This is a genomic window from Allofustis seminis DSM 15817, assembly GCF_000374325.1.
GTDB lineage: Bacteria > Bacillota > Bacilli > Lactobacillales > Carnobacteriaceae_A > Allofustis > Allofustis seminis.
Map to the genome: position 1 here is coordinate 115,344 of NZ_KB894082.1, position 57,671 is coordinate 173,014.

Here is a 57,671-nt window from a genome sequence, read left to right on the forward strand (position 1 = left end):
TCGATATTGTCGGCAAAAAAGAGCCTGCTGTGATCAAAGAATCATATATTGCTGAAATTATTGAGGCACGATTGGTTCAAATCTTGGAACAAGTGCGAGACAAATTAGAAACGATAGATGCCTTGCAACTGCCAGGAGGCATTGTGATCAGTGGAGGCGTTGCAACATTACCTGGAATTGAGCAATTAGCTGAATCAATCTTCAATGTCCCTGTGCGACTTTATGTGCCAGATCAGATGGGCGTAAGATATCCAACATTCACTCATGCCATAAGTTTGACAAGTTATCAAGCGAATTTAAGCGATATCGAAAGAGTTATTCAGTCTGAAGTTGCTGAAATTATAGGACTTGAAAGTAGCTATCAAGAGGTATCACATTCATCTGAAGTGACCACTAAAATGCCACAGCCACAAGAAGTGGAAGTGGAAGATGCTCAAGCGGCAAATGAAGAAAAAGAATCTAGCCGTCTTAAATTCAAAAAATTCTTTTTAGATTTTTTCAGTTAAATGCATAAAAGTAACAGGAGGAAAAACAATGGACTTACAGTTTGATATGTATGAAAATTCTGGAGCAATTATTAAAGTTATTGGCGTTGGAGGCGCTGGCGGTAATGCTGTAAATCGTATGATTGCAGAAGGTGTAACGGGCGTTGAATTTATTGTTGCCAATACTGATGTTCAAGCGCTTCAATTGATGAATGCGGAAACAAAAATTCAACTGGGACCGAAATTGACACGAGGTCTTGGAGCAGGTGCTAACCCTGAAATTGGCTTAAAAGCTGCTGAAGAAAGTGAAGAGCAAATTGCTAAAGCGCTCGAAGGAGCAGATATGGTATTTATTACTGCAGGAATGGGTGGCGGTACGGGAACAGGTGCTGCAGGCGTTGTTTCGCGCATTGCAAAAGAGCAAGGTGCACTGACTGTAGGTGTCATTACGAAGCCATTCTCCTTTGAAGGAAGCAAAAAGAGCCGCTTTGGTGCAGATGGCATTGCTGCAATGAAAGAAAATGTGGACACATTAGTTATTATCGCAAATGACCGACTTCTTGAAATTATCGACAAAAAAACACCGATTCAAGAAGCTTTTGCAGAAGCGGATAATGTTTTGCGCCAAGGGGTACAAGGTATTTCTGAATTGATTACTAACCCAGGATTTATTAACTTAGACTTTGCTGACGTTAAAACTGTCATGGCTAACCAAGGTTCGGCTCTTATGGGAATCGGATCTGCTAAGGGCGATAATCGCATTGTGGAAGCAACGCAACAAGCTATTAGTTCACCACTTCTTGAAGTTTCAATTGATGGGGCTGAAAATGTTCTCTTAAATATTACAGGAGGAGAAGACCTCACCTTATTCGAAACACAGGATGCAGCAGATATTGTCAGTGCAGCAGCAACTGGCGATGTCAATATCATCTTTGGTACATCAATTAATAAAGATCTAGGGGATGAAGTGGTTGTAACGGTTGTTGCAACGGGTGTAAAAAGTTTAGATGAAAAACCATCACCACAAAAACGCCACACAACACCTGCTGCCGAAAAAGGTCAAGGTGTTACCAAAACAATAGATCCATTTGGTGACTGGGATATTCGTAAAGAAGCAACTGTTCGTGAAAGACATACGGCAGATTTAGATGAAAAACAAGAAGCAGCACCGCTTGAAAATGTTTTTGATCGTCAAAATGAAAATGATGTGGCACAACCTGTAGATGAAATGGATACCCCTCCATTTTTCAGACGTCGTAATCGTGATGAATAGAATGGGGCTGAACATATATGAAGAAAAATTTAAAAGACAAAATTAGCGATTTTTTCTTTTTAGAAGATGATGCTGCGGTAGAAGATAACTTCGAAACAGCGCAAGAAGCCGCAACTATCCAACAAGCTGCCGCAAATGCTGGCGCAGCTAATCATTATAAAATGCCAAATAAACGCAATGTTGTATCAATGAATCAGACACGAGCTTCAAGTCATACCAAAATAAAAATTGTAGAACCGCGCTTTGAAACAGATGCTGAAAATATTGCGGATATGTTATTGGACGGGGAAAGTGTTGTCTTGAATGTTCGCCGTATGGATCAGGCACAAGCCGTTAAAATGATTAATTTCCTTCAAGGAACTATCTATGCAATTGGTGGCGATATGGAACGTATTGGCGAAGAAATCTTTGTCTGCGCGCCACAAACAGTTGATCTAGTGCTTTCAGAGCTTGAAGTGAATGAAAGAGATTTCTTTAACTCGGAAAGCTAAGAAGGAGTAAAAGACTTTATGGTGCAACTATTATTAGGACTTAGAGTGCTTGTCAGTCGCTTTTTAGAGATTTATCGTTTGGCTTTATTGGCATATTTTTTACTTTCATGGCTACCAGAGGCAAGTGATTCTGGATTAGGTCGGCTTTTAGAGCGTATTTGCGAGCCATATGTTTCTTATTTTCGCCGCTTTATTCCACCTGTTGGCATGATAAGTTTTGCGGGGATGGCGGCATATATTTGTTTAGCTATTTTGGAACGAGGATTTAATACAATTATTATCTTTTTGATACGTCTGATAGGATGATGATGTGGAACATTTATTTCAACATTTTAAAGCTTCAGAAAAAGAATTTATCCAACGTGTCCTAGATGATATTCAAAAAGTTCAAAGGACTTATACCCCTATTTTGACAGCTTTTATGAATCCTAGAGAACGATATATTGCTCGAACGCTTGTTGCTAATTTTGATGACATTCATTTTGCAGAAGCTAAAACACCGCAGCTACTAGAGAGTAGTCGCATACTTTTTTATCCTTATTATTTAGAAGTTCCACCTTTTGAGGCATTTGAAATGTCATTAGTTGAAATTGACTACCCAGAAAAATTTGCTGCACTATCTCATGGACAAATTTTGGGAAGCGTGCTAGGGGCTGGGATTGACAGAGATCGTCTGGGTGACATTATAACGGATGGGAAACGGTGGCAATTTTTCATTGATACAAATCTTGTTAACTTTTTAGTTGGTCAAATGACTCATGTCGGACGCACGACAATCAGATTAAGAGAATGTTTAGTGACAGAATTGCTCACGCCGAAAGATAATGGACAATCGTTAGAAATTGTTATTTCTTCTTTGCGCTTGGATAATATCATCGCTAAAACTTTTCACATTTCCCGCCAACTTGCACAAGATTTCATTAAGAAGCATCATGTAAAAGTTAATTGGATGGAAGAATTGAATCCAGCGGAAGTGATAGAACAAGAAGAGATTATTTCTGTTAGAGGAAAAGGCAGAATTAAAGTCGGCGAAATAAAAAATCGTACGAAAAAAGATAATTTACTTATCAGCGTTAGACGCTATGATCGAAATCAATATTAATTAAGGAGGAACGGATCATGACATTGACACCAATGGATATCCATAATAAAGAATTTTCTACAAAAATGCGTGGATATCATCCAGATGAAGTAAATGAATTTTTGGATCAGATTATTAAAGAATTCGAACATTTACTTCGCAACAAACGCATCTTAGAAGATGAATTGAATATTGCGCGAGAAAAACTTGCCAATTATGATGATATGCAAGATGCATTGAATAAATCGATTATTGTGGCACAAGAAGCGGCGGATCGGTTGAAAGAAAATACCGATAAAGAAATCGAAGTCGTAAAACGTGAAGCAACAAATTATGCAGATGATGTTCGATCTGAAGCAGATAAATATTCACAAACAATTCGTGAAGATGCTGAAGCACATGCAGATGAATTGTTACAGGAAGCGGTTATCAAAGCACGCAAAATTGAAGAGGAAACAGAACAATTACGAAAACATAACCGAATCTTTAGACAGCGTCTGCAACTTTTGATTGAATCACAATTAGAATTAATCAAGAAAAATGAATGGGATGAAGTACTTCAAGGAGAAAAAATTGAAGAACCACAGACCCAAACGATTGAAGAAGTTGAAAAAACTTTAGGTTTTGCCGAAGCGCTTGAACCAGAAGAGTTTGATGAAGATTTTGAAGAAGCGACGGAAGAAGAGGCGGATGAAGAAGTAGTTGATTATGAAGATGATCATGAAGATGCCACTGAAGAGGCAGTAGCTGATCCTTCTGATGAATAATATAATATTTTTGAAATTGGAACACGATTTTCTAAGTGTGAATGTCAGCGAGATTGCGGATGGTGTGAGCAATTGATTCCCCTTAGTCAATTATCCTCCAATGCTTTTCTTCAGTGAATTTTTAAAGTAGCTGAAGATGTATCTCTGCATTAAAGAGTTGAGGCTACACTTTTGTGTAGTAAATTAAGGTGGTACCACGTGATTTCGTCCTTTTTGGATGAAATCTTTTTTTATAAGCACATTTTTAAAAGGAGAAATTATATGGAATTAAAAGATACATTAAATCTATTGCGCACACAATTTCCGATGCGTGCTGGATTGCCGAATAAAGAACCAAAACGACAACAACAATGGGATGATGAGGGCATTTATAAAAAACGCCAAGTATTGAATGAAGGGAAACCGACATTCATTTTACATGATGGCCCACCATATGCCAATGGAAGCATTCATATGGGACATGCATTAAATAAAATTTCAAAAGATATTATTGTACGTTATAAATCAATGAGTGGATTTCGTGCACCATATGTCCCAGGTTGGGATACGCATGGCTTGCCTATTGAACAAGCATTGGTGAATAAAGGCGTTGACCGTCATGCAATGAGTGTCAGTGAATTTCGTCAACTTTGTGAAAAATATGCCCTTGAGCAAGTGGATATCCAACGTGCAGCATTCAAACGTTTAGGGGTTAGTGGAGATTGGGATAATCCTTATATTACATTGCAACCTGAATATGAGGCGGCACAGTTACGTGTTTTTGGGAAAATGGCGGAAAAAGGATATATTTATCGTGGCATGAAGCCTATTTATTGGTCGCCATCAAGTGAATCGGCACTTGCTGAAGCTGAAATTGAATATAAAGATGTACGTTCTGCTTCTATTTATGTTGCTTTTCCAGTAAAAGATGGCAAAGGCAAACTTGCGGATGATGTTTCTTTTGTTATTTGGACAACGACGCCATGGACGATTCCATCGAACTTGGCCATCACTGTGAAACCAGGTGGCGTGTATGCTGTCATTGAAGCAGATGGACGTAAATTTGTTGTTGCTAAGGAAATGATTGAGAAAGTTCAAGAAGCGATTGGTTGGCATGATGTAAGAATTCTTGACACCTTGTTGGCAGAAGAGATGGAATATATGACTGCACTGCATCCATTCTATGACCGAGAGTCGCTACTTATTTTGGGCGACCATGTTACATTTGATGATGGGACTGGACTTGTTCATACAGCACCTGGACATGGGGCGGACGACTATGTAGTTGGACAACGCTACGGTCTTGAAGCACTTAGCCCGATTGATGATAAAGGTTTCTTCACAGATGAAGCACCAGGGTTTGAAGGAATGTTTTATGATGATGCTAACAAGAAAGTGACTGAACTTTTAGATGAGAAAAATGCTTTATTAAAACTTGAATTCTTTACGCATAGTTATCCACATGATTGGCGCAGTAAAAAACCTGTCATTTTCCGAGCTACGCCGCAATGGTTTGCATCTATCAAAGATTTTAGACAAGAAATTCTTGATGTTATTCCTCAAGTGGACTGGTTGCAGCCATGGGGAGAGCAACGTATTCATAATATGATTCGTGATCGTGGTGACTGGGTCATTTCGCGTCAACGTCAATGGGGTGTTCCACTACCAATTTTCTATGCTGAAAATGGTGAAGCAATTATTGATCCTGTTGTTACTGAGCATATTGCCCAACTCGTAGAGCAATATGGATCTAATGTATGGTTTGAACGTGATGCGAAAGATTTATTACCAGAAGGCTTTACACATCCAGGCAGTCCAAATGGTCTCTTTGAAAAAGAAACGGATATTATGGATGTTTGGTTTGATTCTGGATCTTCCCACGCAGGCGTATTAGGCATTCGTAAAGAACTTTCATTTCCAGCGGATCTATATTTGGAAGGAAGCGATCAATATCGCGGCTGGTTCAACTCTAGTCTGACCACAAGTGTTGCAGTTCATGGTGTTGCACCATATCGCGCAGTCTTGTCGCAAGGTTTTGTGCTTGATGATAATGGGCGTGCTATGAGTAAATCGCTCGGAAATGTTATTGATCCGATGAAAGTGATGGACCAATTGGGGGCCGACATTATTCGTCTTTGGGTAACGAGTGTCGATGCGGGAGCAGATGTCCCAATTAGTATGGGCATCTTGCAACAAGTATCTGAAACTTATCGTAAGATTCGCAACACTTTCCGCTTTATGATTCAAAATACATCTGATTTTGATGTAAAAGAAGACGCTATCGCTTATGATGCATTACGATCGGCTGACCAATATATTTTAAATCGTTTGGATGAAGTCGTAGCTAATCTTCATGAAGCATATGAAAGTTATGATTTCCGCATCATCTATCGTGAAATAAATCATTTTTGTACAGTTGATTTATCGAACTTCTATATGAATATTGCAAAAGATATCTTATATATCGAAGCACCTGATGCATATAATCGTCGCGCAATTCAAACGGTATTTTACCAAGTGCTTGTTACGTTAGCAAAACTTCTAACGCCTGTTATTCCACATACTGCAGAAGAAGTGTGGGAATATTTGCAAGAGCCTGAAGAATTTGTTCAATTAACAGAATTGCCACGCGTTAAAAATTATGAAAATAAAGATGAAATTCTTGCACGTTGGACACGTTTCATGGATGTTCGCGATAACATCTTAAAAGTGAATGAAGTTTCTCGTGAAAATAAAGTCATTGGAAAAGATTTCGAAGCACGTACAACATTATATGTTTCGGATGAAATTGGCCAATTATTGGAGGACTTACAAGCAGATATTCGCCAGATTATGGTAGCTAGTGCATTAGATATTGTACCACTTGCAGAAAAACCAGCCCATGATGAACATATTGTTGACTTTGACGGCTTATCTGTAAAAGTCGAACATATGCCAGGAGAAGTGTGTGATCGCTGTCGTATTACTTCAGAAGATACACAGATGTTCGGCGAAGATCGTCTTTGCGGACGTTGCCAAGAAATTATTAAGACACACTATCCTGAATATTTTGCTGATAAATAAAAAAGTCTAAAAATTGATAAAAAAAAGAACGCCTTTACCATTAAGTGGGGAGGCGTTCTTTTTTTATTCATGGCGCTGGGCTTCTTGGGTAATTTCAAGAAGTTGTGTACGCATTTGCGATTCCATTTGTAAAAGTTCTTTCTCGACTTCCATACGTTTTTGTCGTCCTTCTTTTTGGATAGCAAGTGTCTCACGTAAGGTATCCATCAAGTTTTGTTGAGTAGTTGCAAGCGTTTCTACATCAATAATGGCACGTTCATTTTCAACAGCAGTATCAACGGCAGACTGTTTCAACATTTCAGAGTTTTTCATAAGGAGCTCATTTGTTGTGTCCGACACTTGACGTTGTGCACTTACAGCATCATGTTGTCGAAGCAGTGTGAGTGCGATGACCATTTGATTTTTCCACAGAGGAATGGCCGTATGTATTGATGTCTGAATTTTTTCGGACAGTTGTTGATTTGTATTTTGAATCATACGAATTTGAGGGGCTTGCTGGATGGTTAATTGTTTCGTGATTTTTAAGTCATGGACACGTTTTTCTAAGCGGTTGGTGAATTGATTTAAATCATTAACTTTTTGAGCTCCCATTTGATCAATTTCTTGTTCTGCTTCTTTTAATGCTTGGGGGATGATGGCTTCTTGCAATTCTTTAATGCGCAATTCACCCGCTGCAATATAAATGTTCAATGCTTGGTAGAAGTTTAAATTTTTTTCATATAAATCATTTAAGATTTCATTATCTTTCATTAATAGATTTTTTTCATGATCTAATTTTAAGGCGATTTTATCAATTTGTGATCCAATTTTTTGATATTTTGCGGTCGTTTCATAAATAGAACGTTTTGTTTTATTGAAGACGCGACTTAAGAATCCTTGCTTTTCAGGGGATAAATCTTTTGGATCGGCAGCTTTTAATTGAAACATAAGATCACTAATGGAGTGACCAATTTCACCTACTTCTTGCATTTGGACATGATTTAGAATTGAATGCGAAAAATCGCTAATTTCTTTTTGAGCTGCAGCACCATAATTTAAGATTGCATTCAAATCATCCGCCATAATTTTTGCAGATAGTTCATTAGCCTGTTTTTGTTGATTTTCATCGAGCGTATCAAATGTTGGCGTTTGTTGCGAAACGCCATCGACTGATCTCGTTTCTGTTGGTAGGGCAAAAGGATTCTGTAATAATTGGTCAAGTTCGGTAAAAGATTCTTCCTTTGAAGGAGTATTTATTTTACGTTCTTCATTTTTCATTTAGTTTTTCCTCACTTTCTAATGAAGGAAGCTCATCTGATGACATTTCTTTTGAGATGGAAGGCTCAGTTTTGATGAATGATTCATCTGAGACATGATCTTCTACTATGAGCTCTTCTTTACAAAATGCTAAATAATGTTCTTCAATGACTTGGCAAAGTTGTTCTATCTTTTCGATTGATTTTTCAATAACATGTAATGTGGCTTTATTTTTATTTGGGTGTGCTTCAATATCTAAGAATTTCTGACTTAATGAAACTACATCAGGCAAATCACGATATAAAAACTCATTTACTTTTGCAAGTTGTCTAGGATTTTTAACGATTACCTGAAAGAAATTTTTTGCCGTTTCAACGGTTTTATAGCGATGATTAATTGTATTTAAGCGGGGAGATTTTTCCATGAATGCTTCAAGCTGCAAAATTTGTAGGCGTGCTTCATTCATCGTCTCTCTGAAAAAAGTCACATCTTCAGGTGTCAATCCTTGTGCAAGGTAGTAGTGTTCTTTTTCTTTTGAAACAGGGGGCATATTATCATGTGTTTTTTTGGATGTAGAAGGTGCGCGACTTATAAAATAAAACATAACAAGTGCACCTAAAACGAATAAATATTCTTTATCGATTGATGACACGAAATATTGATCACCAATAACAAGATCGATTAGTATGATGAATGCTAAAAAGCCGATCACAACAGCGATAATCTTTTTGATATATGAGCGTTTCATGTGCTTTCCTCCTGACGCATTTTATATTTAATGCCTACTTGTATTCTAACACAAAAGATAAAAAAGCCGTCATGGTACGAAAGATGTATTTTGCATCAGGGTGAATTTTCGCTATGATATAATAGAATAGATTCAAGAAAGGAACGAACAAAAATGTCTATTAAAAATAGCCGCATTATCTATGAAGGATTTCTAACACGTTATGAATTAAAAGAAGTTGAACTTCCTAATAAAATGGTAAAAAATTATGAATTTGTCGATCATAGACCTGCCGTTGCCATCTTAGCATTGACAGCGGACGATAAGATTATTCTCGTGCGTCAGTATCGCGTAGGTGTTGACCGAAAAATATTAGAAATTCCAGCGGGCTTGATTGATCCTGACGAAGATCCATTGACAGCTGCCAAGCGTGAATTAGAAGAAGAGACAGCAGTAGGTGCCCATCTGTGGCAACCGCTTCGAGATTTTTATACAGCGCCTGGCTTTACGAATGCATATAATCGTCTTTATGAGGCACGTGATTTATACAAAATTGAGCATCCGCGACCACAAGACGATGACGAATTTTTAGAAGTTGTGTATTATACTTTTGAAGAAGCAAATGCTGCTTATGAGCGTGGCGAAATTTGTGACATGAAAACTATTTGGGCGTTAGATTATTGGCGTTATAATCGTCAAAATTAGGAGGGATATCCGGTGGAGCCTTCAAGAATGGCGCGTCGCGAAAGAGAAAAAGAAAATCGCCGACTTGCGCATAAAGAAAATTTAAGAACACGTTATCATATGTGGAAAGAAGAAAGAAAATTAAAAAAACAAGGGTACACTAACAAAAGCCGTGCAGAATATGTAGGCAATCATCGACGCATCGATAAATTTTTAAATCGTACAATTTTTATTTTATTTTTGTTGAATGTGATTGTGTGGTTAGTTGTACTATTTATTTAAAGAAAGAGGAGCAACATGAAAATTGGAATATTAGCAGCAATGGCTGAAGAAGTAAGAGAACTTGTTGCTGCAATGGATGACTATGAGCAAGTTTCGTATGGAGGTCAGCTTTTTTATGACGGAACGCTTTCAGGAATATCAGTGACACTTGTTCAATCTGGGATTGGTAAAGTGAATGCGGCAATGGCAACGACACTTTTGATTGAACATTTTACTTGCCAAGTGATTTTGAATACAGGGTCAGCTGGTGGAATTGATGACAGTTTGTCTATTCAAGATCTTGTGATTGCAGATGATCTCACTTATCAAGATGCAGATAATCGCGTTTTTGGATATGTTTATGGCCAAATTCCGCAAATGCCTGCTACTTATCCTGTTGATGAAAAATGGCTCAATACATTAAAAGCAACTGCTGCTATGCAGAAATTTAATGTGAAAGTAGGCCAAGTTGTAACGGGTGATTCATTTGTCGCAAGCTCTAAACATATTGCCACTATTAAAAAGCATCTCCCACAAGCGCTTGTAACAGAAATGGAAGGGGCAGCAGTTGCTCAAGTTTGCTACCAATTTCAAGTTCCAGCGCTTGTCGTTCGTTGTGTGAGTGATGTTGCCAATCAAGAAGCAAGCGTTGACTTTGATACATTTATCGAACAAGCGGGAAAAAGATCTGCTCAACTTGTGATAAGTTGGCTTCAACAATTATAATAAAAATCCATCATTAATAATTTCTTAATGATGGATTTTTTATTCTAATATTTAAGCGGCAATCTTTGTAGTCTATCCCAGTGATTGATTTAATTAGAGGGCATTTTTCCTTTTGATGACCATCTATTTCTATCGTTTTCTACCATAATGAGTCAATTATTGAAGATATGTCCTGAATTTATTTTATTTAAAAAGACTATGAGCTTAAAATCTCATAGTCTTAAATTGTTCTGAAGACTGATGCAACTAGACTTTCTCTGCATTTTGTAGCAAGCAGTCTTTAAAAGACTTTTGCAAGAAAAAATTAGCCACGAATTAAATCATAGATGCTTGTATAGCGTAGATCATGTGCTTGAGCAACGGCTTGGTTTGTAACGAGTCCTTTGTAAGTATTCATTCCGCGGATAATATATTTATTTCTTAAGAATGCTTTTTCAAGGCCTTGATTTGCAACTTGTTTGACAAAAGGCATCGTTGCATTTGTAAGGGCGACAGTCGATGTACGTGGCACAGCTCCCGGAATATTCGCTACTGTATAATGTACGACATCATGTTTAATATAGGTTGGATTTTCATGTGTTGTAGCCTTTGTGGTAGTTTCAAAGTTACCGCCTTGATCAACAGAAATATCGATGACAACAGAGCCCGGTGCCATTGCTTTGATCATTTCTTCTGTAACAAGTATTGGAGCACGAGCACCAGCAATAAGCACTGCACCGATGACAACATCAGAATTTTTAACGGAATTTTCAATATTGTAAGCATTTGACATTAAGGTGTCAACTTGAGAATCGAACATATTGTCTAATTCAGCGAGTCGTGTAGGATTAATATCTAAGATTGTAACTTGAGCACCCATTCCAACTGCAATTTTTGCGGCATTTACACCGACGACTCCGCCACCGATGATAGTAACACGTGCGCGTCTTACACCTGGGACACCACCTAAAAGGATACCGCTACCGCCATTATGTTTTTCTAACAAGTTAGCAGCAACTTGAACGGCTGTACGTCCCGCAACTTCACTCATTGGATTAAGGAGTGGTAGACGTCCTTTCACAGAAATTGTTTCATAAGCAAGGCCTGATACATTTGCATCAATTAATGCATCCGTTAAAGTCCGATTAGCGGCTAAGTGAAGATAGGTGAAGATGATCTGATCTTCATAAAAATATTGATATTCGCTCTCTAGAGGCTCTTTCACTTTAACAATCATTTTAGCTTTCCAAACCTCGGCGGCTGATGAAATAATTTTTGCTCCGGCTTTTTCATACTCTTCATCTGTAAATCCTGAGCCAATGCCTGCCTGAGTTTCGACTAAAACTTCATGCCCAAGCTCTACCAATTCATTGACATTCGCAGGTGTCATTCCCACGCGGTTTTCATTTGTTTTGATTTCCTTTGGTAGTCCAATTATCATATTTTTGCCTCCTTACAGCATACACTTTATCCGAATGTGAAAATGAAGCAACAACTTCATTAAAAATCCAAGATAAATAGGTTAAATTTTACTCATTAATCATATCAAAAATTGTCAAATACTTCCATAAAAAAACATGTCGAGCAACAAAAAAATAAAAATTAGTTGACGTTGCATGGCTTTATTGATATACTGTTCTTTGTGTAAAATAATGCAGCAAAAAGTGATAACATCGTCAACATTCTTATTTCATCAATTGTGAAGAGCGAGTAACCAGCGGCTGCAACTCGGCGAAAGCTAAATAAGAATGCACGAATTATTGAACTTTATACATTATTTTACTTGCAAAATAAAATAATGGAGGCAAAGATATGTCTAGATATACAGGTCCATCATGGAGAAAATCTCGCCGTTTAGGAATTTCTCTATCTGGAACAGGAAAAGAATTGGCTAAACGTCCTTATGTACCAGGACAACATGGCCCAACTAATCGTGAAAACTTATCAGAATATGGCTTACAGTTGAAAGAAAAACAAAAACTACGCTACTTATATGGAATGAATGAACGTCAATTCCACAACTTATTCCAAAAAGCTGCAAGAATTCGTGAAGGGGAACAAGGAACGAACTTCATGATCTTACTTGAACGTCGCTTGGATAATATTGTGTATCGTTTAGGTCTTGCATCTACACGTCGTCAAGCACGTCAATTTGTAAACCATGGTCACATTTTAGTGAATGGCAAACGTGTTGATATCCCAAGTTACCAAGTAGAAGTAGGAGATGTTATTTCCGTACGCGAACATTCACGCAATATGGCAGTCATCAAAGAATCCATTGAATCGCTATATGGTCGACCAGATTTCTTGGAATTCGATGAAGAAAAAATGGAAGGTAAATTAACACGCCTCCCATTGCGTGAAGAAATGCCAGCAGAAATCGAAGAATCTTTAGTTGTTGAATTCTACAACCGTTAAGATTTAGCTTTTTTACAAGCTGTTGCATTATACATTTATTACAATAAGAGACTAGCTCATCGTCAGCTAGTCTTTTTTTATCCAAAAGCGAAGAATAAGGCTCATTTATTGAAAAATATTTGGAGAATATTAACTTTTCCATAACATTATAGTGTGATTTTTGATATACTTAAACGTAAGAATATCAGCGGAGTCTATCCAAAATAAAAATAGGTGAGGGGATCGTTGTGGACACTTTAAAAATATGGCTCCTCATCATCGTCATAGCGGTCTTATTAATTGTTGGAATTGGATATTTAATTCGGAAAAAAAGCTATCAGACGATTGATGAGTTAGACAAAAAGAAAAATAGTATACTCAAACATGCACCATACAAAGAAATTCGCATTGTGGAAGCAATGCCCATTACGGGACAATCTGCCGAATATCGGACAGAGCTTTTGAAGCAGTGGAAAGCTATTGAAAAGGACAAATATCCCTCCATCGAAACACATTTATTTGATGCGGAACAAGCGACTGATCAATTGCGTTTTAATAAGGCGCGCTCAGCGCAGCAACGTGCTAGACAGACACTTAATGAAGTAGAAAAAGAATTAGAAGCTTTTACTAAGCTAATTAATGATTTCATTAGACAAGAAGAAGCTAACTTAAAACGCATTAATGAAATTAAAGAAAAATATCATGAAATTCGCAAGGCGCTGCTTGCACGAAGCTTTTCATTTGGAAATGCTGCGGGTAAGTTAGAGCAGCAGTTGGCAGCAATGGAAGACTATTTTACCAGCTTTTCTAATTTTACATTAAGTGGTGATCATGAAGAAGCTAACCGCATTATCATTAAACTTAACCAAGAAATTGAAACAATGCGCCAGCAAATGGATCAAATACCACAATTATTCCAACGCTTTGATGAGATTTATCTTGAACAACTGAAAGAAATCGAGCAAGGTTATCAATATTTTTTGAAAAATGGCTATGTTTTTGCAGAAAATGATATCCCTAAAGCCGTTCAATCTATTCGCACGCAGATTGCCAATCTGATAAAAGAGATTGAAACATTGAACTTTGAAAATGTTGCACGAGAAACTGATGATATTGAACAACAAATTGATGCTCAATACGAAAAAATGGATGTTGAATTGAAAGCAAAACAAGAAGTAAAAGATTTAATTAAGCGAAATAAACAAGCCATTTTCTATTTGAAAGATGAGCAAAAGAAATTGAATGTTATGGCAGAGCGTTTGGCAGAAAGTTACTGGTTACAAAATAGTGAGCAACAAAAAACACAGCAGCTATTAACACTTATCGGATCTGAAGAAAAGCAATTTCGAATGCTTACTGAACGTCTTGCTGCTAAAAAATTACCATATAGTGAAGCGCAATTTTTGTTGGAACGTATTTTTAGTGCATTAGAGAAAGCATTTGAACAAGCGCGAGCATTGCGCCATAAATTAGAAAGTTATCGTCAGCGTGAAATTCAATTAAAAGAAGAACAAGCTACAATGGAACAGTCCATGTATGAAATGAAACGTCGAATTGAAAATCGCCGACTGCCAGGTATCAGCGCTAAATATCTTGAGCTTTTCTTCTCAGCTACAAAACGTCTTGAACGATTTGGTAGCGTGCTTTCACAACCCGTTTTAGACTTGAAAGATGCACAACGTCAATATGAAATGTGCAAAGAAGATGTCGAAGAATTAAAGGACTGGTCAGACGATATTATCAAAGCTTCAACGCTAACAGAAATAATTTCTCAACGCCTTATGCGTTATCGTGAAGAACATCCAGGAGTTGAAGAGACTATTCAATATAGTCAGACATTATTCGAAAAAGATTATGATTATGGTGCAGCACTGCAACTAGTGCAAGAAAAATTAAATCAAATCGCACCAGAAGACTTACAAAATATTTTAAAAGAATATCAAGAACAATGATACAAATAGAAAGTGTAGAGGCTTAACAACTGCTTTTCTACACTTTTTATTTGAGTAGAAAGCAGGGAGATTCGGTGATTTATTTTGATAATAGTGCTACCACTAAAGTAACACCTGAAGTTTTAAAAGTATATGAAAAAGTGAGTCAACGCTTTTTTGGCAACCCAAGCAGCCTCCATTACTTAGGAACACAAGCGCATGAATTACTTGAAAGTGCACGTGCTCAAGTTGCCCAAATTTTACATGTAAAACCAACTGAAATTTATTTTACAAGTAGTGGAACGGAAGGGGATAATTGGTTAATTAAAGGAACGGCAATGGAAAAAATGCGTTTTGGCAAACATATTATAACCACGCAGATCGAACATCCAGCCGTTGCACATTCGATGGATCAATTAGAGCATTTAGGATTTGAAATTACACGCCTTAGTGTAGATAAGACGGGGCAGATTTCAATTGATGAATTAAAACAAGCAATACGTCCAGATACGATCTTAGCAACTTTTATTGCGGTCAATAATGAAATGGGTGCCATCCAACCGTTGGCAAAAATTAGCGAAGTTTTGGCAGAATATCCAACGATTCATTTAATGATTGATGCAGTACAAGCTATTGGCAAAATCGATCTACCATTAGGAAATGATCAGCGCATTGATATGGCGGTATTTTCGGGGCATAAATTCCATGCACCGCGTGGTGTAGGTATTGTCTATCTAAAAGAAGGGAAGCAAGTGGCACCGCTACTTTCTGGCGGAGGGCAAGAAAAAGGACAACGAAGCAGTACGGAAAATTTACCAGGAATTGTTGCGACAAGTCGTGCATTGCGACTCTTAACAAAAGATGAAATGAAAAAACGTCAACATCTTGCACAATTGACACAAAAATTACGCGAAGGATTAAAAAATCTACCTTATGTGCAATTTTTTTCAACAGATAAAGGTGCACCACATATTACATGCCTTGGAATTCAAGGAATTCGTGGAGAAGTGCTCGTGCATGCTTTGGAAGCGGAAGAGATTTATGTGTCAACGACCAGTGCTTGCTCCAGTCGTGCAGGCAGGGACTCATCTACACTCTTGGCAATGGGAATTGTGCATGAAGAAGCGGAGACTGCCATCCGTATCAGCTTTTCTGAATATAATACAATGGAAGAAGTTGCCCAATTCCTACAAGCGTTCAAAGCAATTTATCGTCAGCTCACGCGCATCTATGAAAAGTAATAAAGGAGTGATGTATCCATGAAACCGTCGCAGATTATGGTTCGTTATGGAGAGTTATCAACTAAAGGGAAAAATATTAATGATTTCATTCAATTATTAGCACAAAATATTAAATATGCTTTGAAAGACTATCCAAAGGCAAAAGTGCAGTGGCATCGCGATCGAACTTATATAGTATTACATGGTGAATCAGAAGAAGGTGTCATAGCTCAATTAAAAAATGTTTTTGGAATTCAAACGATGTCTCCAGTCATTCAAGTAGAAAAAACATTAGAAGCTGTGGAACAAGCAGCGATTTCTCTAGCAGAGAAATTACAAGCACCTGGAAAAAGTTTTAAAATTAATACCCGCCGCGCCGACCATGATTTTGCATATGATACGATTGAATTGAATCGCCGAATTGGATCAGCCGTTGCCCAAGCCTATCCAGAGTTAGTGGTTAAAATGAATGAACCTGATTTTGTGATTTTTGTTGAGGTGCGCGATAATGGTATCTATTTATATGCTGAAATTATTCAAGGCCCTGGTGGAATGCCTGTTGGAAGTGCAGGTCGCGGTATGCTGATGCTCTCAGGTGGGATTGATTCACCTGTTGCGGGTTACTTGTCGATGAAACGTGGAATTGAAATCGAAGCGGTTCACTTTGCCAGCCCACCCTATACAAGCCCGCAAGCTTTACAAAAAGCAAAGGATTTAGCTGCTAAATTGACAAAATATGGACGTGAAATTAAATTTATTGAAGTTCCTTTCACAGAGACTCAAGAAGAAATCAAACGTGTCATTCCAGAAGGATATATTATGACTGTTACGCGCCGAATGATGCTGCGTATTACCGAATCATTAATGCATCAGCGCAAAGCCTTAGCGATTATGAATGGGGAATCCTTAGGCCAAGTTGCTTCACAGACACTTGAAAGTATGCGCGCCATTAATGCCGTAACGTGCGTGCCAATTTTACGCCCGCTTGTTGCAATGGACAAGACAGAAATTGTAAAAATTGCTGAAGAAATTGATACTTTTGAACTTTCTATTCAACCTTTTGAAGATTGCTGCACGATTTTCACCCCTCCACGTCCAAAAACTAAACCGCATTTAGATGATGTCGAAAAATTCGAAGCTGCGATGGATATCGATGGTCTCGTAAAAAGAGCAGTCGCAGGAGTGAAGATTGACAATATTGGATTAGAAGATGTAGCGAAAGAAATAGATGCATTTGAAGATTTATTATAAAAATGGCCAAAAAAATTGCCCGTCATTCCTTTGAGGATGATGGGCAATTTTTTATGATTCAATAGTTATTAAAAGAGTTGCATTAGAAGTTTGAAAGGAAATTCAAAATACTTCTAATTCCTAAAATTAAAGTAATAATGGTTGCAAATCCGCCGACAACATTTTGAAGAATGTTATTTTTGTATTTGCCCATTAATTTTTCGCTATTAGCAGAGATCATTACCATGATCGCGATGATTGGTAAGAAGATCCCACTTAAAGCAGATGCGAAAATAATAATTTGGACAGGGCTTTGACCTAAAGCAGCAAGCACTGTACCAAAGACAACGGCAGATCCACCAGCGATGCGTGCTTTTATGCCATTACGTTCCCAACCTAATACATGTGGCACAACCTCTTTTAAAATCAGTGGTGTAGCGATAGCACTGGAAAGTCCAGCACTTGTAATTCCTAAGTCGCCGATCCAACGTGCGAAGTCGCCTAGGACAGGTTGAAGCATTTGTGAAAAGACAATTGGACTAGTAACTTCTGTACCTGTTCCATAGAGTACGGTACCTGCAGCAATCACAATTGCGGCAGTAATGATGAGTCCAATTCCTACGTTGAAATAAGTATCGAAACTTGCATCGCCAAGATGGGCAGGATCATCCCATTTCTCAGCGGTACTTAGCGAATGAATTAAAATATTGATACCGATCAATGTTGTACCAATTAATGAAATAACATTCACGATGGATCCATCTGGCACACTTGGTGTAACAAATCCTTGAAGTACAGCACCATAATCAGGTTGTACTAAAATCATTGTAACAAAGAATAAAAGTCCCATTAAACCAACAAATAAAGACATTAATTTTTCAAGTGTCTTGGCTGTTCCGATAACGACAGCATAAAAAGCAGCGCCACCTAAGACTAAAGCGGCGACCCATTGTGGGAGGTTGAATAAATCGGCGAAACCGAGAGAGCCTCCGATAAGGTTACCTGCTTCAAAACCAAATCCAGTTACGAATAATGTAAGAGTAACAAGTGCAATAATCATTTTGCGAATACCAGGCTTATTGCCAAGTGCTTCAATTGTAGCGAAAGTAATATCTTTTTGCGAAATAATCGAAATACGACTTGTCATCTGCATGAGCGAGATGAGCGCAACTCCTGAGAACAGCACTGCCCAAAGTAGTTGATATTCATAGTCTACCCCAGCAAGTGTTGTTGTGGTAATTGTTCCCGGGCCAATGAAAGCACTAGTAACAATCGCTGCAGGTCCCATATTTTTAATACGGTCCATAAAAGATTTCTTTTCTTTCATCTTTCTTCTCCTTTTTTGTATTTTTTTAAAATTAAATCCTTTAATTATGAAGTTCCATCCAATGAATCATTGCTTTGTAAATTCTCATCCCATGCGTCTCAATAAATGTACGGTCAATATCATGACCTTTTTCTTCTATCATCAATAGCGTGGCATTTGGATGAAAGTTCGCCAGTTGTCGCGATTGACGTGAAGGGACATCTGTATCATGAGTGGCACTTGCAATGAATAGTGGTGGCAATGTTTTGATTTCTTCCTTGGTAAGAGAGAATTTTTTCAAATGGGATGCCTCTTTGGTCAGTATGTCCATCCATTTTCCTTTTTGTCGTGCATTTAAATAAATTAAGAAAGCTTCCTGAGCTGTCAGTTGTGTTCGCATCGCTTTTTGAATCAGTCGCTGTGAAGCGCCAGCATCCAGCATTGGGAATTGTTGGTAGTAACGATTTGGCATAAGAAAAGCAGCATCTGTTAAGTTAAAATAGCTATAGAGCAATATCATTCCCGCAGGTAGATGGTTACTGTTGTGAATCAAATGAAGTCCTGCATGAAGTGCCAAATATCCCCCGGCAGAACGGCCGAATATATAATAAGGTATCTTTAATTGATGCTCATGCAAAAAATCCAAAAAGCATTCGGCAATCTGTCGAGTCTGTTGGATAATTTCTTCTAGCGAATGTGCGGGAGCCAGTGGATAATCAACAGCGAGAATGCCAATGCCATGTGCCGCGAATTGTTCTAAAAAAGGGGTGGGGAGATCTTCTTTCTGCCCGAAAATGAGTCCGCCACCATGAAAGTACAAGATAATTTTTTGAAGTACTTGATCTTTCGGTCTATAAAAGATGGCATCAAAATGGTGTATTCCGTCACTGAGCGGCAATGTGTCATAGTGATAGGAAGTCAAAAAAGTAGCTCCTTCCATAAGTGAACTTATTAATAGAATGTACTATTGAATTTACATTACTGTAATAGTAGGTCATCATCGCTGGAATAACAATAGAAAAATGGAATTTTGTTTATTTTTGTCAATAAAGTTAGACTTCGCCTAAAAAGTTATCGCTAACTGCTATATAAACAGTAATTTAAAAGCATTATAATAGATACAAAGAAAAAATAAGGAGGAGTAAGATGTTATACACAGTCATCCGTGATAGCTATCAAGATTCCATCAACTTGATGCTACTCACAAATGAAATCAACACACTCGAAGGGGTAAAGCAAGGACAAGTCATGATGGCCACCGATTCAAACAAAGACATGTTCAAAACAGCAGGCCTTTTCACAGAAGAGTTAGAAGCAGCAGGCCCAAATGAAATGGCGATTGTTGTAGAGTCTGACGAAGAAGATGTCATGGACCGTGTACTTGAAAAAGTGGATCAATTCCTAGCAGATCTATCAAAAGGAACAGAAGCAGCAGGATTGCAAGAAGTAGAAAATTGGTCTGATGCATTAAAACAAGCACCTGATGCAAACTTAGCGCTTGTGTCTATTCCAGGTGAATATGCAGCCAGCGAGATTGAGCGTGCGCTTGATCATGGACTTAATGTTTTCTCATTTAGTGATAATGTATCATTGGAAGATGAAACACGACTCAAACAAAAAGCTCATGAAAAAGGATTGCTTTTGATGGGTCCAGATTGCGGAACAGGTATCATTTCTAGCGTACCACTTGCATTTACAAATGTTTCAACACCAGGCAACATTGGAATTGTGGGTGCAAGCGGAACGGGTATTCAAGAAACTGCAACGATTATTGACGAACTAGGTGGCGGTGTCGTCCATGCTATTGGTACAGGTGGTCGCGACTTAAATGAAAAAGTTGGCGCTATTACAATGTTAGATGCTATTGCAGCACTTGACGAGCATGATCCGACAGATGTCATCTTAGTGATTTCAAAACCACCAGCCAAAGAAGTTCGCAATCAAGTAGTAGCTACCTTACAGTCACTATCTAAACCAGCAGTTGCTATCTTCCTTGGTGAGAAACCAACAGAGCACGTAGGAAATGTGGCACTTGCTTATACATTAGAAGAAGCGGCACGTATGGCAGTTGATCTAGCAAATGGTGAAGAAATTAAAGGCAACTATATCTTACCTTTAAACCAAAAAGTTGATCAGGTACTTTCTGAAGGAAAAACTGTAAAAGGATTATATTCAGGTGGTACTTTAGCAAATGAAGCGGCAACTTTAATTGCAGATGCTCTTGACTTAGGCAAAATTCAATCAGAAAAAGGATTCATTCTTGATACACATGGTTTCCAAGTGATGGACTTGGGTGATGATGTGTATACTCAAGGGAAACCGCATCCAATGATTGATCCAGAAGTACGTGTTAATAAATTACAAGAAGTTCTAGCAGATGAGTCAACGGGTGTTATTTTAATAGATGTTGTTTTAGGGTATGGCTCACATGATGATATGGCAGGTGCACTTGCTCCAAGTATTAAAAAAGCGCTTCAAGAAGCTAAAGCATCTGGACGTGAATTATATGTGATTGGATCGGTTGTTGGAACAGCACATGACCCGCAAGGACTTGCTAAAGCAGTATCTACGCTTGAAGATGCTGGCGTTATTGTTGCCGAAAGTAATGAACGTGCTGTAAGACTTGCATTAGCTTATATGGGTAAAGAAGTATCATTCCCAGAAAAATCATTTGTTGCATATACAGGCGAAAAAGTCGCATTGAACAAACCAAGTACAGCAGTGACCGATTTACTTTCAACACCTCCACGCGTTATTAATGTTGGAATTAAGAGCTTTACTGAGCCAATCTTGGAATTTGGTGGAGAGGCCGTTCAATTTAATTGGAGACCACGGGCAAATGGTAACAAACAATTGATTCATATCTTAGATGAACTTGATAAGCGTAAAGAAGAAATTGATGCAGCGAATGAGGAAGTTGTCGATCGTCTTGTTAATTCACAACCATTCTTAGTGGATGTTCGTCCAGCATATGAATTAATTCCTGAATTAGACACCGATAAAAAAGTTGTGCTTCATGCAGGACCACCGATTAAATATGAAAATATGACAGGTCCTATGGTAGGTTCAATTATTGGTGCCATGATTTTTGAAGGATGGGCAGAAGATGAAGCGGATGCTCTCCGTCAATTAGAAGCAGGCGAAGTAGAATTTATGCCATGCCATCATGTTGGAGCTGTTGGACCGATGGGTGGAATTACGACCAAGAACTTCCCAGTTGTTCTCATTGAAAACCGTGCAGATCAATCAGAAGAAGGCACAACAGGCATTTGTATCATGAACGAAGGAATCGGTGAAGTATTAAGATTTGGTGCGAATTCACCAGAAGTTATTAACCGACTCAAATGGATGCAAGATGTTTTAGGTCCAGTATTAGGTGAAGCGGTTCGTTCATTAGAAGATGGTATTAACTTGAACGTCGTTATTGCACGTGCCATTGGCATGGGAGACGAATTCCATCAACGTAACATTGCATCAAGTCTTGTCTTTATGAAAGAAGTGGCACCAGCCATTGTTGCACTTGAAGGTGTGAGCGAAAAAGATAAGCAAGATGTTATTCAGTTCCTAGCTGATACAGATCAATTCTTCTTGAATATCTCAATGGCCGTTGGTAAAGCAATCGTAGATTATGCACGTAAAGTTGAAAAAGGTACGATTGTTACGACATTAGCGCGTAACGGTGAGAATTTCGGCGTTCGTATGTCACAAACTGGCAATCAGTGGTTCACTGCACCTGTAAATCAACCAAATGGTTTATTCTTCACAGGCTATTCATTAGCTGACGCAAACCCAGATATCGGAGACAGTGCGATCACAGAAACGATCGGACTGGGAGGAATGGCAATGATTGCAGCTCCGGGCGTTACACGCTTCGTTGGATTGAATGGAATTGAAGATGCTAATAAAATCTCCAATGAAATGGAAAAAATCACAACGACACATAATGCTAACTGGACAATTCCTAACTGGGACTTCAAAGGAACAGTTGCTGGAATTGATGTTCGCAAAGTAGTTGAAACGGGCATTACGCCAATTATTAACACAGGAATTGCACATAAAGATGCTGGCGTTGGTCAAGTCGGAGCAGGAACTGTTCGTGCACCATATGGCTGCTTCGAAAAAGCATTGATTGCTTATGCAGAATCTGTTGGGATTGACGTTAATGACTTCTAATATGAATAGATCACATGAAGTACTGCTGACACATTTAGTCGGCAGTACTTCTGCTTTAAAAATGTTGAATGAGAGTAAGTCGCTTTCTGTCCATTCAGTTTTTGAACGAGGAATTAATTTAACAGATGGTACTTCACCTGAACTGTTATATATTGGTCCTAATTATCCAGGTACCTTGGTTGCAAATGGCATAATGATTGATCGTGAAATATTCAAAAAATTGACACAACAGTTAAATGCAGGAGTACGTGTACAATTTAAAAATAATTATCTTATTTTTTATACACGACCACAGCTCATCATAGTAGAAATTGAAAAAATTGATGCAGTTCATTTATATATTCCAAAAATTTCAGAAGCAGACGTTCGAGCAGTAAAATTATTTGAAAAAATTGAAGCAGAACACGTCATCGAAAAATCTGGATTCGTAAAAAATAAAGTTTGGTTAAACATCTTGCACAATATTTTAGAAAACGATAAGATAAGGTTGGAAGATGTGTTGAATTTAATCGGCGCTGGAGTGGGTCTAACCCCAAGTGGTGACGATTTCTTACAAGGAGCCATTTTGATGGAGACAGCTTTAGGACACCCTCCTAAAATAAGATGTCTTGTTCAAGAAGGATTGAAGAGTCGAACGACCACAGCAGTTAGTGTTTCTTACTACGCTTTATTATTGAAACAAAATGCAAATTTACCATGGCAAGCTTTGTTGGAAGCAGTCAGTCAACGCGATGAGACGGAAGTGATTCATCAACTCCATATCATTCAGACATTTGGGCACACTTCAGGAAAAGATATACTAGTCGGCGCATGGACCTATTTAAAAATGAATAAGATAGGATGAGATATATGAACAAAAAAATTGTGGTAGCTTTAGGTGGTAACGCAATTTTAACTGATGATCCAACCGCAAAAGGTCAGATGGAAGCATTACGCGAAACAAGTAAACATTTGGCAAACCTTGTAGAAGATGGATACCAATTAGTTATCTCTCATGGTAACGGTCCACAAGTTGGAAACTTATTATTACAACAATTAGCTGCAGATAGCGAAAAAAACCCAGCCCTTCCGCTTGATACATTAGTTGCAATGACACAAGGAAGTATTGGCTACTGGTTACAAAATGTATTAAAAGAAGAATTGAAAAATAAAGGCATCGATAAAGAAGTAGCATCAGTACTTACACAAGTTGTTGTAGCTGAAGATGATCCTGCATTTGAAAATCTAAGCAAACCAGTTGGTCCATTTATGACGGAAGAAGAAGCCAAAAAAGCAATGGAAGAAACTGGTGACACCTATGTTGAAGATGCTGGTCGTGGCTGGAGAAAAGTTGTTGCAAGTCCAAAACCTATCTCTATTGTAGAATATCCAGTGATTAATAGCTTGATCGACAATGATGTCATTACCATCTCAGCAGGTGGTGGAGGAATTCCTGTCGTAGAAAAAGGTGGCAATATCGTAGGTGTAGAAGCCGTTATTGATAAAGACTTTGCATCTGCAAAACTTGCAGAACTCGTAGAGGCTGACACTCTTCTCATCTTAACAGGTGTCGATAACGTTTATGTAAACTTCAATAAACCAAACCAAGAAAAATTGGAAAATGTAACAGCAGAAGAAATGAAACAACATATTGCTGACAACCAATTTGCACCAGGAAGTATGCTACCTAAAGTAGAAGCTGCAATTAAATTCGTTGAAAATCGCGAAGAAGGTCGTGCAGTTATTACTTCTTTAGAAAACGTAGCAAACTACCTTGCAGGTGGTTCTGCAACTGTTATTACAAAATAATGATTGAAATATTAAGAGTGAGTGGAAACATTCACTCTTTTTTTGTTTATTTGATTCAATGTATGGTATACTATTGAAGAATAATAAATTGCAAAAGAGTAGTAAAGATGCACTAACATCACAGGGAAGAGGATTAAAGTGAGAACCTCCGATGTTATCATTTTGAAGTCGCTTTAAAACATGCAAATTGGGAGTAGCCCATTATCGCTGCGACAAGTGACAGCTAATATAATTTATCAATAGCTGTTAATTTAGGTGGTACCGCGGAACATTCGTCCTATATCGACGAATGCTTTTTTATTTTAAAGGAGGAGACAGATGACAGATTTTAAAATGCCGACGAAATATAATCATCTAAAAGTCGAAGAAGGAAAATACAAAGAATGGCTCGATAAAAAAGTATTCAAACCTTCTGCTGATCCAGATGCAGCCCCTTATTCTATTGTAATTCCCCCACCAAATGTAACAGGTAAATTGCATTTAGGGCATGCATGGGATACGACGCTGCAAGATATTATAATTCGTCATAAACGTATGCAAGGCTATGATACTCTTTGGTTACCTGGGATGGATCATGCTGGGATTGCGACTCAAGCGGTGGTAGAAGCGCAGCTTGCTAAAGAAAATATTAGTCGTTATGATTTAGGACGCGAGAAATTTATTGATAAAGTGTGGGAATGGAAAAAAGAGTATGCGGACCGCATTCGCAAACAGTGGGCAAAAATGGGGCTTTCTGTCGATTATGATCGTGAACGCTTTACACTGGATGAAGGTCTTTCCCAAGCCGTTCAAGAAGTGTTCGTCCGCTTATATGAAAAAGGAATTATCTATCGCGGGGAATATATTATCAACTGGGATCCTAAAGCACGTACAGCATTAAGTGATATCGAAGTGGAGCATAAAGAAATTCAAGGTGCTTTTTATCATTTACGTTATCCACTAGCGGATGGTTCAGGTTATTTAGAAGTTGCAACGACACGTCCAGAAACGATGCTCGGTGATACTGCAGTTGCCATCCATACGGGTGATGAACGTTACAAAGACTATGTTGGTAAAATGGTCAAATTGCCACTCACTGATCGCGAGATTCCTATCATAGAAGATTTTTATGTGGATGCTGAATTTGGAACGGGTGTCGTTAAAATTACACCAGCACATGATCCAAATGACTTTGAAGTCGGAAATCGTCATAATTTACCACAATTAAATGTGATGAATGATGATGGAACCATGAATGATGCTGCTGGGAAATATGCAGGCTTGGACCGTTTTGAAGCACGAAAAGAAATCGTAAAAGATTTAAAAGCTCAAGGATATCTTGTAAAAGTAGAAGAAATGGTCCATAGTGTTGGACATTCTGAACGTACAGGTGTTGTAGTTGAACCGCGACTTTCAACACAATGGTTTGTACGCATGGATGAATTGGCTAAACGTGCGCTTGAAAACCAAAAAACAGATCAAAAAGTTCATTTTTATCCCGACCGCTTTGAAAAAACATTTGTGAATTGGATGGAAAATGTTCACGACTGGGTCATTTCACGTCAGCTTTGGTGGGGACATCAGATTCCAGCTTGGTATCATAATGAAACGGGTGAAGTCTATGTAGGAAAAGTTCCACCAAAAGATAGTGAAAATTGGACACAAGATTCTGACGTATTAGATACATGGTTTAGTTCGGCCTTGTGGCCATTTTCAACGATGGGCTGGCCAAATACTGATGCACCCGATTACAAACGCTATTATCCAACTAATACCTTAGTGACTGCATATGATATCATTTTCTTCTGGGTATCGCGCATGATTTTTCAAGCACTTGAATTTACTGATCGCATTCCATTTGAGAATGTCTTAATTCATGGTCTCATTCGTGCAGAAGATGGTCGTAAAATGAGTAAATCGCTTGGCAATGGAATTGACCCGATGGATGTTGTGGAAGAATATGGTGCTGATGCACTGCGTTGGTTCCTAACGACATCTTCTACACCAGGTCAAGATGTTCGTTTCAGTTATGAACGAATGAAATCTTCATGGAATTTCATTAACAAAATATGGAATGCTAGTCGATATGTCTTGCTCAACTTGAAAACATTCAGCCCGAATGATATTCAGCTTGACGAAACACATATGACAGTAGCAGATCGCTGGATTCTAGCAAGACTTCATGAAACGATTGCACATGTTAATGCACAGTTAGACAAATTTGAATTTGGTGAAGCAGGTCGTGCATTGTATAACTTTATATGGGATGATTATTGTGATTGGTACATTGAAATGACTAAAGAAGTATTGCAAGAAGGAACTGCTGAACAAGTAAGAGTTACCCAATCGGTGCTCCTTTATGTATTAGATGCTATTTTACGCCTCTTGCATCCTATCATGCCATTTGTGACTGAAGAAATTTACCACAATATTTATGATGAGAACACATCTATTGTTACTGCACCATATCCAAGTTGTAACGCCAAATGGTTAGATGAAGAGGCCGTTGAAAATATGAGTGTGCTTATTGAGTTAATTCAAACAGTTCGTCAAGTGCGTTCGGAGGTTAATCGTCCAATGTCGCGTACGGTTGATTTACTTATTCAGGCCCATTCTGAAGAAGTCTTACAATTTATGAGAGAAAATCGCTCCTTTATCGAACGATTTTGTAATCCAGATGTGCTAGAAATTAGCTGTAAAGTTGATATTCCAGAAGAAGTGATGACCAAAGTCATTAAAGGAGCACATCTTTATTTCCCATTTGCGGGTCTTTTAGATATCACAGAAGAGATTAAACGATTAGAAAAAGAACTTGAAAAATGGCAAAGTGAAATGACACGAGTAGAGAAGAAATTAGCAAATGAAAAATTCGTACAAAATGCTCCTGGGCAAGTCGTTCAAGCAGAACGCGATAAAGGGGCAGAATATGAAGAACGTTATCAAGTTGTAAAAGAACAACTTGAAAAAATAAAACAAATGGAGGGCAATAAAAAGTGACTACAATTCAAGGCGTAATTTTTGATATGGATGGATTGATGTTCGATACGGAAGTCGTCTATTATAGTATCAATCGCCGCGTAGCAGAATCGTTAGGTTTTGAATTTACTAAAGATTTTTATCGCCAATTTATCGGGAGTGATAGTCGCCATTATGTAGAAGGCGTACATCAACTTGTTCAAGATGATGAATTGGCGGACCGCTTTTTAAAAGAAGCAGATCGTCAACTTTATGATGCATTCATGGAAGGGGACATTGACTATCAAGTGGGATTAATCGAATTATTAGAACAATTGAAAACTTGGAACATTCCTGCCGTTGTTGCATCAAGCACTGATCGGCAGATGGTTGACCATTTATTGAAAAAGTTGAATGTTGCGCAATATTTTGTGGGGGTAGTTGGCGGTGATGAGGTCCACTATGCTAAACCAGATCCAGCAATCTTTAATAAGGCCGCTTCATTGCTTGATATACCAAAAGAACATTTGGTGGTGTTGGAAGATTCATTAAATGGAATACGTGCAGCACATTCTGCAAATATTCGGGTGATTATGGTTCCTGATTTGGTTATTCCTGGAGGTGAAGCAGAAGAGAAGACGACTGCCATTGTTTCCGATTTGCACGCCGTTATTGATTATATTGCAGCTGAAAATGGAAAGTAAGCAGAAAGAAATAGCAAATAAATATCATGAATATAGAAAAAGAAAGTCACAGAAAAGTGACTTTCTTTTTTGATTTCTTCTATATTTAAAGAATAATATTCTGGTGATTAATAGATAGGTCTATATATTTATAATTTTCCATAGCCATCGAAGTATTGTGGCTTTTTAAGAGTGTAAAAGAGAAGAAAGAATTGCCTTGCAGAAATAGTAGGATTTTACAAAAACGTTACGTATTTCGTGTCCTGAATGAGAAATTCCTTACATTATCCATTTACTTTGTAATGCGTTGTGGTATAATGAGCTTGAAAGCGAATTACCCTTTTGATCAAAAGGATTTAAAATAACGCTAAGCGTTAATGATATAATGTTGATTGAAGTGTTGGGACCGCATTAATGTGTTCGCAATAACAAATGGAGAATTCTAATCATTACATATGTGAGGAATTTATCGTTTGTACTGTAAACGATTTCTTGAAACCGTTTTTTCTTCTGGATATACTATAAACGTAGTAAGAAACAGAAAAAAAGAAAGGATGAAAATATTCATGACAAAACCAATTCATGTATTTTCAGAAATCGGTAAGTTGAAAAAAGTGTGCTTGCACCGTCCAGGGAAAGAGTTACTAAACTTAATGCCTGACTTCCTAGATCGTCTTCTATTTGATGACATTCCTTATCTAGAAGCAGCACAAGAAGAACACGATAACTTTGCACAAGTTCTACGTGACAACGGAGTAGAAGTTGTTTACTTAGAAAAACTTGTAGCAGAAGCAATCGATGCTGGCGATGTTAAAGAACAATTTGTAGAAGATTGGCTAGCAGAAAGTGGAATCGTTTCTGAAGGCGTTAAAGAAATTGTCAAAGAACAACTTCTAGGAATGGAAACTTTCGAAATGGTTCTAAAAACAATGGAAGGATTCAAAAAATCTGAACTTGATGCAGACGCATTAAACACTTCATTAGCAGACATGCTTGAATCAGACTATCCATTCTTAGTAGACCCAATGCCAAACCTATACTTCACACGTGACCCATTTGCAACTATGGCAAACGGTGTAACCATTAACCATATGTATTCGGATACACGCAACCGTGAAACACTATATGGTCATTATATCTTTAACTATCACCCAGAATATAGTGGTGATAAAGTAGAGCGTTACTACGAACGTACTGAGGATACAAGAATTGAAGGTGGAGACGAGTTAGTACTTTCTAAAGATGTATTAGCAGTGGGTGTATCTCAACGTACAGACGCACGTTCTATCGAAAAAGTTGCAAGACGTGTATTTGATGCAGGCGCATTCAAAGAAGTTCTTGCCTTCTTAATTGATAACAACCGTAAATTCATGCACCTAGATACCGTATTCACAATGATTGACTACGATAAATTCACCATCCACCCAGAAATCGAAGCAGGACTTCGCGTAATCTCCTTGAAACCAGATGGAAATGGCGGAATTAAACTAGAAGAAAAAGACTCTACACGCTTGGATGAAGTGTTAGCAGAGGCTTTAGGTGTTGAAAAAGTTACATTAATCCCATGTGCAGGCGGAGAAATTGTTGGTGCTGCTCGTGAACAATGGAACGACGGTTCAAACACCCTAACTATTGCACCAGGTGTAGTAGTTGTGTACGACCGCAACACTGTAACTAACCAATTATTAGAAGAACATGGAATTGAACTAATCAAAGTTAAAGGATCAGAATTAGTTCGTGGTCGTGGAGGCCCACGTTGCATGTCCATGCCACTAATTCGTGAAGATATCTAATAATAAATAAGCTTCTTCACCCGCTTCACATGAGGCGGGTGGACTAGCTATAATACATAACAAATTAATTAAGGAAAAACTAAAGGAGTGTAGCTAATGTTCCAAGACAGAAGCTTTTTGAAAATTATAGACTTTACACCAGCAGAAGTTAAATACCTTGTAGATTTCAGTATTCATTTAAAAGACTTAAAACAACGTGGAATTCCACATGAATACTTAAAAGGGCAAAATATTGCCCTATTGTTTGAAAAAACATCTACTCGTACACGTGCTGCATTTACAGTAGCATGTAACGATTTAGGCGCTGCACCTGAATACCTAGGAGCAAACGATATCCAATTAGGTAAAAAAGAATCTGTAGAAGACACAGCTAAAGTATTAGGACGTATGTTCGATGGTATTGAATTCCGCGGATTCAAACAAGAAGTAGCAGAAGGATTAGCAGAACACGCCGGTGTACCTGTATGGAACGGACTAACTGATGCATGGCACCCAACACAAATGATCGCTGATTATATGACCATTAAAGAAGAATTTGGAAAACTTGAAGGTCTAAAACTAGTATACTGCGGAGATGGACGTAACAACGTTGCTAACTCATTAATGGTAGCAGGTGCTAAATTAGGTGTTTCAGTAACCATCGCATCTCCAAAAGAATTATTCCCAGATGAAGAATTAGTAGAATCAGTTCGCGAAATTGCTAAAGAAACTGGATCTGTCATCGAAGTTACTGATGATATTAACTCAGCAGTTGTAGATGCTAATATTCTTTATACTGACGTTTGGGTATCAATGGGTGAAGAAGATAAATTTGAAGAACGCGTTAAACTTCTAAAACCTTACCAAATTAACAAAGAATTAACCGACCGTATCGAAGGAGACTGGATTTTACTACACTGCTTACCAGCATTCCACGATACAGAAACACAATACGGAAAAATGGTAGAAGAAAACTGGGGACTTTCAGAAATGGAAGTTACTGACGAAGTATTCCGTTCAGAAAATGCTCGTCAATTCCAACAAGCTGAAAACCGCATGCATTCTATTAAAGCAATCATGGCTGTAACTAATGGAAATCTATTCATCCCTCGCGTATAATTGAATAGAATTATCCACCCCCCTATGTTGTTGAAAAACAATTAAATAGTTTACGCCCATCATAAGAATAACTTTAATTATATGAACAGGGTTGTAGGTTTCCAACCCTGTTCATTTTTTAAGTAAATAAAAAAAGGAGTGAAAAAAATGGCAGAGAAAAAGAAACGTAAAATGCCTAATGCTTTTACGACGCTATTTTTAATTATTATATTTGTTGCAATTATGACCTGGATTATTCCAGCGGGACAATATGAAGTTTTAGAAGATGGTTCTTTTGTACCCGGAACATATCATGTAATTGAATCCAACCCTCAAGGGATTTGGGACGTATTAGCTGCACCATTCTTAGGATTCCTAGGTAACGATCTTACTGATGGAGCGATGGAAGTTGCAATCTTTATCTTATCACTTGGTGGATTCTTAAACGTTGTAACTAAAACAGGCGCAATTGATGCCGGTATTGGACATTTAATTCGTAAAGAAAAAGACAACATTTCCAAATTAATTTGGGTGCTAATGTTTGTCTTTGCACTTGGTGGATCAACATATGGAATGGCAGAAGAAACCATGGCATTCTATCCATTATTAATTCCTATTATGGTTACTGTTGGTATGGACTCACTTGTTGCCGTTGCAGTAGTTCTTGTAGGATCCGGAATGGGAGTTCTTGCAAGTACAGTTAACCCATTTGCTACGGGTATTGCTTCTGACATGGCAGGTGTATCAATGGCAGATGGTATTCTATTACGCGGTATTATGTTAGCAGTATTTTATGTGATTGGTGCGATTTACGTCTCTAGATATGCTAAAAAAGTACAAGCGGATCATACACAGTCATTGATTTATGATAAAATGGAAGAACAGCGAGAAAAATTTAGAGTTAACGAAAATGCTGGAGATTTAAGCAAAAAACAAAAAACAGTTCTTTGGATCTTTGCATTGACATTTGTAATTATGATTGTTGCTCTTATTCCTTGGCCAGATTTATTAGGTGGTCCTTCAATCTTTGATAAAATCCATGATTGGCTACATTCTGTACCATTCTTAGGTGACCTAGTAGGGCGCGATGCTCTACCATTTGGTTCATGGTATCTAGTAGAAATTACCATGTTATTCTTCACTAGTGCAATTATTATTGCATGGGTTTATGGAATTAAAGAAGATGACTTTGTAAACATGTTTTTAGATGGTATGGCTGACTTGTTATCAGTTGCTATGATTTGTGCAATTGCTCGTGGTATTCAAGTAATCATGAACGACGGACAAATTACTGCAACCATCCTATACTGGGGTGAACAAGCACTTTCAGGATTATCTAAAGGTGCATTTACAGCTCTAACCTATATCTTCTACATTCCAATGTCCATCCTAATTCCATCAACCTCTGGACTTGCTGCTGCAACCATGGGTATCATGGCACCATTAGGACAATTTGCAGGCGTTGCTGAACACATTATTATTACTGCTTATCAAAGTGGTGCAGGTATTGTTAACCTAGTAACCCCAACTTCTGGAGTTGTTATGGGTGCTTTAGCTATTGCAGACCTTGACTTAGGTATCTGGCTAAAATTCATGCGTAACTTGCTTGTTATCACATTTGTCGTATCAATTGCATTACTACTTGTCGGAGTATATGTACTATAATTTTTGGCAACAAATTTAACTACTCTACTTTAGTAAAGGATGGTAACTATGCAATACACTTTGACAGCAGCTTATCATGAAGAAGCAGTTAAAACATTAGGTAAAATAATTGCTTATCCTTCTGTTTTGGATGAGAATGCTGAAGGTACACCTTTCGGACAAGATATTTATAATTGCTTGAAAGGGACGCTCGAAATTTGTGAAGAGTTAGGAATGCGCACGTTCATTGATGAAGAAGGCTATTATGGCTATGCTGAAGTGGGCGAAGGAGAAGAAATGTTGGTGGTGCTATGCCACTTAGACGTGGTACCTGTCGGTGATGAATCGGCATGGAAATTCCCGCCATTTGAGCTAACAATTGATGATGACAAACTCTATGGAAGAGGAACGCAAGATGATAAAGGTCCTTCTGTAGCTGCTTTATATTCATTGAAAGCCCTTCGCGATCAAGGAGCAGAACTTAATAAACGTGTACGTTTCGTGTTCGGTACAGATGAAGAAACCTTATGGCGCTGCATGAATCGTTATAATGAAAAAGAAGAGCAAGGAACTTATGGATTTGCTCCTGACTCAGCTTTCCCATTAACATATGCAGAAAAAGGATTGCTTAACGTCTTTTTAGTTGGCCCAGGATCAAAAGAATTTAAGTCGAATAATGATGGCGCATTTAACGTTGTGCCTGAAACGGCTTCTTATTCGGGTGAGCATATTGATGAATTAAAAGCTTTCTTTGAAAAAGATGGAATCAAATTCACTGAAAAAGATGGAGAAATCACTACCATTGGGAAATCTGTTCACTCTAAAGATGCATTTAAAGGCGAAAATGCTTTGACAGATTTGGTCTTAGCTTTAAATGAAGTTTATGACCATCCTGCACTTCAATTCATCACAAAATATTTAAAAGAGAATGTTCATATGACATCACTCTTTGGAGATTTGACAGATGAAATGAGTGGACCATTAACCGTAAACTTCGCAAAATTAATTGTGACAGAAGAAGAAACAAAAATCGCTCTCGATATCCGTATTCCTGTCACTGCTGATAAAGATGATCTTGTCAAAAAATTAGCAGCTGCAGCAAAAGAATATGGACTAGAGTATCAAGAATTTGATTATCTTGCTTCTTTATATGTTCCAAAAGACAGTGAGTTAATTAAAAACTTGCTCGCTGTATATCGTGAATTGACTGGCGATATGTCTGAACCGATGAGTTCAGGCGGTGCAACCTTTGCGCGTACAATGAAAAATTGTGTAGCATTCGGTGCTCGTTTACCAGAAGTTCCTGAAGTGGAACATCAGGTAAATGAAAATATGCCACTCTCAAACTTCTACGATGCAATGGAAATTTATGCACATGCTATTCGAGCACTTGCTGTAAATAACTAAAAAGTTTTTAACTCTGCCTCTTCACATGTTTGTGAAGAAGCAGAGTTTTTTATTTAATCTTTTATAGTTTCTTGTTGAACTAATGAATGAATTATGTATATAATAATATGGTACAGTAAAATAATAAGTATATAATGAGATAAATGAGAGTTTTTCATTTTATAATTCATATGTATACTGGAAAGGATGGAGAGAAAATTATGAATCAAAGAGAATTCATTGCAGAAAGTATATTACCGCATTTGGACGGTGCTCTGGATCGGGAAACTTTAATTAATTTAATCGAAATCCCGACTAATTCTGAATTTGGGGATTTTGCTTTTCCAGTATTTGTATTAGCAAAACATTTTAAAAAATCACCAAATATTATTGCAGAAGAGCTAGTGAAAGAACTGGATCATACAAAATTTGATGAAATTACTGCAGTAGGTCCTTATCTGAACTTTAAGATTGACCGCGCAAAATTTTCTGATGCGGTGATTCACAAAGTTCTTGAAGAAGGATCAGATTACGGGAATGTAGATTTAGGAAAAGGAGGAAATGTTCCGATTGACATGTCCTCACCAAACATTGCTAAACCAATGTCTCTTGGACATTTACGTTCGACTGTAATTGGAGAATCTATTGCACGTATTCAAGAAAAAATTAACTATAATCCTATTCGAATTAACCACTTAGGAGATTGGGGAACACAATTCGGTAAATTAATTGTGGCATATCGTGAATGGGGAGACCCTGAACTTGTTGCAGAGAATCCAATCAAAGAGCTAGTAGAATTATATGTTGAATTCCACATTAAAGCAGAATTGGATCCATCACTTGAAATTAAAGCACGTGAAGTTTTCCGTCAATTGGAAGATCATGAGCCAGAAGTGGAAAGACTTTGGAATTGGTTTAAAGATGAATCCATTAAAGAGTTCGAACGTGTATATGATTTGCTTGATATTAAATTTGACTATCATACTGGTGAATCTTTCTATAACGATAAAATGGATGAAGTTGTCGATGAATTAGCTGAAAAAGGCATTTCTGAAGTAGATGATGGAGCAATCATCGTCAACTTAGATGATGAAGATTTACCACCTGCCTTGATTAAAAAATCGGATGGTGCTTCATTATATCTAACACGTGACTTAGCAACTGCTTATTACCGTAAGAGAACATTTGACTTTACGAAGAGCTTGTATGTTGTTGGTAATGAACAATCGAACCACTTCAAACAGCTAAAAGCTGTTCTTAAAAAATTAGGTCGCGATTGGTCTGATGATATGATTCATATTCCATTCGGCTTGATTACTTTTGAAGGTAAAAAATTGTCAACACGTCATGGAAATACCGTACTTCTTGAAGATGTACTTCAAGAATCCATTAATCTAGCTCACGATTTAATCGAAGAAAAAAATCCAAACTTAGAAAATAAAGATGAAGTTGCACGCAAAGTGGGTGTTGGTGCTGTTGTTTATCACGATTTGAAAAATGATCGTATGAACTCTTTCGACTTTAAATTGGAAGATATCGTTCAATTTGAAGGCGACACTGGCCCATATGTACAATATACCTATTCACGTGCACGTAGCTTAATCGAAAAATATGGTAAAGAAATTAATCGTGAACATATGCTTTCATTAACTGATGACTATAGCTGGCAAGTGATTAAAGCGATTCAAGACTACGAACGTAATATTATTCGTGCAGCAAATGAATATGAACCATCAATTATTGCAAAATATGTGATGGAATTGGCAAGAACATTTAACAAGTACTATGGAAATGTGAAAATTCTTGAAGATAATGATGAACTTGAAGCACGTATTGCTTTAGTTGAAGCAACTTCAATTGTTCTCAAAGATGCACTAAGACTCCTTGCAATTGAGACAGCGGAAAATATGTAGTATTTTTTCTCAACTGAATTGAACAAGGGAGGTTGAGTAATGAACCGTGACGTTGATTTGTACATGGAAGAAATCGCACGCTATGATTTTTTTAAGCGATTTAGTCAAGCGCAATTAAACCAAATTATCTCGCAATCGATTTATCATCAATATGAAAAAAACCAAGTGTTATTTTTTCATGGCGATCCAGCACGCGATTATTTCTTCTTGTTAAAAGGAGCAATTCGTCTAGAAAAATCGGATGCATCGGGAGAGTATTTGTTCCAGGATTATATTAAAGAAGGGACGTTCTTTCCATACAGTTTGATGTTCAATGAACGAACCTATCCTTACACGGGTTATTCCTTGACCCCGGTCGATTTAATGTTAATTCCTAAGGATTTGCTTGAAAAAAATGTGGTCGATAATCAGGCACAACTGCTTTATATGTATCAAGAAATGGCAGAGGTGTTAGAATTTCAAGAGAAAAGACTGCAATTTACGACCAACTCAAGTGCATATAATCGTGTGATTGTATCACTTGCCATTTGGGTCCGTGATATGAGTCGTCCCATGATTGTTGAAGATCGTACACTCAAAGTTATTCCATATCCATTAACAATTAATGAATTGGCAATTACAGCAGGCACTACACGTGAGACTGCTGGGAAAGTAGTACGCGATTTAACTGAAGAAAACTTGATTGATTTTAGTCGTAAGAAAATAGTTATCTATGATGAAGACTATTTTATGAATTTTTTCCTTTAACTAAAAAAAGCCGGTCTTTCTATAGGCATTAAATTTTCATATTGAGAATTTCTATGTATGGAGGCTGGTTTTTTTATTTTGACTGGCACACGATGCTATTAAAAAATTGAAAAGATAAAGAGGTGCAATCTATGGAAAAAACAAATCAAAAAGAATTAATAAAAGAAAAAATAGTTTCGTTGCTTCAAATTGCGGTTGGCTCCTTTGTGACGGCAGTAGCGTTTCAAGTATTTATTTTGCCGAACAATATCATTTTTGGGGGCGTAACAAGTTTGTCCATTATTTTAAATGCACTATTTGGATGGACACCAGCGATGATACAATATTTGATTAATATTCCATTGATTGTTCTTTTTTATTTGACTGCTGGTAAAACAATGGCGAGTCGTACAGTACTAGGTAGCTTATTGGTGCCATTTTTTGTGTCATTAATTTCACATTGGGGACCTTGGACGCATGATCCATTACTTGCTGCCGTTTATGGGGGTGCAGTGACTGGTATTGGAAGTGGTCTAGTATTTAAAGCAAGTGCTTCTACAGGTGGTACAAGTATTATTGCTCATATTATTCATAAATTTTTTGATGTTTCACTAGGTATGGGGACATTGATTATTGATGGATTTGTTATTGTGGCTGGATTTTTAACATTTAATTTGGAGTCTATTTTGTTGGGGATTTTAGCGCTATTTATTTTGTCGCGTGTCATCGATGTGATGATGTCTGGATCGAATGTCTACAAAAATGTTATGGTCGTATCTAATCGTTCAATGGAAATTCGTCGCGAGATTATTTCGAATTTCGACCGTGGCGTAACTCAATTTGAAGCGCGCGGTGGCTTTAATCTAGAGAAAAAACAAGTCTTGATGATTGTCATTCAGGAACGTCAATTCCGTACATTGGAAGAAATTATTATGGAAATTGATGAGAATGCTTTTATCGTGGTCATGCCAGCAAGTCGTGTCTTAGGTCGCGGATTCTCGCTTGATAAATTCATGACGACACTCGCTGAACCGCAGTGGACATATGGTGATGAATTGGATGAAGAAGAGCGCTTGAATTAAAGCTTTTGATTGACGAAACGTTAAAAATTTAATATGATAATAAAGTATGTGAGGACATGCTCATAATAAGTGCGACATCCAGAGACAGAAATCATAAGGTGCGAGATTTCTGGCGATCTTTTATGAGTGCTCCCTTACTCAACATGCAAGGGAACTTGCCGCTTGCCTGCGTTATAAGGTTTTAAGAGGTAATGAGATATCTACAATGAGGAGATAAATCATTACAAGTAGGGTGGTACCGCGATTGTCGTCCCTAGTTGTAATGGTTTATCTTTTTAATTTTTTAAGACAAACAGGAGGAAAGACACTATGAAACAATTATCCAGTTCTGAAATTAGACAGATGTTTCTCGATTTTTTCGAAAGCAAACAACATAAAGTAATGCCAAGTGCATCACTTGTTCCAGTAGAAGATCCGACCCTTTTATGGATTAACTCGGGTGTTGCAACCTTAAAAAAATACTTTGATGGAACAATTGAGCCCGACAATCCACGTATGACAAATTCACAAAAAAGTATTCGCACCAATGATATTGAAAATGTAGGACTGACTGCACGTCACCATACATTTTTTGAAATGCTCGGAAATTTCTCTATTGGTGACTATTTTAAAACTGAAGCAATTCATTGGGCATGGGAATTTTTGACTTCAAAAGAGTGGCTCGCGCTGGATCCTGAAAAGTTATATATTACGATTTATCCAGAAGATAGTGAGGCACGTCGTATTTGGGAGGAAGAAATTGGAGTCCCTGTAGATCATGTAGTAGAAGAAGAAGGCAACTTTTGGCAAATTGGACTAGGCCCCTGTGGACCGAATACCGAAATCTTTTATGATCGTGGTCAAGAAATGAATAATTTACCAGAAGATGATCCTGAAAGCTATCCAGGGGGAGAAAATGAACGTTGGGTCGAAATTTGGAACTTAGTATTCTCACAATATAACCATTTAGAAGATGGAAGTTATGAACCTCTTCCAAATAAAAATATTGATACGGGAATGGGACTTGAACGTGTGGTGTCCATCATTCAAAATGCAAAGACAAACTTTGAGACGGATTTATTCTTGCCAATTATTCATCAGTTGGAAGAAATTACAGGGGTCTCATATGAAGATGATGATGAAACACAAGTTAGTTTTAAAGTGATTGCCGATCATATTCGTGCAGTTACTTTTGCGATAGCAGATGGAGCACTTCCTTCAAATGAAGGTCGCGGTTATGTTTTGCGCCGATTAATTCGCCGCGCTATTATGCATGCGCACAAGCTAGGTTTGGATCGTCCATTTTTAGCTGAATTGGTTCCAACGATTGGCGAAATGATGGGAGATTTTTATCCGAATGTTGTAACGCAGCGTGATTTTATCATGCAGGTGCTTGAGCGTGAAGAAGTCCGATTCCATGAAACGATCGCAGAAGGTATGGATCATTTGGAATCAATCTTTGAATTATTAAAAGAACAACATGAACAAATGATCAGTGGTGCAGATGCATTCTTACTTTATGATACTTATGGTTTCCCAATTGAATTAACCGAGGAATATGCCCATGAACAAGGGTTTGAAGTAGATTTGGATGCCTTTAAAGTGGAAATGGAAAAACAGCGAGAAAGAGCACGCAATGCGCGTTCTGATGAAGGCTCAATGCAAGTTCAGTCCGATATCTTTAATCAAGTGACGATAGAAAGTGATTTTATCGGTTATGATCATTTAGAAGCAGTAAGTGCTTTAACATTTATTGTAGAAGGTGGACAATTCAAGCAACAAGTAGAAAAAGATATCAATGCTCAACTTATTTTTGAAAAGACACCTTTTTATGCTGAAAGTGGTGGACAAATTGGCGATACAGGTATTATCTTTGATCAGAATGAGTGCCCTGTTGCAGAAGTGCTTGATGTGAAAAAATCACCAAATGGCGCACCACTTCATTATGTGAAAGTTCTAAGACCGCTAACAGTAGGTCAGCAGTATCATCTGGTTGTAAATCATTTAGCGCGTGAATTGACCATGCGTAACCATACGGCGACGCATTTGCTGCATGAAGCATTGCAAGAAATAGTCGGGAAACATGCAACACAAGCAGGATCATTAGTTGCACCAGAACATTTACGCTTTGACTTTACCCATTTTGCACCACTAACAGATGAAGAAATTGAACGAATTGAACAACTTGTGAATGAGAAAATTTGGGAAAATATTCCAGTCATCATAAGTGAGCATTCCTTTGCTGAAGCTAAAAAAATGGGAGCGATGGCTCTTTTTGGTGAAAAATATGGTGATATTGTGCGTGTCGTTCAAATTTCCGATTTTAGCACGGAACTTTGTGGGGGAACTCATGTTAAATCAACGGGAGATATTGGCATATTTAAGATTGTTTCTGAGACAGGAATTGGAGCAGGAACTCGCCGCATTACGGCTGTAACAAGTCAAGGTGCCTTACAGTGGTTAGAGCAACAAATTGGGTACTTAGATCAAGTAAAAGATACTTTGCATGTGAAAACTCGGAGTGAGGTCCCGCACCGTATGGAACAATTGCAAAATGAATTAAAAGAGTTGAAGCAAGAAAATGATTCACTTTTTGCTAAATTGGCAAATCAAGAATTGGCAGGAATTTTTGAAGCGGTAGAAGAAGTAGGAGCATTTACTTTGATTGCTGCTCAAGTTGATGCAAAAGAAATGGAACAATTACGCCAAATGTCTGATGAATGGAAGCAAAAACAAGCATCGGATGTTTTAGTCTTGGCATTTGCAAATGATGGAAAAGTTAATTTGCTCGTTGCAACGAATGACCACGCCAATGAGGCAGGTATTTCAGCAAATGAACTAATTAAAGCCATCTCAAAACCAATTCGAGGTGGCGGAGGCGGTCGTGCTCAATTAGCTCAAGCTGGTGGTAAAAACCCTTCTGGAATTGCTGATGCTTTCCGCTTAGCACAAGAATATCTAAAAGAAAAACAATCCGAATAAGAGATGACGCAACATCTTTACATATTGCATATGACCTTTATATTTCAGCAATGTAGGGATGTTGCGTATTTTTGATGCAATGTGTTAATCATTTGTTTGAAACATAACGCTATTTTGGGTAGAATGATGTTTAGGAGAATAATATTTTGTGAAAAGTTTGGAGGATGGCAATGGATAAAAATGAACATACCATGCGCTATGATGCAGAAGCTTTTAAAAAACGAGAAGTTGCTGAAACGTTGAAATTAGTGTATCAGGCATTAGAAGAAAAAGAATATAATCCGATCAACCAAATTGTGGGTTATCTACTTTCTGGAGACCCGGCCTATATTCCACGTCATAATGATGCCCGTAATGCAATTCGCCGTCATGAACGAGATGAAATTATCGAAGAACTTGTTCGCAATTATCTGGAAAAATAATGAGAACGATTGGATTAGATGTTGGAACGCACACTGTCGGAGTGGCAGTAAGCGACCCGCTAGGTTGGATTGCGCAAGGTCTTGAAACGATAAAAATTGATGAATCCGCAAAAGATTATGGTTTTGAACGTCTGGGCGAGATTATAAAAGCACAAGATGTCGATACCATCGTCATCGGATTGCCGCTTAATATGAATGGCACGAAAGGACCGCGCGCAGAAGCTTCACAGCTTTATGGACGAATGATGGAAGAAAAATGGCCTAATTTAACGATTACTTATATGGATGAACGTCTGACTACCGTACAAGCGGAACGTCTTATGATTGAAAAAGGTAATGTTCGCCGCAATAAAAGGAAAAAAGTGATCGATAAGATGGCTGCAACACTTATTTTACAAAATTACTTGGATCGAAAATCTATTTAAAGGAGTTCACAAATGACACATGAACATGAACACGATCATGAGCATGACTATATTACGCTCATTGATGAAGATGGCAATGAAGAATTATATACAATTTTGCTTACATTCCATTCCGATGAATTTGAAAAAGAATATGTTTTAGTTTACCCTGCTAGCGAAAGTATTGATGAAGAAGGCGTAGAAGTTTCTGCTTTTAGTTATGAAGAGACAGAAGACGAAGAGGGCGGACAACTATTTCCAATCGAAACAGATGAAGAATGGGACATGGTAGAAGAAGTTCTCGGCGCCTTCATTGAAGAAGAGGACGAAGAATAAAATATTACATAAATAATAGTGCTTGCTTAGAATTTAAATATATCTATGCCAGCACTTTTATTTTGCACTTTTAGACCAGCGCTTTGTGAGCCTTTTATTTAAGAGAATGTGTAGTTATTTTATCGCGGCTTCAAATTTTTGAAAAAATTATGTATAATACAGAAAGTAATGAGAAAGAAGTGAAAGTATGCCTGGAAAACAGATGAAATCTAAAAAGATACAGACAACGTTTTTAAAAATATTTATCCTCCTTGTCGGTATCATTGCCGGTAGTTTTTTTTATGTACATCATCAATTATCACCTGTCAATGCACATGATGACCAAGTACAGACGATCGAAATTCCTACTGGTGCAACACGTGCAGACATTGCCGATCTTTTAAAACAAAAAGGACTAATTCGTTCCGCATTCATCTTTCAATATTATGTACGATTTGCGGCCGACGCTTCAAAATTTAATGCAGGTCTTTATGACATAGCACCCTCGATGAGTGCCAAAGATATTGCACATTTGTTGGAAGAAGGGCAATCAAAAGAAGCTTATCAAGCACGTCTAATTATTCGTGAAGGTGTTGATATAGAGGAGATTGCTGATCTTTTAGAAAAAGAAACGCGTTTTTCTAAAAAAGAATTTATGGCAACAATTCAAGATCCAGCCTTTATTTCGCAGTTAGTCGATAAATATCCTCAATTATTAAAAGAAACATCTGAAAAAACAGATACGCGTTACATTTTAGAAGGTTACTTATTCCCTAAAACTTATCTGATCACTGTGGACACGACACTTGAAGGGTTGATTGATGAAATGGTGCATCAGTCTCAGCTTATTTTCGAAAAATATCAGACTCAATTTGCAAATAGTCAGCAATCAATTCATGAGATTTTTACGTTGGCTTCTTTAATTGAACGTGAGGCAGTGCATGATGAAGATCGTGCACGCATTAGTGGGGTGTTTTATAATCGCTTGAAAGAAAGTATGCCACTACAAACAGATGTTAGTGTTATTTATGCTTTAGGTACACATAAAACATATATCACATTGGAAGATATTGAAGTAGATTCCCCTTACAATACATATAAGAATCTAGGACTTATGCCTGGACCAGTCAACAATCCGTCAGAATCAGCGATTGTTGCGGCGCTGGAGCCTGAATCGAATGATTATTTATACTTTTTAGCTGATATTAAAACGGGAAATGTTTATTTCTCAAAAACGTATGAAGAACATATGGAATACCAAAAAAAATATGTTCCAAGTGAAGCACCAAAAGATAATGAATAAGAAGCATGCAAAGGGGATTAAGATGAATACAAAAATGCATTCCAGACCAATTATTATCGGAGTTGCCGGAGGAAGTGGTAGCGGAAAAACGACCGTCGCTCGCAGTATTTTAGAAAGTTTCAATGGGAAATCGATCATGGTCTTGGAACATGATTCCTATTATAAAGATCAAAGTCATTTAGCATTTGAAGAACGACTAAAAACAAACTATGATCATCCGCTTGCTTTTGATACGGATTTATTAATTGATCATCTAAAAAAGTTGTTGCGCTATGAGGCCATTGATGTACCTGTTTATGATTATAAGCGCCATACTAGAAGTAATGAGATTGAACATAAAGAACCAAAAGATGTCATTATTTTGGAAGGTATTTTGATTTTAGAAGATCAAAAGTTACGCGATTTAATGGACATTAAAATTTATGTCCATACCGATGATGATATTCGAATTGTTCGCCGCATTAAGCGCGATATGCAAGAAAGAGGGCGCTCATTGGATTCTGTCATCCAGCAGTATTTGACGGTTGTTAAGCCGATGCATGAAGAATTTGTTGAGCCAAGTCGAAAATATGCTGATGTTATCTTTCCAGAAGGAGGCTACAATGAGGTGGCACTGGACCTTATACAGACGAAGATTCAAGCGATTTTCGATAAAAGAAATGATGAATGAATAAAACCTTTACAAAGCGATAAGTTCATGCTATTCTATGGACACGTAAAATAAAACGAACAGAAGTGCCACCAGCACATGGTGGTTTCTTTATTTATAAGTTATAAGAAAAATGTGGAGTGAAAATCATGGTAGAAGAAAAAACTTATCCAATGACAGTTGAAGGGCGTGACAAGCTCGAGGCAGAATTGGAAGAGTTAAAAACAGTAAAAAGAAAAGAAGTGGTCGAACGCATTAAAGTGGCGCGTGGTTTTGGCGATTTAAGCGAAAACTCGGAATATGATTCAGCCCGCGAAGAACAAGCCTTTGTGGAAGGCCGCATTCAAAAAATTGAAAATATGTTACTCAATGCGGAAATTATCGACCAAAGCCAATATACAGACGGCGAAGTAACCTTGGGAAGAACAGTGCGTTTCAAAGAGCTTCCTGATGGTTATGAAGAAACATATACCATTGTCGGTGAAGCAGAAGCGGATCCATTTGAGGGTAGAATTTCAAATAAATCGCCGATTGCTGTCGCATTAATAGGTAAAAAACAAGGCGATCAAGTCGAAATTAATACGCCAGGTGGCGCGATGAAAGTGGAAATATTAGAAGTAACCAATAACTAATGGAGTTCAAAACTCTCTGCCTTTTAGGTATGAGAGTTTTTTTGTTGCAAAGTCGGTCTTTTGACTGATTTTCTATCTTGGATATGTTAATTTATAGGGCAATCCCGTATACTTAAAAAGGAAAAGATAAAATAAAAGAGGGCTTCCAATGAAAAATAAAAGAAAAATCATTATCCTAATACTGCTCGCTTTTTTATTTGGTTATGAAACGCTTGTTCAGCCGGGCATAGGCATTCAAATGGTCTTAGGTGCTGCACTTATTTTATGGCGCAATGATCTTTTTAAAGATTCTCCAGGCTATGGGTGGGGATTTGGGTTATTACTCATTACTGTAGCCATTTTATCGACACAGTTTGGCTGGCTTTTGATCGGGGTCGTGTTGGTGGTGTTGCTCGGTAAAAATCAAAGCATTTTAAATTCAATGCGAGATATTTGGGAACAACGCAATGAAATAACAGATCATGAATATATTGCAGTAGAATTCCAAAAAGGGGATAAAATGTCACCGCAATTCAAAAAGCAAGAATTGTTCGGTGAATATGAAGAAGGTATGGCACAGTCTTATGAATGGGAAGATATGAATCTTGTCAAAATTGCTGGAACAACGATTATCGATTTAGGGAACACGATTTTGCCAATTGGAGATAATACAGTTGTTGTAAATCAATGGTTTGGAACCGTTAAATTTATCGTGCCAAAAGGTGTCAATGTATCGCTAGATGTGAGTTATATTTATGGAAATTATGTTTTAGATGGTGTTCCCCTTCAAGTGCGGAGCGAAAATATTAAATGGAAAACAAAAGAATTTGCTACATCACCGCGCCGAGTAAAAATTTTTGTTAATGGGATTGTTGGTCGTTTGGAGGTTGTTTTTATATGAGACATAATAAAAATCAATTTCTAAAGACATTCATTCCCTTTTGGAGCATCATTGCACTTGTGCCAATTGTATTGGCTTCAAGTTATTATATGATGACCAAGCAATATTTTGATGAGAGCGTTATTCTTATTTGGTTTTTTATCTCATTTTTTGTAAGCTTTATTTTGACAATTTTTCAGATTATGCGCGAACGCTATACACTTCGCCAGATCAAATTAGCATTACAGCTTCTCATTTCGGGAAATTATTCGGCTAATTTATTTTTGAAGATGTTTTCAACGGATGAACCAGACCAAATTTCAAGTTTATTTGATCATCTTTTTATGCAGCTACACGAAAAAATGTCGTTGATGGCTGCACAAGTTGTTCAAACGAGTCAATATTCATCAACAATTGATGGGCAAACGCGCGAAGATATTGTAAAAGAAGAACGTCAGCGCATTGCACGTGAACTGCATGATTCTGTTAGTCAGCAATTATTTGCGGCCTCTATGTTGCTTTCTGCATTACGTGAAAATGAAGAAAATTTTCCGCCACTTTATCAAAAGCAACTGGAGATGATTGAACAGACTATTCATGAGTCGCAGTCGGAGATGCGTGCCTTGCTACTTCATTTACGGCCAACATTGCTTGATGGAAAGACATTAAAGCAAGGAATTGAATATTTGTTAAAAGAATTATCAACAAAGGTTCCTCTCCATTTGAATTATACAATTGAGGAAGTAACATTATCGCCAACGATTGAAGATCACTTATTTCGAGTGGTTCAAGAGTTATTGTCGAATGTGTTACGCCATGCACATGCTAATTATTTGGAAGTATATTTACTGCACTCAGATGAACAAGTCGTGCTACGTATGATAGATGATGGTAAAGGATTTAATCCCCACGAGAAGAAACCTGGCAGCTTTGGTTTGACCAATATCCAAGAACGTGTCGAAAGTATTGGCGGCAATATGCGTGTCATTTCTTTCCCGAATCAAGGCACCCATATAGAAATCAAAATCCCATTAACGATTGGAGGAATTGAACGTGATTCAACTTATGATAGTCGATGACCATCAAATGGTTCGCATGGGCTTAGTGGGCTATTTTTCATTGCAAGATGATATAAATGTTGTTGCTGAAGCAGAAAATGGACAGCAAGGAGTAGAAAAGGCGTTTGAATTACGTCCGGACATTATTTTGATGGATTTAGTCATGGATGGAATGGACGGTATTGAAGCGACTCAAGAAATATTAAAACAGTGGCCAGAAGCTAAGATTGTTATTCTAACGAGCTTTATTGATGATGAAAAAGTCTACCCTGCAATGGCTGCTGGTGCAAGTGGCTACATCTTAAAGACCTCAAGTGCAGCTGAAATTGCAGAAGCTGTGCGCAAGACATTCTATGGTAATGCGGTCATTGAAGAAGAAGTCAGTGAAAAATTAAGACAAAAATCAGAATATGAACGAGTCTATCATCTACGCGATGATTTAACCAATCGCGAACTTGAAGTTCTATCACTTATTGCAGAAGGAAAATCAAATCAAGAAATTGCAGATGAATTATTTATTACGCTTAAGACAGTAAAAACGCATGTTTCAAATATCTTATTCAAACTTGAAGTACAAGATCGCACGCAAGCAGCGATTTATGCATTGAAGCAAGGCCTTTTTGAGCAATAAAGGAATCTTCTGTGTGCGATAAAATGAATAAATAAAAAAGTTGCTAACATTAGTGTTAGCGACTTTTTTTATTTTAAAAATAGCATAAAAATCTAGTTATCCGCATAAAAACTGGACTTATCACACTTTATCAAGGTCAAAACCACTCAATTTACTACTAATTTACTACTTATGAATGAGCTTTGATACGACGATTTATCCTTGAAAAGTGAAGATATAAAGATACTTCCAATAAAATTTGAATATTTAATAGGTAGACACTTCAAAAAATGAGGTGTCTATTTTTTTACCCGATTTTGAAAGGAAGTGAACTTATGAAAACAAAAAATCAAGAATCAAAAGGTCGTTCCCCACTCTTTAAGACCATCAAACATTCATTCAGCCAATAAAAAAGAAAGGATAGGTAAAAATATGGAACTTAAATTTGTGATTCCCAACATGGAAAAAACATTCGGCAATTTAGAATTTGCTGGCGAGGATAAAGTCGTTCAGCGAAGAATCAACGGACGGCTAACTGTCTTATCAAGAAGCTATAATCTCTATTCTGATGTTCAAAGAGCAGATGATATTGTGGTGGTGCTTCCTGCTGAAGCTGGCGAAAAACATTTCGGCTTTGAGGAACGTGTGAAGTTAGTCAATCCACGTATTACCGCAGAGGGCTACAAAATCGGCACTCGTGGTTTTACAAATTACCTTTTACATGCTGACGACATGATAAAAGAATAAAGAAAGAGAGGAAAAATGATGAGATTAGCAAATGGCATTGTATTAGATAAAGACACGACTTTTGGAGAATTGAAATTCTCTGCTCTACGTCGTGAAGTGAGAATCCAAAATGAAGACGGGTCGGTTTCAGATGAAATCAAGGAACGTACCTATGACTTAAAATCCAAAGGACAAGGACGCATGATTCAAGTAAGTATTCCTGCCAGCGTGCCTTTGAAAGAGTTTGATTATAACGCACGGGTGGAACTTATCAATCCCATTGCGGACACCGTTGCTACTGCCACCTATCAAGGAGCAGATGTTGACTGGTATATCAAGGCAGACGATATTGTGCTGACAAAGGATTCTAGTTCATTCAAAGCTCAACCACAAGCAAAGAAAGAACCGACACAAGACAAATAGTCGCTAGGTAGAAAGGAGACTTTTTCGCATGAAACAGCGTGGTAAAAGGATTCGCCCATCTGGTAAAGATTTAGTCTTTCATTTTACGATAGCGTCACTCCTGCCTGTTTTCCTGCTGGTTGTCGGACTGTTTCATGTGAAGACAATCCAGCAGATCAACTGGCAGGATTTTAACCTATCACAAGCAGATAAGATTGACATTCCCTATTTAATTATCAGTTTCAGTGTCGCAATTCTTATCTGCTTGCTGGTAGCGTTTGTATTCAAACGGGTTCGCTATGATACGGTTAAACAACTTTACCACCGTCAAAAACTGGCAAAGATGATACTTGAAAACAAGTGGTATGAATCTGAACAGGTCAAAACAGAGGGTTTCTTTAAAGATAGTGCTGGTCGTACAAAGGAAAAGATAACCTACTTCCCTAAAATGTATTATCGACTTAAAAATGGCTTGATACAGATACGGGTGGAAATCACGCTGGGAAAATATCAAGACCAACTCTTACACTTGGAAAAGAAATTAGAGAGTGGCTTGTACTGTGAGCTGACGGATAAAGAGTTAAAGGATTCCTATGTGGAATATACTTTGCTCTATGACACCATAGCCAGTCGTATTTCTATTGATGAAGTAGAAGCTAAAGATGGTAAACTTCGCTTAATGAAAAACGTATGGTGGGAATATGATAAGCTCCCTCATATGTTGATTGCTGGTGGTACAGGTGGCGGTAAAACTTACTTTATACTGACACTGATTGAAGCCTTGCTTCATACAGATTCAAAACTGTATATTCTTGACCCGAAAAATGCTGACCTTGCGGACTTAGGTTCTGTGATGGCAAATGTCTACTATAGAAAAGAAGACTTGCTTTCTTGCATTGAAACATTCTATGAAGAAATGATGAAACGTAGTGAGGAAATGAAGCAGATGAAGAACTATAAGACTGGCAAAAATTATGCTTACTTAGGTCTCCCGGCACACTTCTTAATCTTTGATGAATACGTCGCTTTCATGGAAATGCTGGGAACAAAAGAAAACACCGCAGTTATGAATAAGCTGAAACAGATTGTCATGTTAGGTCGTCAAGCTGGCTTCTTTCTAATACTGGCTTGTCAACGTCCAGACGCAAAATATTTAGGCGACGGAATCCGTGATCAGTTTAATTTCAGAGTGGCTTTAGGTCGTATGTCTGAAATGGGCTATGGCATGATGTTTGGCAGTGACGTACAAAAGGATTTCTTCTTAAAGCGAATCAAAGGTCGTGGCTATGTTGATGTAGGAACAAGTGTCATATCAGAGTTTTATACTCCCCTTGTACCAAAAGGATATGATTTCTTGGAGGAAATTAAAAAGTTATCCAACAGCAGACAGTCCACGCAGGCGACGTGCGAAGCGGAAGTCGCAGGTGTGGACTGATCTTGCTGGCTGGTGTGGCAATAGCCACGCCAGCACTTAACCCCCCGTATCTAACAGGGGGGTACAAATCGACAGGAAACAGTCAAAAAAACATTAGAAAATCCTTTGGTTACAAGGGATTTACAAAATTTCAGCGTATGTCAAATGGGCTTTAAAAGTTGACATACGCCTTTTTGATTGGAGGGATTTTTACTGAATGAACAAACTTGGTTACAGCATTTAAAAGAAAAACGCTTGGCTTATGGACTATCTCAAAACCGTTTAGCTGTTGCGACTGGTATTACAAGGCAGTATCTAAGCGATATTGAAACAGGAAAAGTCAAGCCATCAGAGGATTTACAGCAGTCCCTTTGGGAAGCTCTGGAACGCTTCAATCCCGACGCTCCCCTTGAAATGCTGTTTGATTATGTAAGGATTCGCTTTCCGACAACAGACGTACAGCAGGTGGTCGAAAACATCTTACAACTGAAACTGTCCTATTTTCTTCATGAGGACTATGGTTTCTATTCTTATTCAGAGCATTATGCTTTAGGCGACATATTCGTCCTTTGCTCCCATGAACTGGACAAAGGAGTTCTGGTGGAATTGAAAGGTCGTGGGTGCAGACAATTTGAAAGCTATCTTCTGGCACAACAAAGAAGCTGGTATGAGTTCTTTATGGACGTTTTGGTGGCTGGCGGTGTGATGAAACGCCTTGACCTTGCCATTAACGATAAGACAGGGATTTTGAATATCCCTGTACTCACTGAAAAGTGCCAACAGGAAGAATGTATCTCCGTCTTCCGCAGTTTTAAAAGCTATCGCAGTGGCGAACTGGTACGCAAAGAGGAAAAGGAATGTATGGGAAACACCCTCTATATCGGTTCATTACAAAGTGAAGTTTATTTCTGTATCTATGAAAAGGACTACGAGCAGTACAAGAAAAATGATATTCCCATTGAAGACGCAGAAGTAAAAAACCGTTTTGAGATTCGATTGAAAAATGAGCGTGCCTATTATGCAGTCCGTGATTTACTCGTCTATGACAATCCAGAGCATACCGCCTTTAAAATTATCAATCGGTATATCCGTTTTGTAGATAAAGACGATTCCAAACCTCGTTCTGATTGGAAACTGAATGAAGAATGGGCTTGGTTTATTGGGAACAATCGTGAACGATTAAAACTAACCACAAAACCAGAGCCTTACTCCTTCCAAAGGACGCTGAACTGGCTATCTCATCAAGTTGCCCCGACCTTAAAGGTTGCGATTAAACTTGATGAAATCAACCAGACGCAGGTTGTAAAAGACATTCTCGACCATGCGAAACTGACAGACCGACACAAGCAGATTTTGAAGCAACAGTCAGTAAAAGAACAGGACGTGATAACAACAAAAAAATAACTCAAATACAAATTCATTGAATATAGAGAGGAGAACATTTTTATGAATTTTGGACAAAACCTTTATAACTGGTTTCTATCAAACGCTCAATCACTGGTGCTTTTAGCAATCGTTGTGATTGGCTTGTATCTTGGCTTCAAGCGTGAGTTTAGCAAACTGATTGGCTTTTTAATTATTGCGATTATTGCGGTTGGCTTAGTCTTCAACGCTGCTGGAGTAAAAGACATTTTACTAGAGCTATTCAATCGCATTATTGGTGCTTAAATAAAACCGTTCTTTTGTGGAATATAAGTGGTTTTCTTATGTTCCGCAAAGGAATGGTACACCAAACGAAGTGCGGTAGGGATTTTTGAATCTCTACAAAGAAAGGACGTGAATATATGGACGATATGCAAGTCTATATTGCGAATTTAGGCAAATACAATGAGGGCGAATTGGTCGGTGCGTGGTTTACCTTTCCCATTGACTTTGAGGAAGTCAAAGAGAAAATCGGCTTGAATGATGAATATGAGGAATACGCCATTCATGACTACGAGTTACCCTTTACGGTTGACGAATACACTTCCATTGGCGAACTCAATCGACTATGGGAAATGGTATCGGAATTACCCGAAGAATTACAATCGGAGCTATCTGCTCTGCTCACTCATTTTTCAAGCATTGAAGAACTAAGCGAACATCAAGAGGATATTATCATTCATTCCGATTGTGATGATATGTATGACGTGGCACGCTACTACATTGAAGAAACGGGTGCTTTAGGCGAAGTACCAGCTAGTCTTCAAAACTATATTGATTATCAAGCCTATGGTCGGGATTTAGACCTTTCAGGAACGTTTATCTCAACCAATCATGGGATTTTTGAAATCGTCTATTAAATCTGTCGGTACATTACTACTGGCAGATTTTCTATTTTACGGGGTGGCTCAATCAGCTACCCCTATTTTTTATGAAAGGATTGATTACATGAAGAAAATACGAAGCTATACCAGTATCTGGTCTGTGGAAAAGGTACTGTATTCTATCAATGATTTTAGACTTCCGTTTCCCATAACCTTTACGCAAATGACATGGTTTGTCGTGTCACTCTTTGCAGTGATGATACTTGGCAACTTGCCCCCTCTTTCCATGATAGAGGGAGCATTTCTCAAATACTTTGGGATTCCTGTGGCTTTCACATGGTTTATGTCTACAAAAACTTTTGATGGTAAAAAGCCTTATGGATTTTTGAAGTCTGTCATTGCTTATGCACTGCGACCAAAGCTGACCTATGCAGGAAAAAAAGTAACGCTTGGCAGAAACCAGCCACAAGAAGCCATTACAGCAGTTAGGAGTGAATTTTATGGCATATCCAATTAAATACATTGAAAACAATCTCGTCTGGAATAAAGACGGGGAATGTTATGCTTACTATGAGCTTGTTCCTTACAATTACTCATTTCTAAGTCCAGAACAGAAAATACAAGTGCATGATTCTTTCAGACAGCTTATCGCACAAAATCGTGATGGCAAAATTCATGCTTTACAAATCAGTACAGAATCCAGCATACGTTCTGCACAAGAGCGTTCCAAAAATGAAGTCACTGGCAAGCTCAAAGCGGTTGCCTATGACAAAATCGACCAACAGACAGACGCTTTAATATCCATGATTGGCGAAAATCAAGTGAACTACCGTTTCTTTATCGGCTTTAAGTTGCTTCTCAACGATCAGGAGTTTTCTATGAAAAGTCTTACCGTTGAAGCAAAAAATGCTTTGTCTGATTTTGTCTATGATGTGAACCATAAGCTGATGGGCGATTTTGTTAGTATGAGTAATGATGAAATCCTGCGTTTTCAGAAGATGGAAAAGCTCTTAGAAAATAAAATCTCTCGTCGTTTCAAAATCCGCAGGTTAGATAAGGACGACTTCGGCTATCTGATTGAACACCTTTACGGACAGACAGGCACTGCCTATGAAGAGTATGAGTACCATCTATCAAAGAAAAAGCTGGATAATGAAACGCTGATTAAATACTATGACTTGATTAAGCCTACTCGCTGTTTGGTGGAAGAAAAACAGCGATATTTGAAAATCCAGCAGGAAGATGAAACCGTCTATGTAGCTTACTTTACCATTAACAGCATTGTCGGAGAACTGGACTTCCCGTCCTCTGAAATCTTCTACTACCAGCAACAGCAATTTACATTCCCGATTGATACGTCAATGAATGTGGAAATTGTAGCGAATCGTAAAGCCCTATCTACTGTCCGCAATAAAAAGAAAGAACTGAAAGACTTGGATAACCACGCTTGGCAAAGTGATAATGAAACCAGCTCCAATGTGGCGGAAGCTCTGGAAAGTGTGAATGAGCTGGAAACCAATTTAGACCAAAGCAAGGAATCTATGTACAAGCTGTCTTATGTGGTAAGGGTATCAGCAAATGATCTTGACGAACTCAAACGTCGTTGTAATGAAGTGAAAGATTTTTATGACGATTTAAGCGTAAAACTGGTACGACCATTTGGGGATATGCTCGGCTTACATGAAGAATTTTTACCTGCCAGCAAGCGTTATATGAATGATTATATTCAATACGTGACCTCTGATTTCCTCGCTGGTTTAGGTTTTGGTGCTACTCAAATGCTGGGGGAAAATGAGGGGATTTATGTTGGCTACAGCTTAGATACTGGACGCAATGTCTATCTGAAACCTGCTCTTGCCAGTCAAGGGGTTAAGGGTTCAGTAACCAATGCGTTAGCGTCGGCTTTTGTTGGTTCGCTGGGTGGTGGTAAATCCTTTGCGAATAACCTTATCGTCTATTATGCGGTGCTTTATGGGGCACAAGCAGTGATTGTAGACCCAAAAGCAGAACGTGGCAGATGGAAAGAAACCTTGCCAGAGATTTCCCATGAAATCAATATCGTCACTCTGACTTCTGATGAGAAAAACAAAGGCTTACTTGACCCTTATGTGATTATGAAAAATCCCAAAGATTCTGAATCACTGGCTATTGATATTCTGACATTCCTTACGGGGATTTCCTCTCGTGACGGGGAACGCTTCCCAATCCTTAGAAAAGCCATTCGTGCAGTAACCAATAGTGAAGTACGAGGGTTGATGAAAGTGATTGAGGAATTACGGGTTGAGAATACGCCACTAAGTACCAGTATAGCCGACCATATCGAAAGTTTTACAGACTATGACTTTGCACATTTATTATTCAGTAATGGTTATGTGGAGCAGTCTATCAGCTTAGAAAAACAACTGAACATTATACAGGTTGCGGACTTGGTACTTCCCGACAAGGAAACTTCCTTTGAGGAATATACCACTATGGAGCTTTTATCCGTTGCTATGCTGATTGTCATTAGTACCTTTGCTTTAGACTTTATCCATACAGACCGAAGCATTTTCAAGATTGTAGATTTAGACGAAGCATGGAGCTTTTTACAGGTAGCACAAGGAAAAACAATATCTATGAAGCTGGTTCGGGCTGGTCGTGCTATGAACGCTGGGGTATATTTCGTGACCCAAAATACAGACGACCTCTTAGATGAAAAACTGAAAAATAACCTCGGCTTAAAATTTGCATTTCGTTCCACTGACCTTAACGAGATTAAAAAGACCTTAGCCTTTTTTGGTGTAGACCCAGAGGACGAAAACAATCAGAAGCGATTGCGTGATTTGGAAAACGGGCAATGCCTTATCAGTGATTTATATGGTCGTGTCGGTGTGATACAGTTCCACCCTGTATTTGAAGAACTGCTCCATGCCTTTGATACCAGACCACCTGTGCGAAAAGAGGTGTAAATGTGAAACCATCAATAGTAAACAGAATAAAATCAAACTGGACGCTGAAACGTCTAGGTAAAGTGGCAATGACAGTGGCTTTCACACTTGTGATTGCCATTTTTCTTTTAGCCATGCTGGGAACGGTGGTTCAAGCTGCGGGCTTGGTAGATGATACGGTCAATGTGGCAAATGAATACAGCCGATACCCACTTGAAAACTATCAACTGGATTTTTATGTGGATAATAGCTGGGGCTGGCTTCCGTGGAACTGGTCGGACGGGATTGGAAAACAGGTCATGTATGGACTATATGCCATTACCAATTTTATTTGGACAATCAGTTTGTATGTTTCCAATGCGACAGGTTACTTAGTACAGGAAGCCTATTCCTTAGACTTCATTTCCGCTACAGCAGATTCCATTGGTAAGAATATGCAGACCTTAGCTGGTGTGAGTGCAAACGGATTTTCAACAGAGGGTTTCTATGTTGGATTCCTCTTACTCTTGATTTTGGTTCTTGGGGTTTATGTTGCCTATACGGGACTGATAAAGAGAGAAACCACAAAGGCAATTCATGCCATTATGAATTTTGTGCTGGTGTTTATCCTATCGGCTTCCTTTATTGCCTACGCTCCCGACTACATTAAAAAAATCAATGACTTTTCATCAGACATCAGTAATGCCAGTTTATCACTTGGCACGAAGATTGTCATGCCCCATTCCGATAGTCAAGGCAAGGACAGCGTGGACTTAATCAGAGATAGCCTGTTTTCCATACAGGTTCAGCAACCGTGGCTACTGCTTCAATACAACAGTTCAGACATTGAAAGTATCGGTATTGACCGTGTGGAAAGCCTGCTCTCCACCAGCCCAGATTCCAACAATGGCGAAGACAGAGAAAAAATTGTTGCGGAAGAAATTGAAGACAGAAGCAATACCAATCTAACCATTACAAAGACCATTAACCGTTTAGGTACAGTCTTCTTCCTATTTGTCTTCAATATTGGGATTTCCATATTTGTATTCCTATTAACAGGAATCATGATTTTCTCGCAGGTACTTTTTATCATCTATGCTATGTTTCTGCCTGTGAGCTTTATTTTAAGCATGATTCCATCATTTGATGGTATGTCAAAACGAGCCATAACAAAGCTCTTTAATACCATTTTGACACGAGCTGGAATCACATTGATTATTACGACAGCATTTAGTATTTCAACCATGCTCTATACCTTATCGGCTGGTTATCCGTTCTTTTTGATTGCTTTTCTACAGATTGTGACCTTTGCAGGAATCTACTTCAAGCTGGGCGATTTAATGAGTATGTTTTCTCTACAGAGTAACGATTCTCAAAGTGTGGGAAGTCGTGTGATGAGAAAACCTCGTATGCTTATGCACGCTCACATGCACCGTCTACAGCGGAAACTTGGACGTTCCATGACTACTCTAGGGGCTGGGTCTGCCATTGTTACAGGTAAAAAAGGACAGTCGGGTTCGGGGAGTTCTGCAAGGACACAAGCAGATCACTCCCGACCAGACGGAAAGGAAAAATCAACACTTGGAAAACGTATCGGTCAAACCATCGGTACAGTAGCTGATACCAAAGACAGAATGGTAGACACTGCTAGTGGTTTGAAAGAACAGGTTAAAGATTTGCCGACCAATGCAAGATATGCAGTATATCAAGGAAAATCCAAAGTAAAAGAGAATGTCCGTGATTTAACCAGTAGTATTTCTCAAACCAAAGCGGACAGAGCCAGTGGACGCAAGGAACAGCAGGAACAAAGGCGAAAAACCATTGCGAAGCGTCGCTCTGAAATGGAACAGGTCAAACAGAAAAAACAGCCTGCTTCTTCTGTTCATGAAAGACCGACTACAAGACAAGAACAATATCATGATGAACAGACCTCAAAACAGTCTAATATTCAGACTTCATATAAGGAATCTCAACAAGCCAAACAAGAGCGTCCAGCAGTTAAGTCCGATTTTTCAAGTCCAAAAGTGGAACGCCAAGGCAATACCGTTCAAGAAAAAACCGTTCAAAAGCCAGCAACTTCAACCACTACAGCAGATAGAACTTCACAACGTCCAATCACAAAAGAACGTCCGTCTACTGTTCAAAGAGTACCACTACAAAATACAAGAAGTAGACCACCAATCAAAACCGCCACCATTAAGAAAGTCGGTAAGAAACCATGAAGTTGAAAACTTTAGTGATTGGTGGTTCTGGATTATTCTTGATGGTCTTCTCACTGCTTCTGTTTGTTGCCATTTTATTTTCAGATGAACAGGACAGCGGAATTTCCAATATTCATTATGGAGGTGTGAATGTTTCCGCAGAAGTGCTGGCTCATAAGCCTATGGTAGAAAAATATGCCAAAGAATATGGCGTTGAAGAATATGTCAACATACTTCTTGCGATTATACAGGTGGAATCGGGCGGTACTGCGGAAGATGTTATGCAGTCCTCGGAATCCCTCGGTCTTCCACCTAATTCATTGAGTACAGAAGAATCCATTAAGCAAGGTGTGAAGTATTTCAGTGAATTATTAGCCAGTAGCGAAAGGCTCAGTGTAGATTTAGAATCGGTTATCCAGTCCTACAATTATGGTGGTGGTTTCTTAGGGTATGTGGCTAATCGTGGAAATAAATATACCTTTGAACTGGCTCAAAGTTTCTCAAAAGAGTATTCAGGTGGCGAAAAAG

At 38.1% G+C, this 57,671-nt stretch carries 51 protein-coding genes (2 of these 51 cut by a window edge); 46 read left to right on the forward strand and 5 right to left on the reverse strand.

All coding sequences use genetic code 11. The annotated features are described in order from the left end of the window. From ftsA to ileS, 7 genes are all read left to right on the forward strand, one after another. Positions 1-506, forward strand: the 3' portion of a protein-coding gene (gene ftsA / locus C231_RS0104665; RefSeq protein ID WP_040408051.1) for a cell division protein FtsA. It extends 820 nt beyond the left edge of the window; the window shows 506 of its 1,326 coding nt (coding positions 821-1,326); the start codon falls outside the window, past its left edge; its stop codon occupies positions 504-506. Between the two features lie 28 nt (positions 507-534). After that, positions 535-1,758, forward strand: coding sequence for a cell division protein FtsZ (ftsZ, locus tag C231_RS0104670; protein WP_018659480.1), 1,224 nt, complete (start codon positions 535-537; stop codon positions 1,756-1,758). A gap of 17 nt (positions 1,759-1,775) precedes the next feature. Then, positions 1,776-2,249, forward strand: a complete 474-nt coding sequence (locus tag C231_RS08270; protein ID WP_018659481.1) for a cell division protein SepF — start codon at positions 1,776-1,778, stop codon at positions 2,247-2,249. A gap of 18 nt (positions 2,250-2,267) precedes the next feature. Continuing rightward, entirely contained in the window at positions 2,268-2,555 is a 288-nt protein-coding gene (locus tag C231_RS0104680) for a YggT family protein (RefSeq protein ID WP_018659482.1), read from the forward strand. A gap of 4 nt (positions 2,556-2,559) precedes the next feature. Next, positions 2,560-3,351: a YlmH family RNA-binding protein gene (locus C231_RS0104685; protein ID WP_018659483.1), complete on the forward strand. Its 792-nt coding sequence runs from the start codon at positions 2,560-2,562 to the stop codon at positions 3,349-3,351. Between the two features lie 17 nt (positions 3,352-3,368). Then, positions 3,369-4,097 (forward strand): DivIVA domain-containing protein, encoded by a 729-nt coding sequence (locus C231_RS0104690; RefSeq protein ID WP_018659484.1) that lies wholly within the window; start codon positions 3,369-3,371, stop codon positions 4,095-4,097. A gap of 261 nt (positions 4,098-4,358) precedes the next feature. After that, complete coding sequence (gene ileS, locus C231_RS0104695; RefSeq protein WP_018659485.1) at positions 4,359-7,139, forward strand: isoleucine--tRNA ligase; 2,781 nt, start codon at positions 4,359-4,361, stop codon at positions 7,137-7,139. A gap of 63 nt (positions 7,140-7,202) precedes the next feature. Here ileS and C231_RS0104700 read toward each other — a convergent pair whose 3' ends face one another. Together C231_RS0104700 and C231_RS0104705 are read right to left on the reverse strand one after the other, a co-directional pair. After that, a complete protein-coding gene (locus tag C231_RS0104700) occupies positions 7,203-8,396 on the reverse strand; it encodes a toxic anion resistance protein (RefSeq protein ID WP_018659486.1) in 1,194 nt (397 codons plus the stop codon). Next, on the reverse strand, positions 8,386-9,123 hold the full coding sequence (locus tag C231_RS0104705) for a 5-bromo-4-chloroindolyl phosphate hydrolysis family protein (protein ID WP_018659487.1): 738 nt from the start codon (positions 9,121-9,123) through the stop codon (positions 8,386-8,388). The genes C231_RS0104700 and C231_RS0104705 overlap by 11 nt, the downstream gene beginning before the upstream one ends. 153 nt (positions 9,124-9,276) lie before the next feature. Here C231_RS0104705 and C231_RS0104710 point away from each other — a divergent pair, with 153 nt between their 5' ends. The 3 genes from C231_RS0104710 to C231_RS0104720 are packed head-to-tail and all read left to right on the forward strand — an operon-like array spanning position 9,277 to position 10,773. Further along, positions 9,277-9,807 (forward strand): NUDIX hydrolase, encoded by a 531-nt coding sequence (locus tag C231_RS0104710; protein WP_018659488.1) that lies wholly within the window; start codon positions 9,277-9,279, stop codon positions 9,805-9,807. Positions 9,808-9,819: 12 nt separating this feature from the next. After that, the gene (locus C231_RS07860) at positions 9,820-10,068 is read left to right on the forward strand and encodes a hypothetical protein (protein WP_018659489.1); all 249 of its coding nucleotides are present in this window, start codon (positions 9,820-9,822) and stop codon (positions 10,066-10,068) included. Positions 10,069-10,083: 15 nt separating this feature from the next. Continuing rightward, the gene (locus C231_RS0104720) at positions 10,084-10,773 is read left to right on the forward strand and encodes a 5'-methylthioadenosine/adenosylhomocysteine nucleosidase (protein ID WP_018659490.1); all 690 of its coding nucleotides are present in this window, start codon (positions 10,084-10,086) and stop codon (positions 10,771-10,773) included. A gap of 304 nt (positions 10,774-11,077) precedes the next feature. Here C231_RS0104720 and ald read toward each other — a convergent pair whose 3' ends face one another. Next, entirely contained in the window at positions 11,078-12,193 is a 1,116-nt protein-coding gene (ald, locus tag C231_RS0104725) for an alanine dehydrogenase (RefSeq protein ID WP_018659491.1), read from the reverse strand. A gap of 371 nt (positions 12,194-12,564) precedes the next feature. On the opposite strand from ald, the gene rpsD reads away from it, so the two are divergent. The 4 genes from rpsD to thiI all read left to right on the forward strand — a co-directional run bounded on the left by rpsD (position 12,565) and on the right by thiI (position 17,551). After that, positions 12,565-13,170 (forward strand): 30S ribosomal protein S4, encoded by a 606-nt coding sequence (gene rpsD, locus C231_RS0104730; RefSeq protein ID WP_018659492.1) that lies wholly within the window; start codon positions 12,565-12,567, stop codon positions 13,168-13,170. A gap of 227 nt (positions 13,171-13,397) precedes the next feature. Then, on the forward strand, positions 13,398-15,101 hold the full coding sequence (locus C231_RS0104735; RefSeq protein ID WP_018659493.1) for a septation ring formation regulator EzrA: 1,704 nt from the start codon (positions 13,398-13,400) through the stop codon (positions 15,099-15,101). 74 nt (positions 15,102-15,175) lie between these two features. Then, entirely contained in the window at positions 15,176-16,321 is a 1,146-nt protein-coding gene (locus C231_RS0104740; RefSeq protein ID WP_018659494.1) for a cysteine desulfurase family protein, read from the forward strand. 18 nt (positions 16,322-16,339) lie between these two features. Further along, positions 16,340-17,551: a tRNA uracil 4-sulfurtransferase ThiI gene (thiI, locus tag C231_RS0104745; RefSeq protein ID WP_018659495.1), complete on the forward strand. Its 1,212-nt coding sequence runs from the start codon at positions 16,340-16,342 to the stop codon at positions 17,549-17,551. A gap of 82 nt (positions 17,552-17,633) precedes the next feature. On the opposite strand, the gene C231_RS0104750 is transcribed toward thiI, so the two are convergent. Then, positions 17,634-18,857 carry an NRAMP family divalent metal transporter gene (locus C231_RS0104750; protein ID WP_018659496.1) on the reverse strand — a complete coding sequence of 408 codons (1,224 nt, stop codon included), beginning with the start codon at positions 18,855-18,857 and terminating at the stop codon, positions 17,634-17,636. A 40-nt stretch (positions 18,858-18,897) separates the two neighbouring features. Then, positions 18,898-19,758: an alpha/beta hydrolase gene (locus tag C231_RS0104755; RefSeq protein WP_018659497.1), complete on the reverse strand. Its 861-nt coding sequence runs from the start codon at positions 19,756-19,758 to the stop codon at positions 18,898-18,900. A 224-nt stretch (positions 19,759-19,982) separates the two neighbouring features. Here C231_RS0104755 and C231_RS08420 point away from each other — a divergent pair, with 224 nt between their 5' ends. The 32 genes from C231_RS08420 to C231_RS0104915 form a co-directional block, all read left to right on the forward strand. Continuing rightward, on the forward strand, positions 19,983-23,009 hold the full coding sequence (locus C231_RS08420; protein ID WP_018659498.1) for a bifunctional FdrA/YlbE family protein: 3,027 nt from the start codon (positions 19,983-19,985) through the stop codon (positions 23,007-23,009). Position 23,010: 1 nt separating this feature from the next. Further along, positions 23,011-23,853: an oxamate carbamoyltransferase subunit AllH family protein gene (locus C231_RS0104765; RefSeq protein ID WP_169333937.1), complete on the forward strand. Its 843-nt coding sequence runs from the start codon at positions 23,011-23,013 to the stop codon at positions 23,851-23,853. Then, the gene (gene arcC, locus C231_RS0104770) at positions 23,850-24,797 is read left to right on the forward strand and encodes a carbamate kinase (RefSeq protein ID WP_026314356.1); all 948 of its coding nucleotides are present in this window, start codon (positions 23,850-23,852) and stop codon (positions 24,795-24,797) included. The genes C231_RS0104765 and arcC overlap by 4 nt, the downstream gene beginning before the upstream one ends. 318 nt (positions 24,798-25,115) lie before the next feature. Then, positions 25,116-27,773 carry a valine--tRNA ligase gene (locus C231_RS0104775; protein WP_018659501.1) on the forward strand — a complete coding sequence of 886 codons (2,658 nt, stop codon included), beginning with the start codon at positions 25,116-25,118 and terminating at the stop codon, positions 27,771-27,773. Then, positions 27,770-28,435, forward strand: a complete 666-nt coding sequence (locus C231_RS0104780) for an HAD family hydrolase (protein ID WP_018659502.1) — start codon at positions 27,770-27,772, stop codon at positions 28,433-28,435. Before C231_RS0104775 ends, C231_RS0104780 begins: the two co-directional genes overlap by 4 nt. A gap of 545 nt (positions 28,436-28,980) precedes the next feature. After that, on the forward strand, positions 28,981-30,207 hold the full coding sequence (gene arcA, locus C231_RS0104785) for an arginine deiminase (RefSeq protein WP_018659503.1): 1,227 nt from the start codon (positions 28,981-28,983) through the stop codon (positions 30,205-30,207). A 96-nt stretch (positions 30,208-30,303) separates the two neighbouring features. After that, positions 30,304-31,305: an ornithine carbamoyltransferase gene (gene argF, locus C231_RS0104790; protein WP_018659504.1), complete on the forward strand. Its 1,002-nt coding sequence runs from the start codon at positions 30,304-30,306 to the stop codon at positions 31,303-31,305. A 147-nt stretch (positions 31,306-31,452) separates the two neighbouring features. Further along, the gene (locus tag C231_RS0104795; protein ID WP_018659505.1) at positions 31,453-32,949 is read left to right on the forward strand and encodes a YfcC family protein; all 1,497 of its coding nucleotides are present in this window, start codon (positions 31,453-31,455) and stop codon (positions 32,947-32,949) included. Between the two features lie 48 nt (positions 32,950-32,997). Beyond that, entirely contained in the window at positions 32,998-34,335 is a 1,338-nt protein-coding gene (locus C231_RS0104800; protein WP_018659506.1) for a M20 family metallopeptidase, read from the forward strand. 200 nt (positions 34,336-34,535) lie between these two features. Beyond that, complete coding sequence (gene argS / locus C231_RS0104805; protein ID WP_018659507.1) at positions 34,536-36,227, forward strand: arginine--tRNA ligase; 1,692 nt, start codon at positions 34,536-34,538, stop codon at positions 36,225-36,227. A 39-nt stretch (positions 36,228-36,266) separates the two neighbouring features. After that, positions 36,267-36,974, forward strand: coding sequence for a Crp/Fnr family transcriptional regulator (locus C231_RS0104810; protein WP_018659508.1), 708 nt, complete (start codon positions 36,267-36,269; stop codon positions 36,972-36,974). A gap of 131 nt (positions 36,975-37,105) precedes the next feature. Further along, positions 37,106-38,035 (forward strand): YitT family protein, encoded by a 930-nt coding sequence (locus tag C231_RS0104815; RefSeq protein WP_018659509.1) that lies wholly within the window; start codon positions 37,106-37,108, stop codon positions 38,033-38,035. A 309-nt stretch (positions 38,036-38,344) separates the two neighbouring features. Further along, positions 38,345-40,996, forward strand: a complete 2,652-nt coding sequence (gene alaS / locus C231_RS0104820) for an alanine--tRNA ligase (RefSeq protein ID WP_018659510.1) — start codon at positions 38,345-38,347, stop codon at positions 40,994-40,996. A gap of 170 nt (positions 40,997-41,166) precedes the next feature. Beyond that, positions 41,167-41,418, forward strand: a complete 252-nt coding sequence (locus tag C231_RS0104825; protein WP_018659511.1) for an IreB family regulatory phosphoprotein — start codon at positions 41,167-41,169, stop codon at positions 41,416-41,418. Beyond that, on the forward strand, positions 41,418-41,843 hold the full coding sequence (gene ruvX / locus C231_RS0104830) for a Holliday junction resolvase RuvX (RefSeq protein ID WP_018659512.1): 426 nt from the start codon (positions 41,418-41,420) through the stop codon (positions 41,841-41,843). The genes C231_RS0104825 and ruvX overlap by 1 nt, the downstream gene beginning before the upstream one ends. Positions 41,844-41,855: 12 nt before the next feature. Beyond that, positions 41,856-42,158 carry a DUF1292 domain-containing protein gene (locus tag C231_RS0104835; RefSeq protein WP_018659513.1) on the forward strand — a complete coding sequence of 101 codons (303 nt, stop codon included), beginning with the start codon at positions 41,856-41,858 and terminating at the stop codon, positions 42,156-42,158. A gap of 187 nt (positions 42,159-42,345) precedes the next feature. Next, positions 42,346-43,440, forward strand: coding sequence for an endolytic transglycosylase MltG (gene mltG / locus C231_RS07865; protein WP_018659514.1), 1,095 nt, complete (start codon positions 42,346-42,348; stop codon positions 43,438-43,440). Positions 43,441-43,462: 22 nt separating this feature from the next. After that, positions 43,463-44,110: a uridine kinase gene (gene udk / locus C231_RS0104845; RefSeq protein ID WP_018659515.1), complete on the forward strand. Its 648-nt coding sequence runs from the start codon at positions 43,463-43,465 to the stop codon at positions 44,108-44,110. 128 nt (positions 44,111-44,238) lie between these two features. Further along, positions 44,239-44,721, forward strand: coding sequence for a transcription elongation factor GreA (gene greA / locus C231_RS0104850; RefSeq protein WP_018659516.1), 483 nt, complete (start codon positions 44,239-44,241; stop codon positions 44,719-44,721). 148 nt (positions 44,722-44,869) lie between these two features. Continuing rightward, positions 44,870-45,601, forward strand: a complete 732-nt coding sequence (liaF, locus tag C231_RS0104855; protein ID WP_018659517.1) for a cell wall-active antibiotics response protein LiaF — start codon at positions 44,870-44,872, stop codon at positions 45,599-45,601. Then, on the forward strand, positions 45,598-46,659 hold the full coding sequence (locus C231_RS07870; protein WP_018659518.1) for a sensor histidine kinase: 1,062 nt from the start codon (positions 45,598-45,600) through the stop codon (positions 46,657-46,659). Before liaF ends, C231_RS07870 begins: the two co-directional genes overlap by 4 nt. After that, complete coding sequence (locus tag C231_RS0104865; protein ID WP_018659519.1) at positions 46,634-47,269, forward strand: response regulator transcription factor; 636 nt, start codon at positions 46,634-46,636, stop codon at positions 47,267-47,269. The genes C231_RS07870 and C231_RS0104865 overlap by 26 nt, the downstream gene beginning before the upstream one ends. A 411-nt stretch (positions 47,270-47,680) precedes the next feature. Continuing rightward, positions 47,681-47,995, forward strand: coding sequence for a YdcP family protein (locus tag C231_RS0104870; RefSeq protein ID WP_000420682.1), 315 nt, complete (start codon positions 47,681-47,683; stop codon positions 47,993-47,995). A 15-nt stretch (positions 47,996-48,010) separates the two neighbouring features. Further along, the gene (locus tag C231_RS0104875; protein WP_000985015.1) at positions 48,011-48,397 is read left to right on the forward strand and encodes a YdcP family protein; all 387 of its coding nucleotides are present in this window, start codon (positions 48,011-48,013) and stop codon (positions 48,395-48,397) included. Positions 48,398-48,425: 28 nt separating this feature from the next. Next, on the forward strand, positions 48,426-49,811 hold the full coding sequence (locus C231_RS0104880; protein WP_000813488.1) for an FtsK/SpoIIIE domain-containing protein: 1,386 nt from the start codon (positions 48,426-48,428) through the stop codon (positions 49,809-49,811). A gap of 177 nt (positions 49,812-49,988) precedes the next feature. Continuing rightward, a complete protein-coding gene (mobT, locus tag C231_RS0104885; protein WP_000398284.1) occupies positions 49,989-51,194 on the forward strand; it encodes a MobT family relaxase in 1,206 nt (401 codons plus the stop codon). 42 nt (positions 51,195-51,236) lie between these two features. Further along, entirely contained in the window at positions 51,237-51,458 is a 222-nt protein-coding gene (locus C231_RS0104890) for a hypothetical protein (RefSeq protein ID WP_001009056.1), read from the forward strand. Positions 51,459-51,574: 116 nt separating this feature from the next. Then, positions 51,575-52,072 carry an antirestriction protein ArdA gene (locus C231_RS0104895; protein ID WP_000342539.1) on the forward strand — a complete coding sequence of 166 codons (498 nt, stop codon included), beginning with the start codon at positions 51,575-51,577 and terminating at the stop codon, positions 52,070-52,072. A gap of 88 nt (positions 52,073-52,160) precedes the next feature. Then, complete coding sequence (locus C231_RS0104900) at positions 52,161-52,553, forward strand: conjugal transfer protein (protein ID WP_000723888.1); 393 nt, start codon at positions 52,161-52,163, stop codon at positions 52,551-52,553. Then, on the forward strand, positions 52,537-54,984 hold the full coding sequence (gene tcpF, locus C231_RS0104905; protein ID WP_018659520.1) for a conjugal transfer ATPase TcpF: 2,448 nt from the start codon (positions 52,537-52,539) through the stop codon (positions 54,982-54,984). Before C231_RS0104900 ends, tcpF begins: the two co-directional genes overlap by 17 nt. Before the next feature lie 2 nt (positions 54,985-54,986). After that, positions 54,987-57,164, forward strand: coding sequence for a CD3337/EF1877 family mobilome membrane protein (locus C231_RS0104910; protein WP_000804748.1), 2,178 nt, complete (start codon positions 54,987-54,989; stop codon positions 57,162-57,164). Continuing rightward, on the forward strand, positions 57,161-57,671 hold the 5' portion of the coding sequence (locus C231_RS0104915; RefSeq protein WP_000769868.1) for a bifunctional lytic transglycosylase/C40 family peptidase. Its footprint extends 491 nt past the window's final position; only the first 511 of its 1,002 coding nucleotides appear in the window; its start codon is at positions 57,161-57,163; its stop codon lies off the right edge, out of view. Before C231_RS0104910 ends, C231_RS0104915 begins: the two co-directional genes overlap by 4 nt.

What these genes read in the sequence shown, in the direction of transcription:
- C231_RS0104875 (WP_000985015.1), top strand. Translation starts at nt 48,011, where the DNA reads ATGATGAGATTAGCAAATGGCATTGTATTAGATAAAGACACGACTTTT.
- C231_RS0104895 (WP_000342539.1), top strand. Translation starts at nt 51,575, where the DNA reads ATGGACGATATGCAAGTCTATATTGCGAATTTAGGCAAATACAATGAG.
- tcpF (WP_018659520.1), top strand. Translation starts at nt 52,537, where the DNA reads ATGGCATATCCAATTAAATACATTGAAAACAATCTCGTCTGGAATAAA.
- C231_RS07870 (WP_018659518.1), top strand. Translation starts at nt 45,598, where the DNA reads ATGAGACATAATAAAAATCAATTTCTAAAGACATTCATTCCCTTTTGG.
- argS (WP_018659507.1), top strand. Translation starts at nt 34,536, where the DNA reads ATGAATCAAAGAGAATTCATTGCAGAAAGTATATTACCGCATTTGGAC.
- C231_RS0104835 (WP_018659513.1), top strand. Translation starts at nt 41,856, where the DNA reads ATGACACATGAACATGAACACGATCATGAGCATGACTATATTACGCTC.
- C231_RS0104775 (WP_018659501.1), top strand. Translation starts at nt 25,116, where the DNA reads ATGACAGATTTTAAAATGCCGACGAAATATAATCATCTAAAAGTCGAA.
- C231_RS0104710 (WP_018659488.1), top strand. Translation starts at nt 9,277, where the DNA reads ATGTCTATTAAAAATAGCCGCATTATCTATGAAGGATTTCTAACACGT.
- C231_RS0104795 (WP_018659505.1), top strand. Translation starts at nt 31,453, where the DNA reads ATGGCAGAGAAAAAGAAACGTAAAATGCCTAATGCTTTTACGACGCTA.
- thiI (WP_018659495.1), top strand. Translation starts at nt 16,340, where the DNA reads ATGAAACCGTCGCAGATTATGGTTCGTTATGGAGAGTTATCAACTAAA.
- C231_RS0104750 (WP_018659496.1), bottom strand. Translation starts at nt 18,857, where the DNA reads ATGAAAGAAAAGAAATCTTTTATGGACCGTATTAAAAATATGGGACCT.
- ftsZ (WP_018659480.1), top strand. Translation starts at nt 535, where the DNA reads ATGGACTTACAGTTTGATATGTATGAAAATTCTGGAGCAATTATTAAA.
- C231_RS0104765 (WP_169333937.1), top strand. Translation starts at nt 23,011, where the DNA reads ATGAATAGATCACATGAAGTACTGCTGACACATTTAGTCGGCAGTACT.
- ruvX (WP_018659512.1), top strand. Translation starts at nt 41,418, where the DNA reads ATGAGAACGATTGGATTAGATGTTGGAACGCACACTGTCGGAGTGGCA.
- ald (WP_018659491.1), bottom strand. Translation starts at nt 12,193, where the DNA reads ATGATAATTGGACTACCAAAGGAAATCAAAACAAATGAAAACCGCGTG.
- C231_RS0104800 (WP_018659506.1), top strand. Translation starts at nt 32,998, where the DNA reads ATGCAATACACTTTGACAGCAGCTTATCATGAAGAAGCAGTTAAAACA.
- arcA (WP_018659503.1), top strand. Translation starts at nt 28,981, where the DNA reads ATGACAAAACCAATTCATGTATTTTCAGAAATCGGTAAGTTGAAAAAA.
- C231_RS0104705 (WP_018659487.1), bottom strand. Translation starts at nt 9,123, where the DNA reads ATGAAACGCTCATATATCAAAAAGATTATCGCTGTTGTGATCGGCTTT.
- ileS (WP_018659485.1), top strand. Translation starts at nt 4,359, where the DNA reads ATGGAATTAAAAGATACATTAAATCTATTGCGCACACAATTTCCGATG.
- alaS (WP_018659510.1), top strand. Translation starts at nt 38,345, where the DNA reads ATGAAACAATTATCCAGTTCTGAAATTAGACAGATGTTTCTCGATTTT.
- C231_RS0104825 (WP_018659511.1), top strand. Translation starts at nt 41,167, where the DNA reads ATGGATAAAAATGAACATACCATGCGCTATGATGCAGAAGCTTTTAAA.
- C231_RS0104720 (WP_018659490.1), top strand. Translation starts at nt 10,084, where the DNA reads ATGAAAATTGGAATATTAGCAGCAATGGCTGAAGAAGTAAGAGAACTT.
- C231_RS0104690 (WP_018659484.1), top strand. Translation starts at nt 3,369, where the DNA reads ATGACATTGACACCAATGGATATCCATAATAAAGAATTTTCTACAAAA.
- argF (WP_018659504.1), top strand. Translation starts at nt 30,304, where the DNA reads ATGTTCCAAGACAGAAGCTTTTTGAAAATTATAGACTTTACACCAGCA.
- greA (WP_018659516.1), top strand. Translation starts at nt 44,239, where the DNA reads ATGGTAGAAGAAAAAACTTATCCAATGACAGTTGAAGGGCGTGACAAG.
- C231_RS0104700 (WP_018659486.1), bottom strand. Translation starts at nt 8,396, where the DNA reads ATGAAAAATGAAGAACGTAAAATAAATACTCCTTCAAAGGAAGAATCT.
- rpsD (WP_018659492.1), top strand. Translation starts at nt 12,565, where the DNA reads ATGTCTAGATATACAGGTCCATCATGGAGAAAATCTCGCCGTTTAGGA.
- C231_RS0104815 (WP_018659509.1), top strand. Translation starts at nt 37,106, where the DNA reads ATGGAAAAAACAAATCAAAAAGAATTAATAAAAGAAAAAATAGTTTCG.
- udk (WP_018659515.1), top strand. Translation starts at nt 43,463, where the DNA reads ATGAATACAAAAATGCATTCCAGACCAATTATTATCGGAGTTGCCGGA.
- C231_RS0104890 (WP_001009056.1), top strand. Translation starts at nt 51,237, where the DNA reads ATGAATTTTGGACAAAACCTTTATAACTGGTTTCTATCAAACGCTCAA.
- mltG (WP_018659514.1), top strand. Translation starts at nt 42,346, where the DNA reads ATGCCTGGAAAACAGATGAAATCTAAAAAGATACAGACAACGTTTTTA.
- C231_RS08270 (WP_018659481.1), top strand. Translation starts at nt 1,776, where the DNA reads ATGAAGAAAAATTTAAAAGACAAAATTAGCGATTTTTTCTTTTTAGAA.
- liaF (WP_018659517.1), top strand. Translation starts at nt 44,870, where the DNA reads ATGAAAAATAAAAGAAAAATCATTATCCTAATACTGCTCGCTTTTTTA.
- C231_RS0104900 (WP_000723888.1), top strand. Translation starts at nt 52,161, where the DNA reads ATGAAGAAAATACGAAGCTATACCAGTATCTGGTCTGTGGAAAAGGTA.
- C231_RS0104880 (WP_000813488.1), top strand. Translation starts at nt 48,426, where the DNA reads ATGAAACAGCGTGGTAAAAGGATTCGCCCATCTGGTAAAGATTTAGTC.
- arcC (WP_026314356.1), top strand. Translation starts at nt 23,850, where the DNA reads ATGAGATATATGAACAAAAAAATTGTGGTAGCTTTAGGTGGTAACGCA.
- C231_RS0104810 (WP_018659508.1), top strand. Translation starts at nt 36,267, where the DNA reads ATGAACCGTGACGTTGATTTGTACATGGAAGAAATCGCACGCTATGAT.
- C231_RS08420 (WP_018659498.1), top strand. Translation starts at nt 19,983, where the DNA reads ATGTTATACACAGTCATCCGTGATAGCTATCAAGATTCCATCAACTTG.
- C231_RS0104680 (WP_018659482.1), top strand. Translation starts at nt 2,268, where the DNA reads ATGGTGCAACTATTATTAGGACTTAGAGTGCTTGTCAGTCGCTTTTTA.
- C231_RS0104870 (WP_000420682.1), top strand. Translation starts at nt 47,681, where the DNA reads ATGGAACTTAAATTTGTGATTCCCAACATGGAAAAAACATTCGGCAAT.